Consider the following 56835-nt stretch of genomic DNA (forward strand, 5'->3'; position numbering starts at 1 on the left):
TGATCGCTGCTGGCTCCACAAGAAAGCCTTTCACCACGGCTCCGTCAGACAAAGTGATCGAACCGATTCCGAGAGGCGAGGGTATCGCAGCCACGAATTGCCCAAAGGCAGCAGGCGTCAATCGCCAGACTTCCACATCGATGCGGCCACCTTTGCCGGGCTCGACACGGATCATCCCGGGCTTTGCGGGCACCTGGCCGGCAAGCGCATAGAGCCGGTAGGCATCCGATGTCTGCGCCGCCCGCGAAAACACAGCGTCGAGGTCACGCAGTTGGACATTCAGCTGCATGCCGGATAGATGCGCACCGACGACAACAAGATCGATCATCTCGCTCTGGGCATTTGTCGTCGGTTTCGGCGGCGCGGCGGGCAGGGGCCAGCCTGTGGCGCCCAGGCTCACACCGGCGGCCTGGTGGATCTCTCGTGCAAGAGCCGCCGTCAAACTATCCCGGCCCGACAGCGCCAGCAGCGTTACGCTTGCCGGCAGGCCGTCGGTACGTTTGCCCGTCGGCACGGCGATCCCGCACATATCGAGTAGATTGACGAAATTGGTGTAGGTCCCAAGCCGTGAGTTCTCGCGGATCGGCTCGGCGGCGAAGTCGGCCAGCGTGTAGTGGCTTGGCGCTGTCGGAACGCAGAGAAGATCGACAGAGTCGATGATCGGTTGCACGGTCTTCTTCAAAGCCTGAAGGGCGTAGAGACCGTTGAAGGCATCGGCAGCGCTGAGTGTTCTAGCGGCGCCATAGATCTTGCGCGTGACCGGATGGAAGCTCGTTTCGTTGGCATCGAAGAAGGCCTTCACGGCAACATAGCGTTCAGCCACCCAGGCACCTTCGTAGAGAAGATTGGCGACCTTGTAGAAATCCTCGAACGGCACCTCGACGAGGCGATGGCCGAGCGTTGCCAGCAGCTCGAGCGCGTTTTCGTACGAAGCTTCCATGGCGGCGTCGCCAAAGAATTGGCGGTCGGCCTTTGCGGGAGTTCCGATGGTCAGGACCGGCGGAAGCAAGCCATAGCCGGCGGCAGGGATGTCCTTCGAATAAGCATCCGCCACATCGTAACGGGCGACGGTGCCAAAGACACGCCAGGCATCATCGACGGTCAGGGCAAAGATGGACACGCAGTCGAGCGTGCGGCAGGCAGGTATGACACCCATTGTCGAAAGGGCGCCGACACTCGGCTTGAGTCCGACGATGTTGTTGAGCCCCGCCGGGACGCGGCCGGAGCCGGCGGTATCCGTTCCCAGTGCGAAGCTGACGATGCCCTGCGCGGTGGCGACAGCAGAGCCGGAGCTGGAGCCGCCTGGAACGAGGTTGGCGTCGATAGCGTTGCGAGGGATCGGATAGGGCGATCGGACACCCACCAGTCCCGTCGCGAACTGATCGAGATTGGTCTTGCCGATGACGAGCGCACCGGCTTCCTTCAACAAGCGAACGACGGTTGCATCAACTGTCGGTAGATAAGAATAGTCCGGGCAGGCGGCAGTCGTCGGCATGCCGGCAACATCGATGTTGTCCTTGACGGCGAGGGGGATACCCCAAAGCGGCTTGGCCTCGGCGTCAAACGCACCCAGCGCATCCGCCTCGGCAAGCAGGGCCTCACGATCTGCGAGGTGAAGAAAGATGCCCGGATCGTTGACCTCGGCCAGCCGTGCGAACACCCTGTCGATGATCGTGTGGGCAGTTCCGCCCCCAGCGTAGAATGCGTGCAGCGATGCGATATCGAAAGCCGGTGCGCCGGTCATGCTATTTCCTCGTCCAGAATCTTCACGGGCCGATCCCATTGGATCAGCACGACGCAGCCGGTGTCACTCCACACGGAGTGTTCTGTCCCGGCCGCATTGACGATGTAACTGCCGCGCCCATAGTCGCCGGCCTCATCGGATTGGGTGCCTTCCAGGACCAGGATGGTCTCGAGCCCCTCATGGCGATGCCGTGGCACAGACGCGCCAGCCTCGTATTTCAAAAGGGCGACGCCCGGTTGATCGTTTTCGAAAGGGCGGATCCAATGGATAGTGACGTCTTCAAGAAATGGAGAGAAAGTCAAGTTTTTCCAACCGCCTAGGGTAAGGAGTTCACGTGTCGTCTCAGGCATGGCCGACTACCTCCAATATGTCGTCCACATGTGCAGTCCAGCCGACGATCGCGCCCTGGGCGCGGATCATGGCGATGGCGGCTTCCTTGAATTCGGGAAAATAGCTCTCGGTCGCTTCTTCGGCGAGGAGGCACTCGTATCCGCGATCATTGGCTTCGCGCATGGTCGTCTGAACGCAGACCTCGGTGGTGACGCCGGCAAAGACGAGCTGGCTGATGCCCCTCGCTTTTAAGACGTCCCCGAGTTCGGTGGCGTAGAAGGCACCCTTGCCCGGTTTTTCGATCACGATCTCGCCGTCGATAGGGGCAAGCTCAGGCAGGATCGCCGTACCAGCCTCGCCGGCAATCAAGATCCGACCCATTGGTCCATCATCGCCGATCCTGAGGGTTGGCTTGCCGCGGTTGCGCTTGGCAGGCGAGAGATCGGAAAGATCCGGCTTGTGGCATTCCATGGTGTGAATGACAGGCAGGCCGGCATCACGAAATCCTTGAATCAGCCGTTTGACATCGGGAACGATATTGGTGATGCGGCTGACATCGTTGCCGAGGCTCGCGCCGAAGCCGCCGGGCTCGGCGAAGTCGCGCTGCATGTCGATGACGATCAGTGCCAGTTGGTCGGACTTCGTCGGAAAGGCAAAAGGTTGCGCCTTGATGTCAGCCATCAGTGATGTCCTGCCATATGCGCACCAATGACCGAGATATCAGCCGCCAGCGCCGGGGTTTCGTAGACGAACTTGCCTCCCGAGATGACCATGATCCGGTCAGACATCTCCAGCAATTCGTCCAGATCTTCAGACAGCAGCAGCACCGCCGCACCGGAGTTGCGCGCCCTCATGATGCGCGCGCGGATTTCCGCCACCGCCGAGAAGTCAAGGCCAAAGCAGGGATTGGATACGATCAGAAGATCGACCTCGCCCGTCAGTTCACGCGCAAGCACGGCACGTTGCACATTGCCGCCGGACAGCGCAGCGATCGGTGATGCAGACGAGGCGGTCTTGACCTTGAAGTCGGCGATCAGGTCAGTCGCCCGCTTCTTCATTTTGGCCTTGTTGAGCCAGATTGCGTCCTTACCGTCCTGCTTCAGATCGAATGTACGGAAGGCGAGATTCTCGCTTACCGTCATGCGTGGTGCGCAGGCATTCTGCAGGGGTTCCTCCGGAATGAAGCGCACACTGTTCCTGCGCGTTTCCAGCCGGGTCGCTCCGTAGGCGTTACCGTTTACCAGCACGCTACCTGCCTCGGTCGGTCGTTGGCCGGCAAGAATCTCGGTCAGTTCCTTCTGCCCGTTGCCCGATATGCCAGCGATGCCGACGATTTCGCCGGAGCGAACCGTCAAGTTCTCGATCTCGATGGTCTTCAGGCCGGAGCGATCAGGAGCCTTGACCTTTTCCACCTTGAGAACAGGCTTCGCCATTTTCGATACCGGCACGCGCGTGTCGAGTTCGGCGAGCTTGACGTCGCCGATCATCGTGGAGGCCATCTCTGCGGTCGACATCTCGCCCACCTTGCCGCCGCCGACCAGCTTTCCGCGTCGGAGGATAGAGACGGCGTCGGCGAACTTGGTGACCTCATGGAACTTGTGCGAAATCATCAGCACGGTCAGTTCGCCGCGTTCGGTCATGCCGCGCATGAGCCCGAGCATCTCGTCTGCCTCGGCGGGCGTCAGTACGGATGTTGGCTCATCGAGCACGAGAAAGCTGCGGCCGAGATAGAGCTGTTTGACGATTTCGAGTTTTTGCTTTTCACCGGCGGCGAGCTCCTTGACCGGACGATCGAGCGGGATCTTGAACGGCATGCGCTCCATGAAGGCTGCGAGATCCTTGCGCTCCTTGGCCCAATTGATCACGGCGGGCACGGCGGCGCGGCTGATGACGAGGTTTTCCGCACCTGTCAGCGACGGCACCAGCGTGAAGTGCTGATAGACCATGCCGAGCCCATAAGTCGCCGCATCCCTGGGGGAGGCGATTACCACTTCGCGGCCATCGACTGAGAGCGAACCCGAAGTCTGATGGTAGAAGCCCATGATGCATTTGACGAGAGTCGACTTGCCTGCACCGTTCTCGCCGAGGAGGGCGTGGAAGGTGCCGGCCGGAATGTCGATTGAAACACGGTCAAGTGCGGTGAAGCTGCCGAACCGCATGGCAATGTCGAGTGTCTGAATACCGACGGCCTTGCCGGACTGGGGAAGAGGCGTGTCGCGTACAATGCTCACTTCAGATCTCCTTTTCGACGAAGGGCACGCAAGGACGGCATCAAGGAAGCGCCTCGATCAGGGTTGTCGAATTGGACACCGATCCGAAGACACCGCCCTGCATCTTCACCATCTTAATGGCGGCGAGGTGATTGCCGTAGTCGGTGGCGCCGCAGCAGTCCTCGAGCAGCAGGCACTCGAAGCCGCGATCGTTCGCCTCGCGCATCGTCGTGTGAACGCAGACATCGGTCGTGATGCCGGTCAGGATGATGTTCTCGATCCGCTTCTGGTTGAGGATCAGTTCCAAATCCGTAGCGCAGAAGGAGCCCTTGCCGGGCTTGTCGATGATTGTCTCGCCCTCGGTCGGCTTCAGCTCGTCGATAATGTCCCACCCTGGTTCTCCACGAATGAGGATGCGGCCGCAAGGGCCGGCGTCGCCGATGCCGGCGTTGATGCGCTGTGAGCGCCAGCGCTTGTTCGCGGGCAGATCCGCGAGATCGGGGCGATGCCCTTCGCGGGTATGAATGATGTGGTAGCCCTTGGCGCGCAAGGCGGCGAGCACGTTCTTGATCGGCTCGATAGGCGCCCGCACTAGCGACAGGTCATAGCCCATGTGATCGACATAGCCGCCCTTGCCGCAGAAATCGGTTTGCATGTCGATGATGATGAGTGCCGTGTTGTCGGGCCTCAGTGCACCGTTGTAGGGCCAGGGATAGGGATCGGCATTGATGTAGTGTCCTTTGGTTTCGACCATCGCGTCCATCGTTTTCTCCTATTCCCCCGCAAGCTTGAATGTTTTTCCAGCCCGTCGAATCCGCCGGGACCGTCCATGGCAGATCATCTATTTCGCGAGCGACAACGCGCCGGGCGCTCCCGCAAGCGAGCGGGTGGGCGACGAAGTCGCGATTAGAATAGCCAGTGTCAGCACGTAGGGAGCCGCGTAGAAGAGATAGTAGCCCTGGGTGACGCCGACGGACTGCAGGGCAGGGCCCAGCGCACCCGCGCCGCCGAAGAGAAGCGCCGCCAGGAAGCAGCCGATCGGGTTCCAGCGTGCGAAGATCACTAGTGCCACCGCCATCAGGCCCTGCCCGGAGGAGATGCCTTCGTTCCATGAGCCCGGGTAGTAGAGCGAGAGATAGGCGCCCCCGACGGCGGCAAGCGATCCGCCGACGACCGTGGCCAGCAGGCGCACGCGGTCTGGGTTGATCCCCATCGCACGTGCCGCGTCGGTACTGTCGCCGACGACGCGCAACACAAGGCCGATCCGGGTATTTCTGAACGCCCACCACAGAAAGAGCGCAAGTACGCCGCCCAGGATGAAAAGCGCATTGATGTTCAAGGCCGCCTGAACCTGCGGAAGATCGGACCAGGCACCTAGCTGGATCGACGGCAGATGTGGCGCTGCCGGCTGGATGAAGGGCTTGCCGAGAAAGAAGGCAAGCCCGAGGCCGAATTGCATCATGGCGATGCCGATCGCGATATCGTTGACCTTCGGCCACTTGCAGATCCATCCGTGCACCAGGCCAAAGACCGCACCGGTGCCCATGGCTGCAAGTACACCAAGCCAGGGCGAGCCGCTGAGCACGGCGATCGCGTAGGCCGTCATGGCGCCGAAGACCAGCGTGCCTTCCAGCCCGAGATTGATGCGGCCGGAGCGTTCGGTGATGGTCTCGCCGAGGCTGACGAAGATGAAAGGTGTCGACACGCGGATCGCGCCTGCGAAGATGGCGAGGGGGACGCCCCAGATGCCGATGCCGCCCGCGTCCATCATGCACTCCTTTTCCAGAGGTCGGGATTGAAGATCTTGAAGCGGCCGTAGAAGGTCTCGCAGAAGAGGATGACGACGAAGAGCGTGCCCTGCAGCACCAGTACAGTCGCGTCAGGCAATGCCATGCGGCGCTGAATCAGCCCACCCGACGCATCGATGCCGCCAAGCAGGACGGCGACCGGAATGATCGCTAGCGGATTGTGTCGCGCCAGGAAGGCGACGAGGATGCCCGTATAGCCATAGCCCGCCGCCAGCGAGGCATTGGCGCTACCCTGGACGGCAGCGACTTCGATCATTCCGGCAAGGCCCGCGAAGCTGCCGGCGATCGCCGTGAAACCGACGATCAGGCGGCCGACAGGCAATCCCTGGATCTGTGCGGCACGAACGTTGCCGCCGGCGATACGCGCGGCAAAGCCGTAGCTCGTCACCTCGATCAGCACCCAGGAAGCGATGCAGGCGACGACGCCGATGGCGAGCCCCCAATGCACGTCCATTCCGGGCATCTTGCCGAGCATGTACTCCGCGGGTAGGGGAGATGTCGAGGGTTTGTTCAGGCTCGCCGGATCGCGCAGCAGCCCTTCGACGAACTGGTTCATCAGGGCAATGGCGATATAGGCGAGCAGCAGAGAGGAGATCGTCTCGTTGACGCCGCGATAGTGCCGGAGGAAGCCTGCAAGGCCAATCCAGATGCCTCCGACGACCATGGCCGCTGCAGCCATGAGCAGCAGGACGAGGAGAGCAGGCAGCATCCCGATGAACGGCAGCGCAATCGCAGCGGCGGCGACGCCGCCCAACACTACGGCGCCCTCGCCCCCGATGATGACGAGCCCCAAACGGGCCGGCAAGGCGACACACAGTGCTGTCAGAAGAAGCGGGGCGGCCCGGCTAAGGCTGTTCTGGATCGAGAACCAGCTGCCAAAGCCGCCCGTGTACATCAGTTGGAACAAGGTGGCCGGCGGTTTGCCGATCACTAGGATGAAGATGGAGAAGAGCGCCAGCCCGATCAGGATCGCGCCGAAACTAATGACAACAGGTTCCGCTCGCCGTGCCAGCCATTCGAGGACGGGTCTCAGTACGGAAGATCGTTCGGAAGCGATGGAAATTGCGGCAGTGTTCGCCTCGACTGTCATGACGCTTCTCCCTCTGGCTTAGGCCGTGGATCCGACGACGCCTTCCACCAGGTAGTCCATGCTCTCGAGCTCGATAGCATCTTCGGCATAGCTCTTGCCGGCCGCGACGACGACGTTGCCCTTGTTGTCCTTGATCGGCCCCTTGAAGACGGAGAACTTGCCGGTCATCATTTCGGCTAGCGTGGCGTCGAACTTCGTCCGTCCTTCCGCGGGCACGGCAGGCCCCAGTGGACTCATCTTGACGAACCCGTCTTTGAGGCCGCCGCGCACGAAGTTGCCGAGCTTTTCGCCGGCCTGCAGCTTCTTTACGAAGTCGGTATAGACGTTACCCCACGCCCATTCCGCGCCGGTCAGGTATTTTTCAGGTGCCAACGGGCTCTGGTTTGCATGGTAGCCGCAGACAAAAGCGCCGCGTCCGGCAGCCGTTTCGACGACAACCTTCGGGCTGTCCACGTGGCAGGTAATCACATCCGCGCCCTGGTCTATCAGTGCGTTGGTGGCTTCAGCTTCCTTGACGGCCAGCGACCACTCGCCCGTAAAGATGACCTGGCAGGTGATTGACGGATCGACCGCGCGCGCGCCGAGCAGGAAGGCATTGATGTTCTGCAGCACCTGCGGAATGGGCTTGGCGGCGACGAAACCGATCTTCTTGCTCTTCGACGTATAGCCGGCCACGACACCGTTCAGATATTGGCCCTGGAAGATGTAGCCGAAATACGAACCGGTGTTCGCCGGGTTCTTGCTTTCCTGCCAGAGCCCGCCGCAGTGCCGGAACTGAATGTCCGGATACTTTGCCGCCATCGCCAGCATATGCGGGTTGAAATAGCCGAACGACGTCGGGAAGATCAGCGTCGCGCCGTCGAGGTTGATCATCGATTCCATCGTCTTCTGGACATCGACCGTTTCCGGGACATTTTCTTCTTCTACGATGGTCACGCCTGGCAGCGCCTTTAGCGCTGCCGCGCCTTCGGCATGCGCCTGGTTGTAGCCGTAATCGTCCTTGGGGCCGACATAGATGAAACCCACCGTCAGCGCGCTCTGGGCGAGGGCGCGGCTTGGCAGCAGGCCAGGCGTCAAAGCGAGTGCGCCGGCTGCGGAAGCCTGCAGGAAATGGCGGCGGTTCATGGAAAGGAGTCTGGTCATCGGAATGCTCCTTGCGGCAAGGGCCGGTTCGAAAACGTTGCAAGAAAGTGTATGCAATGACCGTGCCAGATTATAAACTATTGTTGTTATTGCGTAAAAATAGGTGTAGATATGGAGCTGTGCAAACTGTATGCAGATTGTTGTCGTTAAGTGATTAAAAAATAATCCGAGAATTATGTTTGGGCATGAATGGCCGCATTCGGATTTAAAGCCATTTTCGTGTTTGTCAGAATGGACGAATAACCCACTAAAAAGACGAAACTATTTGACTTTTCAGAATACTGGGTGAATCTGTATACAATCTAGGGAAGTCAGCGCGAACGTGAATCAGGTCAAACGCAGACAAGTGGTAAGAGCAGGCACGACCGTCGAGCAGATGGTCCGCGCGATGGCTGATATGATCGTCACGGGAGCGTTGTCGCCGGGCGAGAAACTCGATGAGATTTCGCTTGCAGCGCGTTTCGATGTGTCACGAACGCCGGTTCGCGAAGCGTTGCGCGAGCTTGGCGCGATGGGCTTGGTCGATCGAGAACCGAACCGCAGTGCGATCGTGGCCAATGTCACGGAAGCCTATCTTCATTCGATGTTCGAGGCGATGTCGGAATTGGAAGCCATTTGCGCGCGCCTTTCGGCCGAACGAATGACCATTGATGAAAGACGGGCGCTCGAGTTTTCGCACCGCAGTTCCGCAAGGCTCGTCCATGCCGGCGCCAAGGACGAATATGCCGCGCACAATACCGAGTTTCACTCGCTGCTTTATCGCGGCGCGCACAATGATCACATCTTCGAGCTGGTGACGCAGACACGCGCACGATTGGCGCCATTCCGTCGCGCGCAGTTCCGGCTGCCTGGTCGCTTGGCAAAATCCTATGACGAGCACGACGTCATCGTGACCGCGATCATGCGTGGCGATGTAGCGGCAGCCGGTCAAGCGGCTTATTCGCATGTCGCCATCGTCAGCGATGCGAGCATCGTTTTCGCCACAGCAAAGGGTGAGTGACTTTCTCACTGTGCATCGGCATAGGTTCATAGCTAGTTGAAAGAGAAGGTCTTTATAAATCCAATCGGAGCGTCTTGATGAAGTTCGTTTAAGGATCTCGATGACGTCTCATGTTCCATAATCTATCTTATCCGACTTATGGGTGTAGCCGGGTACATTCTATTTCCAAGTGCGACATGCTTATTAAAACAATGGCTTCGCCTTGGAGATATATGCATGTCCCTTTGCTATTCGCAGCTCACCTTGCCTGATCGCAGACGTCTTTTTCACCTGAGAGAACGCAAGGTTTCCGTCTCGGAGATTGCCCGCCAGCTCGGCCGTCATCGCTCGACGATCTATCGCGAGCTTAAACGTAATACGTTCCAGGATCACGAGTTTCCGGAATATAGCGGCTATTACAGCGGTATCGCCAACGACATGAGCAAGGAGCGCCGACGACGGCTGCGCAAGCTCAGGCGTCATCGTACGCGCCCACTGATCTGTGCCCTTTCTTTGTGCGTGGACTGCCCTACAATTCCCTAGGACAGCCGGAGCCGTTGCCATGCGCGCCTTTCTCGCAGTTTTCATTCTGTGTGCCGCGTCTTTTGTTTTGCTTGCGACCACCCGCGCCGAAGATCCGATCGACACGACGCGCACGATGATCGAGGCGCAGATCAAAGCGTTCCTGAACGAGGATGTTGATACCGCCTATTCCTTTGCTGCGCCCGGGATCAAGGCGATCTATCCTGACAAGAACGTCTTCTTCGCCATGGTCAAGAAAAGCTACGAGCCGGTCTACCACCCGGGAAACTATGCCTTCGGGCGCAGCCGCTCGATCGATAATGGCGCCATGATCTATCACGAAGTGCTGATATCAGGGCGTGACGGCAAGGATTGGACAGCCGTCTATCAGGTGGCGCGTCAGTCTGACGGAAGCTACAAGATCAATGGTGTGCAGATCGTACCAAATACGGAAAGCAAAGGCATCTAGAGTAATGCCGGGAAAGCGCGTCGCGATTTTCCGTCTGGAATTGCGCAAAGCAAGAGATCAGGCCGCCGACCGGTTCCATGGCATGCGGTTGAGCAGGATCGCCATGCCGCACCAGCCGGATATGCCGGCGAAGGCAAGCGCCGCGCCGAACAATCCGGCGACGACGAAGCCCGCCGGGGTGAGGAAAAAGCCGGCAAGGACCGACAGCAGCACGAGGAACCCGACGGCGATCTGCACTTGACGGAAGATCGTCAGGCGCGGGGCAGTGACGCCAACCACCGGTAGGCCTTCCGCCTTCCAGGCAGCGATGCCACCCTCGAGATTAAAGACCTGATACCGGCTGCCCGCCTCGGCTGCCAATCGCTCGCAGGCCTGCTGACCGCGGCCGCCCTTCAGGCACTGGAATACGACCTTGCATCCGGCCGGGACGGAAAGGACCCGGGTCAGGTTTCCGACCTCGGACAGAGGCAGGGAAAGGGCCGAAGCAATATGCTCGCTGCGGAACTCCTCAGGCTCGCGGACGTCGATTAGAACCGCCTCGCCCGAGGCGATCCATTCCCTCGCGTTGCGAGGCGCCACCGTCTTCACTTCCTGCTTCATGATCTAATCCTTCCTGCAGAAGCGGTTGTAGAGAACTTCCATGATCTCCAGCGCCGCCGGATCGCTGATAAAATAATAGAGCGTGCGGTGGTCACGCCGGAAATCGACGAGACCTTCCTTCTTCAGTTTCGCGAGGTGCTGGGACATCGAGGTCTGGCCGATGCCGGTTTCCCCGACCAGCGCACCGACGCTCTTTTCGCCGGCGGCGAGCAGGCAGAGGATCAGCAGCCTGTGTGGGCTCGCAAGCCCGCTCAGGAACTCCGCGGCCCCCTCGGCATTGCCTTTCATCTCCATCATGAAGTCCGTCATCGGCACCTCTTTACATTTCATTGTTTATTGATATCACATTTTTACGAAATAAAAAGCGCAAGAATATGGATCGAAGCGATGAGCAAGGATTACAAGCAGATCACCCGCGACATCTCCACTTATACCGGCGAACTCAGAAAATTGGCGCCGGAGGCGATGCAGGGATTCTACGCATTGGCCAAGGGAGCGAGCGCCGACGGGGCCCTCGACAAGAAGACGAAGGAACTGATCGCGCTGGCGATCGGCGTCACCCAGCGCTGCGACGGCTGCATCGGCTTTCACGCCAAGGCGCTGAAGGAGCTCGGCGCGACCCGTGAGGAGGTCGCCGAGGTCATGGCGATGAGCGTTTATATGGGCGGTGGCCCGGCGCTGATGTATGCCTCGGACGCGCTGCGCGCCTACGACCAGTTTGCCACGGCGTAAGGCTGCTCAGACCGGATCGATATCGCCCCTCGCCCATTCCTCCATGGTCTCGGCCATGAAATCGGCGAAGCGTCCCTCTGCGATCGCCTTGCGGATGCCCTGCATCAGTTCCTGATAATAGGCGAGATTATGCCAGGAGAGCAGCATGCCGCCGAGCGCCTCATTGGCGCGCACGAGGTGATGCAGATAGGCGCGTGAGTAGTCGCGCGAGGCCGGGCAGTTCGACTGTTCGTCGAGCGGGCGCATGTCCTCGGCATGACGGGCGTTGCGGATATTGACCTTGCCTCGGCGGGTGAAGGCAAGCCCGTGCCGGCCGGAGCGGGTCGGCATCACGCAGTCGAACATGTCGATGCCGCGCGCGACCGACTTCAGGATATCGTCAGGCGTGCCGACGCCCATGAGGTAGCGCGGCTTCTCCGTGGGGAGGACCGGCAGCGTTTCTTCGAGCATCTTCAGCATGACGTCCTGCGGTTCGCCGACAGCAAGACCGCCGACCGCATAACCCTTGAGATCGAGATCGGTCAGCGCTGCCGCCGACCGGATACGCAGCGAGGGTACATCCCCACCCTGCACGATGCCGAACATTGCCTTGCCCGGCTGATTGCCGAAGGCGACCTTGCATCGTTCGGCCCAGCGTAGCGACAGCTCCATTGCACGCTCGATTTCGTGCGGTTCCGCCGGCAGCGCCACGCATTCGTCGAGCTGCATCTGAATGTCTGAATCAAGCAGTCCCTGGATCTCGATCGAGCGCTCCGGCGACATGTGATGCAGGCTGCCGTCGACGTGCGACTTGAAGGTCACGCCCTGCTCGTCGAGCTTGCGCAGGCCCGAGAGGGACATCACCTGGAACCCACCGGAATCGGTCAGGATCGGATGCTCCCAGCGGATCAGCTTGTGCAGGCCGCCGAGGCGGGCAACGCGTTCGGCTGTCGGGCGCAGCATGAGATGATAGGTGTTACCGAGGATGATGTCGGCGCCCGTTTCGCGAACCTGATCGAGATACATCGCCTTGACGGTGCCGACGGTCCCGACGGGCATGAAGGCCGGCGTGCGGATTGTACCGCGCGGCATCGAGACTTCGCCCAGGCGAGCACCGGCGTCGGTCTTCTTGAGGGTGAACTGAAAGTTCTCGGTCATTTAGTCTTTCCGGAAAAGAAGGCTGGAATCGCCATATGAATAGAAGCGGTAGCCCGTCGAAATCGCGTGCTGGTAGGCTGCTTGCATCGTCTCGAAGCCCGCAAAGGCCGAAACGAGCATGAATAGCGTCGAGCGAGGCAAGTGGAAGTTCGTCATCAGCATGTCAACCGCCTTGAAGCGGTAGCCTGGCGTGATGAAGATGCCCGTGGCGCCCGCCCAGGCACGGATCTCGCCGTTCTCCTGCGCAGCACTTTCGATCAGCCGCAGCGATGTTGTGCCGACGCAGACGATGCGCCCGCCCCTCGCCTTGACGGCGTTGAGGCTCGCCGCCGTCTTGGCGCTGACATAGCCGCTTTCCAGGTGCATCTTGTGATCGGCGGTATCATCCGCCTTCACGGGCAGGAAGGTACCGGCACCGACATGCAGCGTCACGAAATGCCGCTCAACACCCGCCTTGTCGATGGCTTCGAAAAGCGCAGGCGTGAAGTGAAGCCCGGCGGTCGGAGCGGCGACGGCGCCCTCCTCGCGGGCATAGATCGTCTGATAGTCGGCGCGGTCGCGCTCATCCTCGGCGCGTTTGGCGGCGATGTAGGGTGGCAGCGGAATATGCCCGACTGAATGGATGGCCTCGTCGAGCATCGGTCCGGAAAGATCGAAGGCAAGCGTGACTTCGCCGCCCTCGCCCTTTTCCTCGACAGTGCATTCAAGCTTGCCGAGCAGGCAGCTGTTTCCGTCATGGCCGAAGGAAATGCGATCGCGGATCTTGATGCGCTTGCCGGGCTTGGCAAAGGCCTTCCAACGGCTGGCGCCGATGCGCATATGCAGCGTCGCCGAAACCTGCTGACCGCCGGCGCCTTCGCGGTGACGGATGCCCTCGAGCTGCGCTGGGATCACCTTGGTGTCGTTGAAGACGAGCGCATCCCCTGCCCTCAGGAAATCTGGCAGATCGCTGACCCGATGGTCGGATAGCTGTACGTCGCCGGCCGGATCGACGACAAGCAGGCGCGCGCTGTCGCGCGGCTCGGCAGGCCGCAGGGCAATCCGTTCATCCGGCAGGTCGAAATCAAAGAGGTCTACGCGCATCACTCAAATCCGGGCAAAGCGAAACCCGCCCCACGCTTTCGCGCAAGGGCGGGTTTCAGCAGAAATCACAATCAGACGTCGGCAGCAACCCGCATCGAGACGATCGAGTCCGGATCGACAACAGGCTCGCCCTTCTTGATCTTGTCGACGTTGTCCATGCCTTCGATGACCTGGCCCCAGACGGAGTACTGCTTGTTCAGCCACGGAGCGTCCGTGAAGCAGATGAAGAACTGCGAGTTTGCGGAGTTCGGGTTCTGCGAACGGGCCATCGAGCACGTTCCGCGAACATGGCTGACAGCCGAGAATTCCGCCTTGAGGTCGGGCTTTTCCGAACCGCCCATGCCGGCGCGGCTGGGGTTGAAGCTTTCGCCGCCCTTCTTGCCGAACTTCACGTCGCCGGTCTGCGCCATGAAGTCGTTGATGACGCGATGGAAGACAACGCCGTCATAGGCCTTCTCGCGAGCGAGCTCCTTGATGCGGGCGACGTGTTCTGGCGCCACTTCCGGCAGCAGCTGGATGACAACGTTGCCCTTGGTGGTTTCCAGGATGATGGTGTTTTCGGGATCCTTGATCTCGGCCATTCTTCTTCTCCTACTTGTCTTGAAACTTACTTCTTGCCGACGGTGACCTTGATCATCCGGTCGGGGTTGCTGACTTCGCCGTTCTGGCCTTCGCCACGCTTGATCTTGTCGACATTCTCCATGCCGGAGACGACCTTGCCGACGACCGTGTATTGGCCGTTGAGGAAAGAACCGTCAGCAAACATGATGAAGAACTGCGAGTTTGCCGAGTTCGGATCCTGCGAACGGGCCATGCCGACCGTACCGCGAACGAAAGGCGTCTTCGAGAATTCGGCCGGCAGGTCAGGCATATCGGACCCGCCGGTGCCGGCGAGGCTTGCGTCGAAGCCCTTTTCCATGTTGCCAAACTTCACGTCGCCGGTCTGAGCCATGAAGCCTTCGATGACGCGATGGAAGGCAACATTGTCATACGCGCCCTTCTTGGCAAGCGCCTCGATCTGGGCAACATGCTTCGGCGCGACGTCGGGCATAAGCTGGATCACGACAGGGCCGTCCTTCAGCTGGATCGTCAGCGTATCGCCGGACTGCGCGAATGCGTCGCCGGCGAACGAGGCAAGATAAAGCACGCCTGCAAATGCGAGATAGAAGAGTTTCATGTTAGCTCCGTTGCGGCGAAAAATGTCGCCTAGGATTTGCGCTTGGATTGAAGTGCTTTCAAGACGGCAGCCGGCACAAAGGCGCTGACATCGCCTCCCATGGCCGCGATTTGCCGGACCAATGTGGCAGTTATGGGCCGGGAGGCCGTTCCAGCCGGCAGGAAGATGGTCTGGATATCAGGCGCCATCTGCCGGTTCATGCCGGCCATCTGCATTTCATAGTCGAGATCTGTGCCGTCCCGCAGGCCGCGGATGAGCAGTGTCGCTCCGTGAAACCGCGCCGCGTCGACGACGAGATTGTCAAAGGCAACGACGGAGATATCGCCCACCTTTTCAGGCAGCGCTTCCGCAAGCGACCGGCGGATCAGATCTGCCTTCTCGTCAAAGGAAAAGAGCGGCGTCTTGCCCGGATGTATGCCGATCGCAACGATAACCTTGGATGCAACGCTCAGCGCCTGGATAAGCACATCCAGATGTCCGTTGGTGATCGGATCGAAGGACCCCGGATAAAAAGCTTTCGTCATTGGTCTAGCCGTTTGTTTCGACGCCTTTTGTCATGGATGAAGGCTGCCCGCAAGTCATTGCCGATCACTGAACAGCTGATGAACGCGGCATTCAAGGCGGCTTCAGGTGAGCTCACTATAACGAAGAGCGTCAACCCCGATGTCATTCCGGCATCGGTCCTCCCCGGAAACGCTCATGCTGATCATCCTCGTTGTTTTCGCTGTCATCGTCTCGCTGCTTGCCGAATTTTTCTACGGCTACGTGCAAGATCTTCAGGATGCAGGTTGGGTTCGGCCAAGCGTGCGGGAACACTACACAATCGTGCGTGCGACTGGAAACGTGGCGTTTAAACCGATTAAAGATTCTGAACGTCAGATGAACGAGGCATTCAAAGTCGCTTCAGATCGGCCTTGGTAAACGACCGGTCAATACCCCTGGAACCATTTTCGCACGCATGCGTTCACTCAACCGAAGCGTAACGCGATACGCCGCACAAGGAAGAAAATATGCCCAACAAGATTACCATGATTAATGCTGTCTGGATGGTAATGATGACCGGTATGCTTGCAGCGACAGTCGCGCTCTACGATCACAAAGTGGATGCGTCCAAGGTATATGGTCCCTATGCGTCGGTACGCGCGACGATAGCGAGCCAGTACTAAGGAACGTGAACGCAAAACCCAGGAGGATTGCTCATGTTCACGATATTGACGGTGCTTACTGCCCTTATCAGTATCATGTTTGTCGTGTCCGTGGCTTCCACCATTTCAGCCCTTCGCCATGAAAGCAAAGAGGTAAAGAAGGTTGATGGAAAGCACAGCTGGTTCTAACCGCTGTCGCCATTCTGGGATCGAAAATTTCAGCCACTGAAGGCCGGATGAATTGAGTTCGTCCGGCCTTTTTCCTGCCCAAGGATGGTGCCAGCGATCCCTGTTCCACGATGTTTACGCGAGACTTTCTAATCTTCGATGCGTCGCACCATGATGACGTCGTCGATCTCTCTGTTGTCATGCATAAAACCGCCGGGAATACGCCCGGCCTCATGGAAGCCTTCGCGTTCATAAAACCGTATGGCAGCCATATTCTCAGCGCTGACCGCGAGCTCCAGCTGTCGGATACCGTTCCCTCGCGCATAGCCCACCGTCGCATCCAGCAGTGACTTGGCGCAGCCGCCACCCCTTTCACAACGACGCACATAGACCATTATCAGCGTTGCGCGGTGCGCCATTCTACTGGCACGTTGTCGGCTTAGACCCATAATGCCAACAGGATCATCATGCCTGAAGGCCACGAATACCGGCCCGTCGATCAGCCGTTTGCGCCATTCTTCATCTGTGAGCGCCTCCCAGTCCTCGGCGCTGCTGGCAAAGGCAGCGGGCTCGAGCCGCAGCGCTTCCAGGCGAATACGCTGGAAAATGGCAACGTCATCAATACCGAGGATTCGGATCAATCTGCTCTCCATTCGACTCCAGCGCTACTATTCGAGATGGTTGAGGCAGCGCCTCTTGGTTTCCGACAAAAAGAAAACCGGGCAGCGGAACTGCCCGGTTTTCAAGCTCAGAATAGCAACACATCAAGCTTCCGTGTCAGGTGCGCTTTCCGGGGTCGGGGCAATGTCGTCACCAATCTCGGCAACGTCTTCTGCCTCTTCCTCAGGCTCGCTGATGCGCTCCACCGATACGACCTTCTCATCCTTGGCAGTTGAGAAGATGGTGACGCCCTTCGTTGCGCGGCTCGCGACGCGGATGCCGCCCACGGGAACACGGATCAGCTGGCCGCCGTCCGATACCAGCATGATCTGGTCGCCGTCGTTGACCGGGAAGGCAGCCACAAGCTCGCCGATCTCGGCCGTCTTGGACGTGTCGGTGGCGCGAATGCCCTTGCCGCCGCGGCCGGAAATCCGGAAGTCGTAGGAAGAGGAGCGCTTGCCGAAGCCCTTTTCGGAAACCGTCAGCACGTATTGCTCGCGTGCCTTCAGTTCCTCGTAGCGCTCGTCGCTCAATTGACCTTCCTCAGTCACCTCCTCGCCGACCAGCGAGATTTCCTCAGCGTCACCCGTCGTCAGGCGCCGCTCGCTTGCGGCTCGCTTCAGATAGGCTGCACGCTCCCAGGGTTCGGCATCCACGTGTCCGACAATCGTCATCGAGATGATGCGGTCGCCATCGCCGAGGTTGATGCCGCGAACGCCGATCGAGTTGCGGCCAGCGAAGACGCGGACATCATCAACGGGGAAGCGGATGCACTGGCCGAGTGCGGTCGTCAGAAGCACATCGTCATGCTCGGTGCAGGTCTCGACGGAGAGGATTTCGTCGCCCTCTTCCTCGAGCTTCATCGCGATCTTGCCATTGCGGTTGACCTGGACGAAGTCGGAAAGCTTGTTGCGGCGAACAGTCCCGCGTGTCGTCGAGAACATGACGTCGAGCTTGTCCCAGCTCTCCTCGTCCTCGGGCAACGGCAGGATCGTCGTGATGCGTTCGCCAGGCTCCAGCGGCAGCATGTTGATGAGCGCCTTACCACGTGCGGTCGGCGTGCCGATCGGCAGGCGATAGACCTTCTCCTTGTAGACGATACCGCGTGAGGAGAAAAACAGAACCGGCGTATGTGTGTTGAGAACGAATAGCTGGCTAACAAAATCCTCGTCGCGCGTGGTCATGCCGGAACGGCCCTTGCCGCCACGGCGCTGGGCACGATAGGTCGTCAGCGGCACGCGCTTGATGTAGCCGAGATGCGAGACGGTCACGACCATGTCTTCGCGGGCGATGAGATCCTCATCATCCATCTCAAGGCCGCCGTCCATGATCTCGGTGCGACGCGGCGTGCCGAATTCGTCGCGAACGGCTGCGAGCTCGTCCTTGACGATCGTCTGGATGCGGATTCGCGACGACAGAATTTCCAGGTAATCCTTGATCTCTTCGCCGATCTTGTTGAGTTCATCGCCGATTTCGTCGCGGCCGAGAGCCGTCAGACGGGCCAAACGCAGCTCAAGGATGGCGCGCGCCTGCTCTTCCGAGAGGTTATACGTCAGGTCCTCGTTGATGCGGTGCCGCGGGTCATCGATCAGGCGGATCAGGCTTTCGACATCGGATGCCGGCCAGCGGCGTGTCATCAGCTCTTCGCGGGCAGACTGCGGATCCGGCGCCTGCCGGATCACGCGGATCACTTCGTCGATGTTGGCAACGGCAATCGCCAGACCCACCAAGACGTGGGCTCGTTCGCGGGCCTTGCGCAGTAGAAATTTCGTTCTCCGGCTAACAACTTCCTCGCGGAACGAGACGAAGGCACGGAGCATGTCAAGCAGCGTCAGCTGTTCCGGCTTGCCGCCGTTCAGCGCCACAATGTTGCAGCCGAAGGAGGTCTGCAGCGGTGTATAGCGGTAGAGCTGGTTCAGGATGACGTCCGCATTGGCATCGCGCTTCAGTTCGACGACGACGCGATAGCCCTGGCGGTCCGATTCATCGCGCAGGTCGGAGATGCCTTCGATACGCTTGTCGCGCACCAGTTCGGCCATCTTCTCGATCATCGTCGACTTGTTCACCTGATACGGGATCTCGGTGATGATGATCTGTTCGCGATCGCCGCGCATCGGCTCGATGGCGGCGACACCGCGCATGATCACCGAACCGCGGCCTGTCTCGTAGGCCGAGCGAATGCCGGCACGACCGAGGATCTTGGCGCCGGTCGGGAAGTCAGGACCCGGAATGATCTGCATGATCTCGGGCAGTTCGATCGCCGGATTGTCGATCAACGCGATGCAGCCGTCGATGACTTCGGAAAGATTGTGCGGCGGGATGTTGGTCGCCATGCCGACGGCAATGCCACCTGCTCCGTTGACCAACAGGTTCGGGAACTTGGCGGGAACGACGACAGGCTCGGAGAGCGTGCCGTCATAGTTGTCACGGAAGTCGACCGTTTCCTTGTCGAGATCGTCGAGCAACGAATGCGCGGCCTTCTGCAGGCGGCACTCGGTGTAGCGTTCGGCCGCCGGCGGATCGCCGTCGACAGAGCCGAAGTTGCCCTGGCCGTCGATCAGCGGCAGTCGAAGCGACCAGTCCTGCGCCATACGCGCCAGCGCGTCGTAGATCGCCGCGTTGCCGTGCGGATGGTATTTACCCATCACATCCCCGGTAACACGGGCGCATTTTACGTATTTCTTGTTCCAATCGATGCCGAGTTCGGACATGCCGTAGAGGATGCGCCGGTGCACGGGCTTCAGGCCGTCGCGCACATCAGGCAGGGCGCGGCTCACGATAACGCTCATCGCGTAGTCGAGGTACGACCGCTGCATTTCCTCCATGATGGAGATGGGCTCGATGCCTGGCGGGAGCTTCCCGCCGCCGGGGGGTGTTTGCTCAGTCAAAACGGATCACGATCTCTTCTAGAATCACTTGAAGATTTATAGCGGAAAGGCTGTTCCTGCGCCAATTTTGGCAAGGGTTTTGAACAGTCTTTTGCGGTCTTATGAGGGCAATTTTGGCCTCAACGGCAACAATTTACGCCATCCAGAGAGCGGCATTTGCCAAATTGATTTCTCCGCATCACAATTGCCCAAAACCAAGCGTTCATATGGGCTCATGGAGAGACAATGGCAAGCGCCGACCAACTGATCAACGCTTTCACGACGCTGCTTGTCACGATCGATCCGCCCGGCCTTGCGCCGATCTTTCTCGGGCTCACCACCGGCATGAGCCGCAGTCAGCGAAAGCAGGTGGCGATGCGCGGCACGATCATCGCCTTTGTCATTCTTGCCGTCTTCGCCCTGTTCGGGGCCAGTGTGCTGGGCGTGCTCGGCATCTCGATCGGAGCCTTCCGTATCGCCGGTGGTCTCCTCTTGTTCTGGATCGCTTTTGAAATGGTGTTCGAGAAGCGGCAGGACCGTAAGGAGAAGACCAGCACGCAGGCGATCACCGTCGATCACATCCACAATATTTCGGTCTTTCCGTTGGCGCTTCCCCTGATCGCCGGTCCTGGCGCCATTTCGGCAACGATTCTGATTGCTGGGTCGATGCAGGGTTCACTCGAGCGTGCGCAATTGATCATCGTCATTGCATCAAGTTTGCTGCTGCTGTTTCTGGCGCTGCTGATTGCCGACCGGCTCGATCGCTTCCTCGGCGTTACGGGGCGCGCAATTCTGACCCGCCTTCTCGGCGTCATCCTGGCTGCGCTTGCCACGCAGTTCGTGGTCGATGGCTTGAAGTCAACGCTGGGGACGATGCCGGCTGGCTAGATTGAGCTAGGGTTTCTCTTGCGGCAAATGCGAGTGCAGCGTCCCTTCGTACCTGCGTTCTATGCCTGCAGCAACCGCGTTTGAGCTTCCAAGATCGTTCCTCGGGGCGCCGCGGCGTTCTCAAATATCTGGTAGAGGAAGAGCTTTATTGCCTCGGCTTCACGGACGACAACTGGCTCTAGAGCCGGATCGCTGGCTGTCCATGCCCGCATGGTTGCAATTGATCTGCCGACAGCACCGGATCTGCGCATCGCGGACGAGCTGAACAACTTGCTTTCAACGATATACCAGACGAAGATCCGGATCGCGATCGACCTCAGATGCGTCTCTTGCGCCCGGATCGATTTGAATTCGGCCCAGAGCCTCCGCAAATGATCTTCACTTAGGCGGTCGAGATCCAAACCGAGTTCCAATAAATCCTCGCTGACCATTCGCCGTGCTGCGCTGGTCTTGAGCAACCCAAATTGGGAACCTATTTCTCTCATGACACGAAATATCGTGCTAGCCCGTCAATTTGGAAACCCTGCCGCACCTATCCTTTCGGAGAGGGAGACACTGCTACTTTGATTAGAATCTCTTACAATGCCTACGGTTTGTTAGCCAATTCGGCTAAGGCGCAGAAAATGGATCACTTTGTTGCAGCAGCGAGACGCCACGTTGCGCGCGGACATTGCGTTTGTGCCCGCCCATTCCACCGTCTGACAGCAATGACAATTTCTGCGAGCGGAGGCGCATCTGGGCCTCTTAAGGCTGACGCGGCGGAAAGACCTGTGCGCCCCCGGCTCTGAGATCAAGAAAAGACGGCGCACTTTGCAGCGCGCCGTCGAGCTGATGTCACCAAAGTTGCGCTGCGATCAGAACGGGATATCGTCATCGAGATCGCGCGAGAAGTTTCCACCGCTACCGCCGCTGCTGCGACCAGTCGATTGCGAGGGCGCACCGTAGTCATCGCCGCCGCCGAAATCACCGCCGGCATTGCTGCCACGACCACCGCCAAAGCCGGAGCTTGCGCCCCCGCCCTCGCCGCGACCGTCGAGCATCGTCAGCGTCGAGTTAAAGCCCTGCAGAACGACTTCCGTCGAATAGCGGTCCTGGCCGTTTTGATCCTGCCACTTGCGGGTCTGCAGCGCGCCCTCGATGTAGAGCTTAGCACCCTTCTTCACATACTGCTCGACGACCTTGCAGAGGCCCTCATTGAAGACCACGACCGTATGCCATTCCGTCTTCTCGCGGCGTTCGCCGGAGTTGCGGTCACGCCAAGTCTCGGACGTTGCGATGCGAAGGTTGGCGATCGGCCGGCCATCCTGGGTCCGCCGGATTTCGGGGTCGGCGCCCACGTTTCCGATCAGAATTACCTTGTTTACGCTGCCAGCCATACTTTCACCTTACCTGCCGCCCTGCCCGGCGGCGCTTGAAACAATCGGTGCACCTTAAACCATAGAGCACCGGCGATGGGCGTCCATCACCAGTTCATCCACAAGGAATTTTGTTCTTTATTTGTTCTAATTTATCCCTATGATCCTGTCAACCGAATCGAAAACCTTGCAGGGGACGGACATTCAGCCTCGACTCGCCAGCCGGCATCACTAAATAAGGGGCTTGTTCCAGCACAGAAGCAGAAGACGATGAGCGAACTGAAGACGATTTCCATCCGCGGCGCGCGTGAGCACAATTTGAAGGGCATCGATCTCGATCTGCCGCGAAACAGGCTTATCGTCATGACCGGCCTTTCGGGGTCCGGAAAATCGTCGCTTGCCTTTGACACGATCTATGCCGAAGGGCAGCGGCGCTATGTCGAAAGCCTTTCGGCCTATGCGCGCCAGTTCCTTGAAATGATGCAGAAGCCCGACGTCGATCAGATCGACGGCTTGTCGCCAGCGATTTCGATCGAGCAGAAGACGACCTCGCGCAATCCACGCTCGACGGTCGGCACGGTGACCGAAATCTACGACTATATGCGTCTGCTCTTTGCCCGCGTCGGTGTGCCTTATTCGCCTGCGACCGGGCTGCCGATCGAGAGCCAGACGGTCAGCCAGATGGTCGATCGCGTGCTGGAGTTCGGAGAAGGCACGCGTCTTTACATTCTCGCGCCGCTCGTGCGCGGGCGTAAGGGCGAATACAAGAAAGAACTCGCGGACCTGATGAAGAAGGGCTTCCAGCGCGTCAAGGTCGACGGTCAGTTCTACGAGATCGCGGACGTGCCGGCTCTCGACAAGAAGTACAAGCATGACATCGACGTCGTGGTCGACCGCATTGTCGTGCGACCGGATATGGCTTCGCGACTTGCCGACAGCTTCGAGACTTCGCTGAAGCTTGCCGACGGCTTGGCTGTCGCGGAATTCGCCGACAAGCCGCTGCCGCCGGAAGAAACCGCCGCCGGCGGCTCTGCCAACAAGTCGCTCAACGAAACGCATGAACGCGTTCTCTTTTCGGAAAAGTTCGCCTGCCCGGTGTCGGGCTTCACCATTCCTGAGATCGAGCCGCGGCTTTTTTCGTTCAACAATCCAGCCGGCGCCTGCCCGACCTGCGACGGCCTTGGCGCCCAGCAGAAGATCGACGCCAACCTGATCGTGCCCGAACCCGAGCGCACGCTGCGCGACGGCGCCATTGCGCCATGGGCGAAGTCGACCTCGCCCTATTACAATCAGACGCTCGAAGCCCTCGGCAAGCATTACGGCTTCAAGCTCGGCGCCCGTTGGAACGATCTGTCCGATAAGGCCAAGGACGTCATCTTGAATGGCACCGACGAGAAGATCGAATTCCATTATGCCGATGGTGCACGGTCCTATACCACGCACAAGAATTTCGAAGGCATCATCACCAATCTCGCGCGTCGCTGGAAAGAGACGGATTCCGCCTGGGCGCGCGAGGAAATCGAGCGCTTCATGTCGGCCGCGCCCTGCCCGTCTTGCGGCGGTTTCCGCCTGAAGCCCGAGGCGCTTGCCGTCAAGATCAATACGCTGCATATCGGCCAGGTGACCGATATGTCGATCCGCGTCGCCCGTGACTGGTTCGAGGTCCTGCCGCAGTCGCTGAGCGCCAAGCAGAACGAGATCGCGGTCCGCATACTCAAGGAGATCCGCGACCGCCTGCGCTTCCTCAATGACGTCGGCCTGGATTACCTCAGCCTGTCGCGAAACTCCGGCACCCTGTCGGGCGGTGAAAGTCAGCGTATCCGGTTGGCGTCACAGATTGGTTCCGGCCTGACCGGTGTATTGTATGTCCTCGACGAACCATCGATCGGCCTGCATCAGCGCGATAACGCCCGGTTGCTCGATACGCTGAAGCACCTTCGCGATATCGGCAATACCGTGATCGTGGTCGAGCATGACGAGGACGCGATCTTGACCGCCGACGACGTCGTCGACATCGGTCCGGCGGCCGGCATCCATGGTGGCCAGGTGATTGCCCACGGCACACCGCAGGAGATCATGGCAAACCCGAAGTCGCTGACCGGGAAATATCTGTCCGGCGAACTGGGCGTTCCGGTTCCCGACGAGCGACGCAAGCCCAAGAAGGGCAAGGAGATCAAGGTCGTCGGTGCCCGCGGCAACAATCTGAAGAATGTCACCGCCTCCATCCCGCTCGGGGTGTTTACGGCGGTCACCGGCGTATCCGGGGGCGGAAAGTCGACGTTCCTGATCGAGACGCTGTATAAATCGGCTGCGCGTCGCGTCATGGGCGCCCGCGAAATTCCGGCCGATCATGATCGCATCGACGGTTTCGAGCATATCGACAAGGTTATCGATATCGATCAGTCGCCGATCGGCCGCACGCCGCGCTCCAACCCGGCGACCTATACGGGGGCGTTCACCCCGATCCGCGACTGGTTTGCCGGCCTTCCGGAAGCGAAGGCGCGAGGCTATCAGCCCGGGCGTTTCTCGTTCAACGTCAAGGGCGGTCGATGCGAAGCCTGCCAGGGTGACGGCGTCATCAAGATCGAGATGCATTTCCTGCCTGACGTCTACGTCACCTGCGATGTCTGCCACGGCAAGCGCTACAACAGGGAGACGCTTGACGTTACGTTTAAGCACAAGTCGATTGCTGACGTGCTCGATATGACGGTAGAAGAAGGTGTCGATTTCTTCGCCGCCGTCCCGGCCGTGCGGGACAAGCTGCAAGCGTTGAAGGATGTCGGCCTCGGTTACATCAAGGTCGGACAGCAAGCGAACACGCTGTCGGGTGGCGAGGCGCAGCGCGTCAAGCTGGCAAAGGAGCTGTCGAAGAGGTCGACAGGCCGCACGCTCTATATCCTGGACGAACCGACGACCGGTCTTCATTTCCACGACGTCGCCAAGCTTTTGGAAATGCTGCAGGAGCTGGTCAATCAGGGCAATTCGGTCGTCGTTATCGAGCACAATCTCGAGGTCATCAAGACTGCGGACTGGATTCTTGATTTCGGTCCGGAAGGCGGTGATGGCGGCGGCGAGATCGTTGCCGTCGGCACGCCGGAAGCGATCGTCAAGGAGGAGCGATCCTATACCGGACACTTTCTGAAGGAGTTGCTTGAGCGGCGCCCTGCTCGAAAAGCTGTAGTGGCAGCCGAGTGATGCTGAGAGCGGCGTCGCTCGATGATCTGCAGGCGGTCGGAGTGCTGACCGCCGAAGCCTATGCTCCGTACACGCGTCTCCTCGGGCGTCCACCGATCCCGGTCAGCGAGAATTACGCACCGCGCATTGGTCGCGGTGAGGTCTGGTTGCGGGAAGTGCAAGGCGAGCTTGCAGGGTTAGCCGTCGTCGAGCGGCACCCAGACCATATGATGCTCTTCAGCATGGCCGTCGCCCCGAGATTCCAGGGTGCCGGCCACGGTGTTGCCATTCTGCGATGGGCGGAAGAGACGGCGCGGGAATGGGGGCTTCCGGAAGTTCGTCTCTACACAAATGCGCGCATGGAACGGAATATTGCGCTCTACCGCGCGTTTGGCTTTCAGGAAACGGGTCGCCGGGAGCATCCGCATTGGCCAGGATGGGTGATCGTCGATATGGCAAAGCAAGTCAGCGTACAGATGTAATCAGAGGAGGAAGAAATGACGAAATCCGGCAATATTCGCGTCGGCATCGGCGGCTGGACCTTCGAGGCATGGCGGGATCATTTCTACCCCGGGGACCTTAAGCAGAAAGACGAACTGCATTATGCAAGCCGCAAGCTGAAAGTCATTGAGATCAACGGCACCTACTACAGCTCGCAGAAGCCGGAGACCTTCGCCAAATGGGCCGCGGATGTACCTGACGAGTTCATATTTTCGCTTAAGGCCAGTCGCTTTGTCACCAATCGCCGCGTGCTGACGGAAGCCGGCGAGTCGATGGAGCGCTTTCTGACCCAGGGTCTAACTGAGCTCGGCCCTCACCTGGGGCCAATCCTCTGGCAGTTCGCGCCGACGAAGAAGTTCGATCCGGAGGACTTTGAAGGCTTTCTGAAGTTGCTGCCTAGCAAGCAGGATGGCTTGTCTCTGAAGCATGTCGTCGAGGTGCGTCACGACTCGTTCAAGGTGCCGGAATTCGTTGCGCTGCTTGCGAAGTATGGAGTCGCGCCTGTTTGCGCCGAGCATTTCGATTACCCGATGATCGCGGATGTGACGGCTGACTTCGTCTATGCCCGCCTCCAGAAGGGCTCGGACGACATCAGGACATGCTATTCGTCAAGCGATCTAAAGGCCTGGGCCAAGCGCCTCGAGACCTGGGCGGAGGGCAAGTTTCCAGACGATCTGCCGCTGATCGATGGCAGCCGCAAGGTCGCGGCGCAGCCGCGGGACGTTTTCGCCTTCATGATCCACGAAGGCAAGGTCAATGCGCCGTTCGGGGCTATGGCCCTACAGGAAGCGACGGCACAATAGCGCCGTTTCTAGAGTGGAAGAACATGCGTTGCCAGTTCTTCCGCGGTCAGCCCTTTGCCGGCCCGCACGCCAGCCTCTCCGTGCATGTAGACGCCGGCAGCCGCCGCTTCGAAAGCGGGAAAGCCTTGGGCCATCAGTGCTCCGATGATCCCGGCAAGGACGTCCCCGGAGCCAGCTGTCGCGAGCCAAACCGGGGCGTTCACGTTGATATAAGCTCTACCGTCAGGCGATGCGATGACGGTATCGGAGCCTTTGTAGACGATTGCGGCGTTCGCCCGCGCCGCTGCAGCCTGCGCCTTTTCGACCTTCCCCATGGCCGCATCGGCGGCGATATCGGGAAACAGTCGGCCGAACTCGCCTTCGTGTGGCGTAAGCACCAGCCGCGGCTTGCCGTAGAACCTTGAAAACAGCTCGTCCGGGGCATCCTTGAACGAAGAAAGCCCGTCGGCGTCAAGCACCAGATGCCGCTTGGAAAGCGCTGCCACGAACCGGCGTGCCTTGTCACCGACGCCAAAACCGGGGCCAAGAACGAATGCCTGTAGCCGTTCGTCGCGGAGCCAATCGCGGAGCGCCGCCTCATTGTCGATCGCATGCAGCATGATCGCCGTAAGGTGCGCCGCATTGGCGCCCAATGCGTCTTCTGGCGCGGCGATTGTCACAAGCCCTGCCCCGGCCTTCAACCCCGCCATCGCCGACATCCGCGCAGCGCCGGTCCTGCTCGCTTCACCGGAGAAGACGACAAGGTGGCCACGCTTGTATTTGTGTGTTTCCAGTCCGCTCGCCGGCAGCAGATGTCGCCATCGTTCTGGCCTGTTCTCGGCGATCTGTTGCTTCTTCTCAGCGCGGACGATGCGGGCGGGTATGCCGATATCGAAGACCTCCAGTTCGCCGCAGAGCTCTCGCCCCGGCATCAAGAGATGACCGGGTTTCCGCGTCATGAAGGTCGCAGTCCGAGCCGCCACAAAGGCCGCTCCTCGGATGGCTCCGGTGCGACCGTCGACGCCGGATGGCAAGTCGACGGCAATCACCGGCACCCGCGCCTCCTTCACCCGTCCAATCACTTCGAAGACGTTCTCCGGAACATCGCGGGCAAGGCCGGCCCCGAACAGGGCATCGATAACCACATCGCCGTTGCGCGGCTGATACGTCTCAAGCGGCTGTGCGCGGGTCGGCGCCAGACTGTCCCTCGCGCGGGCGGCATCTCCCTTGAGCCTTTCCGGTTTGCCCAATTGGAATACGTCGACAGCGACACCGCTCTCAGCCAGCCGACGAGCTGCAACATAGCCGTCGCCCCCGTTATTGCCAGGTCCACAAAGCACGGCCGCGCGAAGGGCCGTCGGAAAATCGCGCAGCAAAATGGCTGCTACGGCGGCCCCCGCCCGTTCCATAAGGGAATAGCTGTTGATACCGGACGCGGCTGCCGCCGCGTCAACAGCTGTCATGTCTTCCGGGGTAAGGAGCAACTCGGAGATTCCTTCGGTCATCACCGCATTCAATCAGAAATCGCCTAAATAACAACCGGTCGACTGATCTCTGCGCAGATCAAAAAATATGCAATTGCACAAACGAAAGGCTGGCTCAGTACTTTGTCGGGAATTATTAGTGTGGGCAAATATTCCAGAAATTGGCTAGGATTTGCCTTCAGTGCGTCGATTTTCGAATGTTTCTATCCAAAAAAACGCGAAAACCGCTGATGTTGCGCACTTTTTCGCACGGTTGGCGGTGTTTTTCGAAAAATCGGCTTCCCAACTGGCACGATAACTGCATCATGACGCAAAGCAGGCCTGAGCCTGCTTTTAACGGGAGAAGCGGAGAGTCATTTTCTCATGAAAAAGATCGAAGCGATCATTAAGCCCTTCAAGCTCGACGAAGTGAAGGAAGCCCTTCAGGAAGTTGGCCTGCAGGGTATTACAGTTACGGAAGCGAAGGGCTTCGGTCGCCAGAAGGGCCATACGGAACTCTACCGTGGCGCGGAATATGTGGTCGATTTCCTACCGAAGGTGAAAGTGGAAGTCGTTCTCGCGGACGAAAACGCGGAAGCCGTCATCGACGCGATCCGCAAGGCCGCCCAAACCGGCCGCATTGGCGACGGCAAGATTTTCGTGTCCAATGTCGAGGAGGTTATCCGCATCCGTACCGGCGAAACCGGTATCGACGCTATCTAACTTTTATCGCCTTCCGGCGAACCATCGTCATCTCAAATAAAGGAACTATTTAATGGCGACCGCAAGCGAAATTCTTAAGCAAATCAAGGAAAACGACGTCAAGTTCGTGGACCTGCGCTTCACCGATCCAAAGGGCAAGCTGCAGCATGTGACGATGGACGTCGTCTGTGTCGACGAGGACATGTTTGCTGATGGCGTCATGTTCGACGGCTCCTCGATCGCTGGCTGGAAGGCCATTAACGAATCCGACATGGTGCTGATGCCGGACCCGGAAACGGTTCATATGGACCCGTTCTTCGCGCAGTCCACCATGGTCATTCTTTGCGATATTCTCGACCCGGTTTCTGGCGAAGCCTATAACCGCGATCCGCGCGGCACTGCCAAGAAGGCTGAGGCTTACCTGAAAGCATCCGGCATCGGCGACACTGTCTTCGTTGGTCCGGAAGCAGAATTCTTCGTTTTCGACGACGTTCGCTACAAAGCTGATCCCTACAATACCGGCTTCAAGCTCGACTCCACGGAGCTGCCGTCTAACGACGACACCGAATATGAGACCGGCAACCTTGGTCACCGTCCGCGTGTCAAGGGCGGCTACTTCCCGGTTCCGCCGATCGACAGCTGCCAGGACATGCGTTCGGAAATGCTGACGGTTTTGTCGGAAATGGGCGTCGTGGTCGAAAAGCATCACCATGAAGTGGCTGCTGCCCAGCACGAACTCGGCATCAAGTTCGACACGCTCGTCCGCAATGCCGATAAGATGCAGATTTACAAGTACGTCGTGCACCAGGTCGCCAACGCCTATGGCAAGACGGCGACCTTCATGCCGAAGCCGATCTTCGGCGACAACGGATCGGGCATGCACGTGCATCAGTCGATCTGGAAGGGCGGCAAGCCGACCTTTGCGGGCGACGAATACGCAGGCCTGTCCGAAACCTGCCTCTACTACATCGGCGGCATCATTAAGCACGCCAAGGCAATCAACGCTTTCACCAATCCGTCGACGAACTCCTACAAACGTCTCGTCCCGGGCTATGAAGCACCGGTTCTGCTGGCCTACTCGGCCCGCAACCGTTCCGCTTCGTGCCGCATTCCGTTCGGCACCAACCCGAAGGCAAAGCGCGTCGAAGTGCGCTTCCCGGATCCGATGGCTAACCCCTACCTCGCCTTCGCTGCGATGTTGATGGCCGGCCTCGATGGCATCAAGAACAAGATCCATCCGGGCAAGGCCATGGACAAGGACCTTTACGACCTGCCGCCGAAGGAGCTGAAGAAGATCCCGACGGTCTGCGGCTCGCTGCGCGAAGCGCTGGAAAGTCTCGACAAAGACCGCAAGTTCCTGACGGCCGGTGGTGTTTTCGATGATGACCAGATCGATTCCTTCATCGAGCTGAAGATGGCCGAAGTGATGCGCTTCGAGATGACGCCGCATCCGGTCGAGTACGACATGTACTACTCGGCTTGATCATCAAGAAGCGAAGCCCCGGCTCGCTCGGGGCTTCGTCTGTCGATGTCATGGCTGCCAAGAGGTGGATGTGACACTCATGTGACGAGATCTCGCACAAATCTTGATTTGAGTGAGGCCAATCACCAAATCAGGTGATGAAAGGAAGTCGTACCATGAAAGAAAGAGTAGCTAAGTTTAGTATCGGTGAAGTGGTTCGGCACAAGGTATTTCCGTTTCGCGGCGTGATCTTCGATGTCGATCCGGAATTCGCGAATACGGAAGAATGGTGGAATTCCATTCCCGCCGAGGTGCGCCCCAGCAAGGATCAGCCCTTCTACCATCTGCTAGCCGAGAATGATGAAAACGAATACGTTGCCTACGTATCCGAGCAGAACCTGGTGAACGACGAGAGCGGCGTGCCGCTCCGCAATGAACAGGTCTATCAGATTTTCGATATGGCACCGACGGGGCAGTTCAAACCCAAGATGAACTTCGCCCACTAACGTCCTGTGCCATCTTTCAAAACCCCGCTCAACGCGGGGTTTTTCTTTGCCTGGATCATGCAACAAAAAAACCCGGCCAACGCCGGGTTTTCGTAAGGTCATACGGCTCAGAATTACTGAGCCTTGGCAGCCTTCTGGGCTTCCTCGAGCTTCTTGCGCGCTTCGTCAGCCTTCTTCTGCATGCTGTCCTGCAGGCTCTTCTGGCTTTCGGCGAGCTTGGAAGCGGATACCGCTTCGCCATCGAATGCGCCGGTGAAGCCTTCGAGCGAAATCTTGATCGGATTCGGCGCGCGGCGGAAGTTGATCGAGGTCAGCACTAGATCGGTGCCCTTCTTCAGGCTGGCGACCATGGCGTCGGTCAGCGGGATCTGGGCGACGCAACGGTCAGGCATGCACATCAGGTAATCGATCTTCTGGGCCTTGCCGCCGTCGATCTGCATCGCGACGCCTGGCGGGATCAGACGGGCCGGCGGCACCGAAACCTGAAGGCTCTTGTTGTTAATCTTGCCGGAGACGCTGATGAGGCCGACGCCCGTAACGAGCTGGCCACCGCCTGCGAGAACGACGTTCTGGACGACACAGACGTCGTTGTCTTCCTGCTTGCTGCAGGTCTTGTACCAGCCGAGACGCGGGGCGCCGGCAGCCGTGGCGGGAGCGTCGGCGGAGGCCGCTGCATCCTGCGCGAAGGACGATACCGGAGCTGCTGCAGCACCAAGCATCACTGCCAGAACGGACAGGGCTGCCCGCGTTTTGTTTTCAGCCTTGAACATCATAACGAATTCCGTCTCCTGAAATCCCTTAGGGACGACAACGTGCCATCCTCACCAACAGGGTTGTTCGCACTCCACCTCTTAAAACAATGAGGCAAATGCATGACCCCCCGACTTCGGGTTCCCCTGTTACATTGCGTCGGGTCAGATATCCAGTATTTCTTTGACCTTTTCAGGGTCATCCGAAAGAATTCGGCGCGGATGGTGAATTGCGGTGGCTGCATGATAGTCTTGCGCCGAATCGTGCCGTTCCCCGGAAAGGACCTCAACGATGCTCCGGATCGTTCTTCCTGTCATTTGCACCTTGGTTGGCAGTGCAGCTCTCGCCGAGCCGGTGCATGGCATCGCGATGCACGGCGCGCCGGCCCTGCCCGCCGATTTCAAGCATCTTCCCTACGCCAACCCCGATGTGAAAAAGGGCGGCAAGATCAGTTATGGCGTCGTTGGGACCTTCGACAGCCTCAATCCCTTCATCTTGAAAAGTATGCGCACGACGGCGCGCGGCATGTGGGATCCGGAATACGGGAACCTCGTCTTCGAAACGCTGATGCTTCGCTCGCGTGACGAACCCTTCACGCTCTACGGTCTGCTGGCGCAGTCCGTCGAATGGGATGAGGACCGCACTTACATCCAGTTCAATCTCAATCCGGCCGCCAAGTGGTCGGACGGCCAGCCGGTGACACCGGATGACGTGATTTTCACCTTCCATCTTTTGAAGGAAAAGGGCCGCGTGCCCTTCAGCACGCGACTGAATGCCGTCGACAAGATTGAGAAGGTCGGAGACCACAGTGTTCGCTTTACCTTCAACGACAAGGCCGATCGCGAATTCCCGCTGATTCTGGCCGGCTCGACGCCGATCCTGCCGAAACATGCCATAGATCCGGAGACATTCGATCGTTCGTCGCTCACGCCTCCCGTGGGGTCCGGCCCCTACAAGGTCAAATCACTGAAGCCCGGCGAAAGCATCACCTTCGAGCGCGATCCCAACTACTGGGGCAAGGACATTCCGGCAAAGGTCGGTCTCGACAACTACGATCAGATAACAGTCCAGTATTTTTTGCAGGACACGACCCTCTTTGAGTCCTTCAAGAAAGGCGACATCGACATCTACCCGGACGGCAGTCCCGGCCATTGGGCAAGCGCCTACAACTTCCCGGCTGTCACTTCGGGCAACGTCGTCAAGGACACGTTCGAGCCGAAGCTGCCGAGCGGCATGTTCGGCTTCGTTTTCAACACTCGTCGGCCGGTCTTTGCGAACGCGAAGCTTCGCGAGGGGCTGTCGCTGATCTTCGATTTCGAATGGGCGAACAAGAACCTCTTCTCGAACGCCTATATCCGCACCCAGAGCTTCTGGCAGAACTCCGACCTGTCGAGCTTCGGAGTGCCGGCTGACGAACGCGAGCTGAAGCTTCTCGGGCCGATCAAGGATCGAATCGATCCGGCGATTCTTGACGGCACCTACAAACTTCCCGTGACCGATGGTTCGGGCCGCGATCGCAATGTCCTGAAACAAGCGGCGGCGCTCCTCAAGGAAGCAGGCTACACCATCAAGAATGGCAAGATGAGCGACGCTAACGGCCGTCCGCTTTCTTTCGAGATCATGACGCAGAACACCGACCAGGAGAAGCTGGCGGTGTCCTATCAGCGCTCGCTGCAACTGCTCGGCATTGCCGCGACGATCCGCACGGTGGACGATTCCCAATATCAGAGCCGTACTAGCAGTTTTGACTATGACGTGATCGTCAAGTCCTACACCTCATCCCTGTCTCCCGGCATCGAACAGCTGGGACGTTGGTCTTCAGCGGCCAAGGAGCGGGACGGCACCGACAACTTCGCCGGAGTTGCCGACCCTGACGTCGATACGCTGATCCAGCATATCCTCACCGCTCGCTCGGCAGAGGACTTTACCGCCGCGGTGCGTTCGCACGATCGCATGCTGTTATCGGGACACTATGTCTTGCCGCTTTATCACGTTGACAAGCAATGGGTGGCGCGCAGCAAGAGGATCGGTCATCCCGACATCGTGCCCCTCTACGGCTACCAGCTGCCAGCCTGGTGGGATCAGAGCGTCCAATAGACGGTTCCCATTTCCTGCCTGGTTGAAGTCTTCGGCCACAAGGCCTAGATGGCGGAAGGTTTCGATTTCAGGAAAAAGGGAAAAGCCCATGGAACGCATTACCATCGACGTTGTCTCTGACGTCGTCTGCCCGTGGTGCTATCTCGGCAAGGCACGGTTGGAACTCGCGATTGCCGAAGTTCAGGACGAGGTCGGCGTCGACATTAACTGGCGCCCCTACCGCCTCAACCCCGACTATCCGCCGGAAGGCGTCGACCAGAAGAAGGCGCTCGAGCAGAAGCTTGGCGGTGCCGAGCGTGTCGCTCAAGGGCACAAGACGCTGAGTGAACTCGGTCGTGAGGTGGGGATCAAGTTCGACTTCGACGCGATCAAGATCGGTCCGAATACGCTGGATGCGCATCGTTTGATCCATTGGGCGATGGTTGAGGATCGAGAGAAGCAGGACCGTCTTGTCAATGCGCTCTTCAGAGCGAATTTCGAGGAAGGGCGCAATGTCGGCGACCATGCCGTCCTGCTCGATATCGCAGAGAAGGCCGGCATGGACCGAGCCGTCGTCTCCTCCCTGCTGGCGTCCGATGCGGACAAGGATCTGGTGATCGCGGAGATCGAGGCCGCGCAGAAGATGGGGGTGAACGGCGTCCCGTTCTTCATCTTCGATCAGCAGTATGCCGTCAGCGGTGCGCAGACGCCTGATGTGTTGGCGGGCGCGCTTCGCGACATCGCCAAGGCGAAGGCCGAAGCGCGCGCAGGCATGAACTGAACGTCCTTACGTCTTCGCCATTTCCGTGAGCTGCGTCATGATGACGGCTGCGCCCTGCAGCCTTTTTTCAGGCGTCGGCAGATCGCGCGTGAGGAACACGCTTTGGTCCGGTCGGATCTTCGCCATCGTTCCCTGCTTGGCGATATAGCCGACCAGGTTTGCAGGATTCGGAAACTCCTTGTTTCGGAACTGGATGACCACGCCCTTCGGACCTGCATCCAGCTTCTCGACGTTGGCGACGCGGCAGAGCGATTTCACATAGACGATCTTCAGGAGGTGTTGGACCTCGATCGGCATCGGGCCGAAGCGGTCGATCATCTCGGCGCCGAAGGCGTCGATTTCCTTCAGTTCCGTAATCTCCCCGAGGCGGCGATAGAGTGCCATGCGCAGGTGCAAATCGGGCACGTAGCCATCCGGGATCATGACCGACGTTCCGACCGAGATCTGCGGCGACCAGCCGCTATCCTGGATCTCATCCACGCCCTTCACCTCGGCAACGGCCTCTTCCAGCATCTGCTGGTAAAGTTCGAAGCCGACTTCCTTGATATGGCCGGACTGCTCTTCGCCGAGCAGGTTGCCGGCGCCGCGAATATCGAGATCGTGGCTGGCAAGCTGGAAGCCGGCGCCCAGCGTATCGAGCGACTGCAGCACCTTGAGGCGACGTTCCGCCGTCGCCGTCAGCACCTTGTTGACCGGCAGCGTGAAGAGCGCAAAGGCGCGCACCTTGGAGCGCCCGACACGACCGCGAAGCTGATAGAGCTGCGCGAGGCCGAACATATCGGCCCGGTGGACGATCAGCGTATTGGCAGTCGGCACGTCGAGGCCGGATTCCACGATCGTCGTTGATAGCAGTACGTCATAGCGGCCATCGTAAAAGGCATTCATGATGTCCTCAAGTTCGCCGGCCGGCATCTGACCGTGCGCGACCGCGACCTTCAACTCCGGCACGTCAGACCGCAGGAACGCATGGACATCCTCCAGATCGGCGAGCCGCGGGCAGACATAGAAGCTTTGGCCGCCGCGATAATGCTCGCGCATCAGCGTTTCGCGGATGACAAGCGAATCGAACGGCGAAATGAAGGTACGAACAGCCATGCGGTCGACCGGCGGCGTCGTGATCAGCGACAGCTCGCGCACGCCAGTCATCGCAAGCTGCAGCGTGCGCGGGATCGGTGTTGCCGAAAGCGTCAGTACGTGGACGTCGCTCTTCAGCTCTTTCAGGCGCTCCTTGTGCTTGACGCCGAAATGCTGCTCTTCGTCGATGATCAGCAGCCCGAGATTGGCAAACTTGATCCCGGCGCCGAGAAGCGCATGGGTGCCGACGACGATATCCGTCTTGCCCTCCGCGACTTCCTTCTTCGTCAACGCCAGTTCCTTTGACCCGACGAGGCGCGAGGCCTGCTGGATGCGCACAGGCAAGCCGCGGAATCGCTCGGCGAAGGTCTTGAAGTGCTGGCGCGCCAGCAGCGTTGTCGGCACGACGACAGCAACCTGAATGCCGTTCATCGCGGCCACGAAGGCGGCACGAAGCGCCACCTCCGTCTTGCCGAAGCCGACATCGCCGCAGACGAGACGATCCATCGGTCGACCAGCCCCAAGGTCAGAGCGCACAGCCTCGATGGCGTTGTCCTGGTCTTCCGTTTCGTCATAGGGGAAGCGGGCGGCGAATTCGTCGTAGAGCCCTTCCGGTGTCGTCAACACTGGCGCATGGCGTGTCAGGCGTTCGGCGGCGATGCGGATCAGCGCGTCCGCCATGTCGAGCAGCCGTTTCTTGAGCTTGGCCTTGCGCATCTGCCATGCGCCGCCGCCGAGCTTGTCGAGCTGCGCTTCCGTCCCCTCGCCACCATAGCGTGACAGAAGATCGATGTTCTCGACCGGCAGGAACAGCTTCGCGTCATCTGCGTACTGCAGTTCGAGGCAGGCATGCGGTGCGCCGGCCGCTTCGATGGTCCGCAGGCCTACAAATCGACCAATACCATGCTGCGCGTGGACGACGACCGAACCTTCGTCGAGCCCGGCAACCTCGGAGATGAAATCGGCAGCGCGTTTGCGCCGCTTCGAACGCCGCACCATGCGGTCGCCGAGGATGTCCTGCTCGCCGATGACGACGAGATTGCCGACTTCAAATCCGGATTCGAGACTGAGTACGCTGGCCGCCGCCTCGCCTTTGGCAAGGCTGTCCATCTCCTTCAGTGCGTCGATCGGCTTCACGCGCTCGAGCCCGTGCTCGTTCAGTACCTGCAGCAGACGCTCCAGTGAGCCTTCCGTCCAGGCGGTAATCAGCACCTTCGCGCCGGATGAGCGCTTGTCGGCAATGTGCTTGACGACAGCGTCGAACACATTAATGCGTTCGGCATTGCCACCACCCTCAGCGTTAGAGCGTGCCCAACGCTCGCCCTGCCGGGCGTCGAGATTGACGACGCGACGCGCTTCCCCTTCATGCTCGTTGAAGGGTGAAATACGCATCGCATTGAACGCGTCGAGCGTGTTGGCGAAAGTCTTTCCGTCCAAGTAGAGTTGGCCGGGTGTCACGGGCTTGTAGGGTGTTCCTTGCGCCATCTGCCCCTTGCCGGGCTGTCCGGAATTCAGGCGGGCGTCATAATAGTCGAAGACAAGCTTGGAACGCTCCTCGGCAGCCTGGCGCACCGTGTGATCGGTGACCAGCCGAAAACCTTTGAGATAGTCAAACACCGTCTCCAGCTTCTCGTAGAAAAGCGGCAGCCAATGCTCCATGCCGGGATAGCGTCGCCCCTCCGATATGGCGAGATAGAGCGCATCGTCGCGTGTCGCCGCGCCGAACGAGGAGAGGTAGCCCTTGCGGAAACGGCTGATGGTATCGGGTGTCAGGGTAACTTCGCTCATCGGGTTGAGGTCGAGTGAGCGGACCTGCCCTGTTGTGCGCTGGCTTGCCGGATCGAAGCTGCGGATGCTTTCCAGCGTGTCGCCGAAGAAGTCGAGGCGAACAGGTTCCTCGGAACCCGGCACGAAGACATCCAGAATGCCGCCACGCACCGCATATTCGCCAACCTCGCGCACCGTAGCGACGCGGTCGAAGCCGTTGCGTTCCAACCGCCCGGCGATGTCGTCCATGCGCACGGTGTTTCCCGGACGTGCCGAGAAGGCGAGGCTCTCGATGATCTCCTGCGGGGCGACCTTCTGCAGCATTGCATTAACGGTCACCAGCACGATCGCAGCGTGTGGCTTCTTGTGATGCGCGATCAGACCGCCCAGCGCCGCAAGACGGCGCGCAGATGTGTCGGCGCTCGGTGAAACGCGGTCGTAAGGAAGACAGTCCCAGGCCGGCAAGGTGAGGACCGGGGTCTCGGGGGCAACGAAGCCGAGCATCTGCTCCAGGTCCACCATCCGCTGGCCATCGGAAAGCACATAGGCGACCGGCTCGCCGGCGCGTGCCAGATTGGCCAGCAACAGAGCCTCCATACCTGTGGGCACGTTGCCGATCGTCAGCGGTTCGGCGACAACTGACAGCTTCTTTGCGTCAAGACCTGGGATCATTAGGCGTACCTGGGCAGGGCGTCGGCTGGATACTCGAAATCTGGCTTGTAAGCGGCAAGGCGCGCGAACATCGGCGTCTGGAAACGCTCGGGCACCGGCCATGTTCCCATGATCCAGCGCACGAGATCGTTATCCTCTTCGGCCATGATGGTTTCGAACTCGTCGAGCTCGGTCTCCGACAGGGTGACGATCTCCTTCTCGGCGAACTGCCCGAAGACCAGATCCATCTCGCGGATACCGCGATGCCAGCAGCGAAAGAGAATTCGGCGGCGGCGCGGATCAAGATCGGCGCTCGAGAGTGACACACCCGTCATGGCATTACCTTCCTGTTGATGCGCCTCTATAGCCCCTCGAAAGCGGCTTGTCAGCCTTGCCAAGGCCGCATTGTTCATCGCATTTTGCCGCCATGCGCCCCGCCATACTCGATCCGCTGTTTTCGCCCGTTTCCGCCCTGCCCGGCGTCGGCCCAAAGATCGCCGAGCTGCTGGTAAAGCTGCTTGGGCGCGAAACACCTGACGAGACCCGCGTCGTCGATCTGCTGTTTCATGCGCCGCATTCCCTCATCGACCGCCGAAACCAGCCGGGTATCGCTCGCGCGCCTCACGGCGCCATTGTCACGGTCACGGCATGGGTGGATCGCCACCAGGCACCGCCGCGCGGCAAGAGCAACATTCCGTACCGCGTCATCCTGCACGACGAGACGGGCGAACTGACGCTTGTCTTCTTCCGCGGCCAAGCGGCATGGCTGGAAAAGCAGCTCCCCTTGGACGAGGAGGTAACCGTCAGCGGCAAGATTGACTGGTTCAATGGCCGTGCGTCGATGGTCCATCCCGACTACATCGTGAAGGCCAGCGAAGCCGAGAACCTGCCTCTCGTCGAGCCGATCTATCCACTCACCGCAGGTCTTTCCCCGAAGACCCTGCGCAAGATCATCGAAGCGGCGCTGCCGCGCACGCCGGAACTGCCAGAATGGATCGACTTGGCTCTAGCGCAGAAGCAGGGTCTGCCCTCGATATCAGATGCTTTCCACGGGCTGCACGAACCTCGCGATCCCTCGGATCTCGATGCACAAGCCCCTGCCCGTCGCCGTCTCGCCTATGACGAATTCCTCGCGGGCCAACTTTCGCTGAGCCTCGTCCGCCAACGCCTGCGCAAGGTCACCGGCCAGCCCGTGCACGCCACCGGCCAAGTCAGCAAGCAGATCCTCCAGGCCTTGCCGTTTTCGCCGACCAACAGCCAGAATGCCGCGATTGCCGATATCCTGAAGGACATGGCCGGCGATGACCGCATGCTGCGTCTGCTGCAGGGGGATGTCGGCTCGGGCAAGACGCTGGTCGCGCTGATGGCGATGGCGGCTGTCATTGAAAGCGGCGGCCAGGCCGTCCTCATGGCGCCGACGGAAATCCTTGCCCGCCAGCACCACGCAACGATCTCGAAATTTGCCGCATCCGCGGGCCTCGGCATAGAGGTGCTTACCGGCCGCACCAAGGGGCGCGAACGCGAAGACATCCTGGAAAGGATTGCATCGGGAGAGGCCCAGATCGTCATCGGCACCCACGCGCTCTTTCAGGACAGCGTCAACTACCGCAATCTGATGCTGGCCGTCGTTGACGAGCAGCACCGCTTCGGCGTCCACCAGCGCTTACGGCTGACGGCGAAGGGGATCACGCCGCATATGCTTGTCATGACGGCTACGCCGATCCCGCGAACCCTGGTGCTCGCTGCCTTTGGCGATATGGACGTCTCCAAGCTGACGGAAAAGCCCGCCGGCAGGAAACCGATACAGACGATCACGATTCCGACCGAACGTACAGGCGAGATCGTCGGTCGCCTGAAGAGTGCTTTGGCAGAAGGCAAGAAGGTTTACTGGATCTGCCCGCTCGTCGAGGAATCCGAAGAAAGCGATCTGATGTCGGTGGACGAGCGTCATGCAACGCTCGTTTCCTCGCTCGGTCCGGGCATCGGCGTGATCCACGGCCGCATGAGCGGCCCGGAAAAGGATGCCGTGATGATGGCGTTCAAGAGTGGCGAAATCCGCCTGCTGGTCGCAACGACCGTGGTGGAAGTCGGCGTCGATGTTCCCGATGCGACGATCATGGTGATCGAGCATGCCGAACGCTTCGGCCTGGCGCAGCTGCATCAGCTTCGCGGTCGTGTAGGACGCGGCGACGAGGCTTCGACCTGCATCCTGCTCTACAAGGGGCCGCTTGGCGAAACAGGTCATGCGCGCCTGTCGATCATGCGCGAAACCGAAGACGGCTTCCGCATCGCGGAGGAAGACCTGAAACTGCGCGGCGAAGGCGAACTACTTGGCACGCGGCAATCGGGAACACCGGGCTTTCGCATCGCAAGCCTGGAGGCGCATGCGGACCTTCTTGAGATTGCCCGCCGCGATGCGGCCTATCTGATCGAGCGCGATCCGGATCTGACCGGCGAGCGCGGCAAGGCCGTGCGCACCCTGCTCTACCTGTTCCGCCGCGACGAGGCGATCCGCTTCCTGCATGCGGGGTGAGCCGACGCGGCGCCGTGCTACATCTCGATGGGTGCCGGCAGGGGCTTGCGTGTCCGTTCCGGTTTCGCCATGCGCCCGGCAAGCTCTTCCGGCGTGACCAGACCACCGGAGATCAAAAGTTTTGCGGCGTCCTCCGGTGACATGTCGAGCGGAACGATCTTTTCGCGCGGCGTGAAGATCAGAAATCCTGCAGTCGGCACCGGCGTTGGAGGCAGGAACACGCAGACCATATCCTCGCCCATCGCCTTGAACTTCGTCGCGATCTCGCCTTTAGCATCCGTTGATATGAAGACGAGCGCCCAGAGGCCCGGGCTGGGATACTCGATGAGGCCGACCTTCTTGAACGAATTTGTCTTGTCCTTCAGCACGGTCTCGAAAATCTGCTTCACGCTCTGATAGATGCTGCGCACAAGTGGCACGCGCCGCACCAGCGATTCGCTGAACTGAACGATACTCTGGCCGATCAGGTTCTTACCGAGGAAGCCGATAAGCGTGATCGCGACAAGCGCAATCAGCAGCCCTGAGCCTGGCACCGCAAAGTTCAGGTAATTATCCGGGTCGTAGCGAGCCGGCAGGTACGGCTTAACCCAGCTGTCCGCCCACCGCACCACCGACCATGTCAGCCACAGCGTAATGGCGACCGGCGCACAAATGATGAGTCCCGCCAGAAAGTTGTTCCTGATGCGAGTGGCTATCGGCAATCGGGGCAGTTTTTCCGTCATCGCGTGCTGATAACTCCGTTGAGCAGGCCGGCTATCGGAAATCAGCTCCCTCATGCTTTCCTATCTGAAAAGCTGCCAGAAATTGCCAAGCCGCACAAGTCTTCAGGGGCCGCACAAGCGGTCACTCCACCGTGACCGACTTTGCTAGATTGCGTGGCTGATCGACGTCCGTGCCCATGAAAACGGCGGTATGGTAGGCAAGCAGTTGGATCGGCAGTGAGAAGATCATCGGTGCGATGATCTCGTTGACATCAGGCAGCACGATCGTCGCCATCGTAGGCAGCTTCGATGCCGCCGCGCCTGCCTCGTCGGTAATGAAAATGATGCGCCCGCCACGCGCGGCGACTTCCTGCATATTCGATACAGTCTTGTCAAAGAAGCGGTCAAACGGCGCGATCACAATGACCGGCATGTTTTCGTCGATCAGCGCAATCGGCCCGTGCTTGAGTTCGCCTGCGGCGTAACCTTCGGCATGGATATAGGAGATTTCCTTGAGCTTGAGCGCCCCTTCCATGGCAAGCGGGAAGCTCGTGCCACGACCGAGATAGAGGACGTCGCGGCATTTCGAAAGCTCGCGCGACAGGCTCTCCATCTGCGGTTGGACGAGGTTCAGCACGCGGCTCATGATACGCGGCATTTCAGCGAGATGGCGGACCAGTTCCCTTTCCTGCTCCGCGCTGATCGTTCCCCTTGCCTTGCCGGCGCCGAGTGCCAGCGATGCCAGGACGGCCAACTGGCAGGTGAAAGCCTTCGTGGAGGCAACGCCTATCTCTGGGCCTGCCATGATCGGGAAAACGGCATCCGACTCACGGGCTATGGTCGATTCCTTGACGTTGACCACTGCCCCGATCCTCAGTCCGTTCTCCTTGCAGTAACGGAGCGATGCTAGCGTGTCTGCCGTCTCGCCCGACTGCGAGATGAAGAGCGCGGCCTGCGAGGGCGAAAGCGGCATTTCGCGATAACGGAACTCGGATGCGACGTCGATCTCGACCGGCAGACGCGCGTAGCGCTCGAACCAGTATTTGCCGACGAGGCCGGCGAGATAGGCGGTTCCGCATGCCGAGATTGCCAGGCTGCTTGTGGCCTTGAAGTCGATCGCGTTGACGTTGTCGCTTATCGTGTTGCTGGCGAAGTCAACGTACTGGCTGAGGGCGTGCGAGATGACCTCAGGCTGCTCGTAGATTTCCTTCTCCATGAAGTGCCGGTGATTGCCCTTGTCCACCACGTAGGCAGTCGTCTGTGATATCTGCCGCGGGCGCTTCACCTCGTTGCCGGAGAAGTCGAGGATTGTCGCGCCGTCTCGCGTAAGTACGGCCCAGTCTCCATCGACGAGGTAGGTGACCTCATTGGTGAAGGGCGAAAGCGCGATCGCATCCGAGCCTAAGAACATTTCGCCTGAGCCGTAGCCCACCGCAAGTGGCGGGCCGGATCGTGCCGCCATGATCGTGTCGGGGGCGTTCTGGAGCATGATCGCAAGCGCGTAGGCGCCGGTTACCTGGTTCAGCATCTTGAGCATCGCCGCGCGGGGCTCGAGGCCGTCACGGAGATACTTCGCCATGAGGTGGGCGACGACCTCGGTGTCTGTCTGCGTCTCAAAGACGGCACCCTCGGCGGTCAACTCGTCACGCAGTTCGGAGAAGTTCTCGATGATGCCGTTATGGACGACCGCAACGCCCTCGACGAAATGCGGGTGTGCGTTGATCTCGTTGGGAACGCCATGCGTAGCCCAGCGCGTGTGCGCAATGCCGATCGCTCCCGGCAGTGGGTCGCCGTCGAGGCGCTTTTCGAGATTGAAGAGCTTCCCCTCGGCGCGGCGGCGCGCCATCTCGCCGTTATGTATGGTGGCGACACCCGCCGAGTCATAGCCACGGTACTCGAGCCGCTTCAGCGCATCAACGAGACGCCCTGCAACTGGGCTGCTTCCAACGATTCCAACAATACCGCACATAAAAGTCCCCAAAGCCTTCCGTGTTGGAGGCCACTCGTAACGATTCTGTCTTTTTTCTCAATGGCCTCGGCGGTCACTTTCGGTTTCCGCGCGTTACGCGGAGGCTTATGCCTTGGCCTTCTTTGCAGCTTTGATCGCCAGTGCGCGTTCGCGGAGCACGGTTGCCCTGCCCGGCTTCAGTTCCTGGCGAGCACGGCCAAAGGCCAGCGCATCGGCAGGAACATCCACGGTGATGACGCTGCCGGAGGCCACGTAAGCGTTGTCGCCAATGCTGACTGGCGCCACAAGCGAGGAGTTCGATCCGATGAAGGTGTTCGCCCCAATCAGTGTTTCGTGCTTGTTGACGCCGTCATAGTTGCAGGTAATCGTGCCGGCACCGATATTCGCCCCGGCACCGATCTTCGCGTCGCCGATGTAGGTGAGGTGATTGACCTTAGCCCCCTCACCAATCATCCCGTTCTTAACTTCGCAGAAATTGCCGACTTTCGAGCCGTTGGCGAGATCGGCACCCGGCCGCAGGCGAGCGAACGGGCCGACGGCTGCGCCGGCGCTGACATGCGCGCCTTCGATGTGCGAGAATGCATGAATGACAGCGCCGCCGTCGATCGTCGCGCCGGGGCCGAAGACGACGTTCGGCTCGATCAGCGCGTCTTGCCCGATTGCAGTGTCGTAGGAAAGAAACACGGTCTCCGGTGCGATCATCGTCACGCCAGCGATCATCATCTCGTGGCGTCGGCGCTCTTGCCACAGCCGCTCGATCACGGCGAGTTCCGCGCGATTGTTGCAGCCGGTCATTTCGATTTCGGGTGCGTCGACAGCGGTGACACGGCCGCCGACGGAACGGGCAATTTCCACGAGATCGGTCAGGTAGTATTCGCCCTTAGCATTGGCGTTGCCGATGCGGGATAGGAGATCGAGTGCCTTGCGGCCGTTGATCGCCATCAGGCCGCTATTGCACCATTTCACGGCACGTTCGGCATCTGTGGCATCCCTTTCCTCGCGGATGGCGATCAGTTCGCCATCCTTGACGAGCAGGCGGCCGTAACCGGTCGGGCTGTCGGTATGAAAGCCGATGACCACCACATCGCTGCCCTCGGCAAGGCCCTGCCGTGCCGCCTTGAGCGGTCCCTCGGTCTGCAACGGAACATCGCCGTAGGTCACTATAATATCGTCATATCCGCGCGCAATCGCCTCGCGCGCTGCCAGGACCGCATGACCGGTGCCGAGTCGCTCCATCTGCAGGTAGGTTTCGATTTTGACATTCCCGACTTGGGCAGCCTTCGCCACTTCGTCAGCGTCGCGCCCGACGACGAGCGCGACCGATGAAATGTCGCTCTTTGCCACGGCATCCATAACATGGGCGATCATCGGGCGGTTTGCGACCGGATGCAGCACTTTCGATTTCGACGACTTCATTCGCGTGCTATCACCTGCAGCGAGAATGACGGCGAGGCAAGTGCGTTCCATGGTCTGCTCCGAGAATCCGTTGTGTGCGGCCTTGGCTGCCTCATAGCAGCAAGGCACGGGCGGGACAAAGCTCAAAATGGATCAGGCGGATGCCTTGCTCATCGCCGCATAGGCGTCGCGGACGTGATCGCGGCCGTCGATGATCACAATCTCCATGGCCTTTCGGGCGCCCTCAACATCGCCGGCGACGATCGCCTCGACGATGCGCATATGCGTATCGGCTATGTCTGAAAAGCCGTTCTGCGAGGGCGGTGTACTGATGCGGAACATGCCCACCAGCGCTGCCTCGATCAGACTCCCCAACGTTCGCATAAAGGGGTTGTGAGAGGCATCGGCTATGGCGAGGTGGAAATGCAGGTCGGCGAGAGCGAGGCTTTCGCTGGTATGGCCCAGAGCCGCCATCTCCGTTGCCAGCTCACGCAGGTTCTCAATGTCTTCCTTGCTCGCCCGCTCTGCGACGAGACCGGCGGCAAACGGCTCGAACGCTAGCCGGATGTCGTAAAGCTGCAGAAGGAATTCCTCCGTCACGCCGCTGTCGAAATGCCAGGCTATGATCTCACTGTCGAACATGTTCCAGAGGTTTTTTTCCGTCACGCGCGTGCCAACGCGAGCCTTGGCGACGATCATGCCTTTTGCAGCAAGCGTTTTCATCGTTTCGCGAAGGACGGTGCGTGAGACCTTGAAGCGCTGCGCAAGTTCGGCGTCACCCGGCAGAATGCTTCCGACAGGATAGGTTCCAGCAACGATCGCCCTGCCGAGCTCATCCACGACCTGTGCATGGCTCGTTCGCGATTTACGCCCCGTTTTTCCGGTCTCAAGCAATCTATTGCGCAACGAATACCTCCCCGCTCAGGCATACCTCTTATTCATACTGGAAAGGAAGAGAATAACCTTCTGCATTAGAATGAATGCAAAAAGCAAAAGGCCTATCAAGATCTTCGTCCACCAGCTCGAGAGTGTCCCGTCGAAGGTGATATAGGTCTGAATGAGGCCCTGTATCAGGATACCGATGAAGGTACCTGCCACGAATCCCGCCCCTCCGGTCAACAGCGTTCCCCCAATGACGACTGCTGCGATCGCATCAAGTTCGACGCCGACTGCTGCCAGAGAATAACCGGCCGACGTATAGAGCGAAAAAACGATTCCGGATAGACCGGCAAGAAAGCCGGATAATGCATAGATCTGGATCGTCGTGCGCCCGACTGGAACGCCCATGAGCTGCGCCGTCTGTGGGCCGCCGCCGAGCGCATAGACATTGGTACCGAAGCGCGTGCGATGCGCCAGGAATGTGCCGGCGACAAAGACCAGAAGCATGACGCCGCCGATCAGCGTTAGCCGACCACCACCCGGCATCCTGTAGTAGAGGCTTGTCAGCGTTGTGTAGTAGTCGTGATTGATCGGAATGCTGTCGATCGATAGCACGAACGCCATGCCGCGTGCCAGGAACATGCCGGCGAGCGTCACGATGAAAGCCGGCATTTCCAGATAGTGAATGATCGCGCCCATTACCGCGCCGAAGGCGGTTGTGATGATTAGCACCAACACAAACGCAACGAGCGGATGGATTGTGGTGTTTTGCAGGATGACGGCCAGGAAGACACCGGTGAACGCAATGATGGAGCCGATTGAGAGGTCGATGCCGCCCGAGATGATGACAAACGTCATGCCGACCGCTGCGATGCCGAGAAAGGCATTGTCGGTCAATAGATTGCCGATCACGCGGGTGGACAGAATGTTGGGATACTGCAACGTGCAGATTGCGTAGGAGAGAACGAAGATCACGACCGTTGCAAGGAGAGGAAGATATTTCGAGTTCATTGAATCTGCCCTTCCCTGACGCTGCTCGGTCGTCGGCTGAGAACCACGGCCGCCGATTGAACCGCTGGCGACTGAATGACGAGGATCACGATGACGATCACCGCCTTGATGATCAGGTTGAATTCCGGCGGGAATCCTGAGAGCAGAATGCCGGTGTTCACAGCCTGAATGATCATTGCGCCGATCAATGAGCCGAGGATGCTGAAGCGCCCGCCAAGCAGGGAATTGCCGCCTACGACGACAGCCAGGATCGCGTCGAGTTCAAGCCAGAGACCGGCATTGTTTGCATCCGCCCCCTTGATATCGGCTGCTACAATGATGCCGGCAATCGAGGCGCAAAGGCTGCTCAGCATATAAACAGCCATCAGCAGCACCGGCGTTCGCACGCCGGAAAGCATGCTCGCACGTCGATTAATGCCGGTTGCTTCGATCAGCATGCCAAGCGCCGTGCGCCTCACGAGCAGTATTACCAGGGCGCCCATGACCAACCATATGATGACAGGCATGGGCAGGAACGCGAAGGAGCCGCTGCCGAGCGCGATCAGCCCTTCATCGTTGAAGGTCATGATGACGCCTTCGGTGATGAGCTGTGCGATCCCGCGTCCGGCAACCATCAGGACAAGCGTGGCGATGATCGGCTGGATATTGAGGACGGCGACCAGAAAGCCGTTCCATACCCCGCAAAGCAGCCCGACCCCGATCGTTACCAGCAGTGTCATGGCAAGCGAATGACCGGATACGATGGATGATGCGGCAACGGCACCGCAGATCGCGATCACAGCGCCGACCGAAAGGTCGATCCCCTTCGTTGCAATCACGAGCGTCATGCCGATTGCCAGCAAGGCGACCGGCGCGCCGCGGTTCAGCACATCGATCAGGCTGCCGTAAAGCCGATCATTCTGAACTACGACATTAAAGAATTGCGGGAACATCATGAAATTCAAGATGAGAATGACCGCAAGAGCGATGAGCTGCGGCGCCAGCCGAATCAGCAGTGCATTGAGCGACGATCTCATGCGTCCTCCGTCTTCTTTTGGGCGGCGGCGATGGCGTCGACAATGCGCGCTGTGCTGACATTGTCGCCCGTCAGTTCCGCGACGTGCTCGCGATCGCGAAGGACCAAGATACGTGAGCTATAGGCGATAAGTTCTTCCAATTCCGAAGAAATAACGATCAGCGACATGCCCTTCGCGCAGAGATCTTCGATCAACCGGATAATCTCGGCATGTGCGCCGACGTCGATCCCGCGGGTCGGTTCGTCGAGGATCAGGAAGTCCGGATTGGTGGCCAGCCAGCGCGCAAGGATCGCTTTCTGCTGGTTGCCGCCCGACAGCAGACGTATCGGCTTCTCCCTGTCCGTCGTGCGGATGTCTAGGGCATTGATGTAACGATCCGCCAGGGCATTTTGATCGGCGCGAGAAATCGGCCGCGCCCAGCCCCTGCGCGCCTGCAGCGCTAGAGCGATATTCTCGCGAATGGAAAGGTCGCCGATAATCCCGTCCGTCTTGCGATCCTCCGGACAGAAACCGAATCCGCTGCGGATGGCAGCACGTGGATTCGACAGCGTAACCTGCTTACCGTCGACTTGTGCGGTTCCGCTGTCAGCCTGCTCGATCCCGAAAAGCAGCTCGGCAGTCTCTGTGCGACCGGAGCCGAGCAAGCCTGCAACGCCCACCACCTCACCGACGCGGACCTCGAGGTCGAACGGCTTCACCTTGCCACGCTTGCCGTAGCCTTTAAACCTGTATTTGACCGGGCCGGCAGTAACCGAATGCGCCCGCGCTGTTGCTTCGGCATTCGCCAATTCATGACCGAGCATCATCGAGATCAGGCTCTGGCGAGACAGCTCGGATGTTTCGCGGGTGCCCACTAGCTTGCCATTTCTGAGTACTGTGATGCGATCACTGACCTCGTAAACCTGCTCTAAGAAATGAGTAATAAAGACAATACCAAGGCCGCGTTCTTTCAAGTTTCGCATGATGCGAAAGAGCATCGCGACTTCCTGCGTGTCGAGGCTTGCAGTCGGCTCGTCGAGAATGAGGACTTTGCCGGACAAATCGACCGCGCGCGCGATTGCCACGACCTGCTGCACGGCGACCGAAAACCGATCGAGCTGTGCAGTCACATCGACGTCTATTCCATACTGATCAAGGAGTGCCCGCGCCTGCCGGTTCATCGCGCGTGCATCGATCATGCCGAACCGCTTGGGTTGACGGCCGAGGTATAGGTTCTCGGCGATGCTCAGATTGGGGAGGAGGTTAACCTCCTGATACACCGTGCCGATGCCGAGTTTTTGAGCCGCGAGCGTATCGGACGGATTGATCTCGGTGCCGTCGAGAGCGAGCCTGCCCTGGTCGCGGTGATAAGCACCCGTAACGCATTTGATGAGCGTCGATTTTCCGGCGCCGTTTTCACCCAGAAGCGCATGCACCTCGCCCTTGCGCAGCGAGAAATCGACCTTGTCGAGCGCAATGGCGCCGGGGAAGAATTTCGATACTCCGGAGGCAGTTAGAACGTTCTCGAAATCGTGAATCATGAAAGCGGCTTTTCCTGATAGGGACCGACAATGCCGCGCCGTGGACGGACATGAAATCCCGACTGGCATTCGGCAGTTCCGCACCGGCCCGTGATGGACCGGTGCGGCTCTAGCGTCAAAATCAGTAGCCGAGGTTCTTCTTTGACTCGTAGACCTTCATCGGGTCATCAGCCGGCGTATAGAGCTTCGATTCCGTCTGGATCCACTTCGGCGGAGCCTTCTTGTCCTTCAGGTAGGCGTCGAGCACGTCGAATGCGGGACCTGCCATGTTCGGCGTCAGCTCCACGGTCGCGTTCGCCTCTCCTGCAGCCATGGCCTTGAAGATATCAGGAACGGCGTCGATCGAGACGACGAGGATGTCCTTGCCCGGCTTTAGACCGGCTTCCTTGATCGCCTGGATGCCGCCCACGGCCATGTCATCATTGTGGGCGTAGAGCGCGCAGATTTCCTTGCCGCCGTTCTCAGCCTTCAGGAAGCTTTCCATGACTTCCTTGCCTTTGGTGCGGGTGAAGTCGCCGGTCTGGCTGCGAACGATCTTGAAGTTTGCCTTGCCCGCGATGGCCTCCTCGAAGCCCTTCTTGCGTGCGATGGCCGGCGAAGAACCCGTCGTGCCCTGAAGCTCGACAATGTTGCAGGCCTTGTCGCCAACGGTCTTTACAAGCCAGTCACCGGCAACCTTGCCCTCATGAACCTGGTCAGAAGTGACTGCGGTCAGGTAAAGGTCTTCAGGTGCCTTGATCGTCCGGTCGAGCAGAATCACCGGGATTTCCGACTCCTTCGCTTCCTTCAGAACCGCGTCCCAACCAGTCTCAACGACCGGGGCCAGGAAGATAGCATTGACGCCCTGGGCGATGAAGGAGCGGATCGCCTTGATCTGGTTTTCCTGCTTCTGCTGCGCGTCAGCAAACTTCAGGTCCACACCACGCTTCTTGGCCTGTTCCTTCGTGACGGTGGTTTCGGCAGCGCGCCAGCCGGATTCAGAGCCGATCTGCGAAAAACCTACTACCAGCTCTGCAGCCGATGCAGAGCCGAACATGCAGGCAGCCAGAACCGTGGCACCCAAGAGTGCAGTCTTCAATTTCATGATTTCCTCCCAAAGCCGCCTCCCGCGGCACGCATAGGAAAAAATCATATAGTATTACTTTTGTAAATGCACTTTTTGGTATGCGATGCAGAAAAAAAAGGCGCTCGAAACGAGCGCCTTTTCGCATGTGCTAATTGCTTGCCGAAATCACTTCGGCAGCTTGTCGTCCACGCCTTCGACGTAGAAATTCATACCGAGAAGCGTGCCGTCTTCAGCCTTCTCGCCGGCCTTGAGCCACGGCGTACCATCCTGCTTGTTGATCGGGCCGGTGAAGGGATGCAATTCGCCCGACTTGATCTTGGCCTCGGTTTCCTGCGCCATCTTCTTCACGTCATCAGGCATGTTCGTATAGGGCGCCATCGTCAGAATGCCGTCCTTCAGGCCGTCCCAAATCTGTTCGGACTTCCAGCTGCCGTCCAGCAGTTCCTTGGTGCGCTTGATGTAATAAGCCCCCCAGGTGTCGACGATCGCCGTCAGCTGGGTCTTCGGACCCGCCGCGATCATGTCGGATGCCTGGCCGAAAGCCGGGATACCGCGCTCCGCTGCCACCTGCATCGGCGCCGTGGTGTCGGTATGCTGGGTCAGGATGTCGACGCCCTGGTCGATCAGCGCCTTGGCGGCATCAGCTTCCTTGCCAGGGTCAAACCAGGTGTTGGCCCATACGACCTTGAGCTTGAAGTCCGGATTGACCGACTTCGCGCCGAGTTCGAAGGCGTTGATGCCCATCACGACTTCCGGGATCGGGAAGGAGGCGATGTAGCCGGCAAGACCTTTCTTGGACATCTTCGCGGCGATCTGGCCTTGAATGTAGCGGCCTTCATAGAAGCGGGAATTGTACGTCGACACGTTCGGTGCTGCCTTGAAACCGGTGGCGTGCTCGAACTTCACCTTCGGAAACTTCTGGGCGACCTTCATCGTGGCATCCATGAAGCCGAACGACGTCGTGTAGATCAGGGCGCAGCCGGAGCGCGCCATGCGCTCGATCGCGCGCTCCGCATCCGGGCCCTCCGGGACGCTTTCGAGGAACGGCGTTTCGATCTTGTCCCCGAGCTCCTTCTCCAGAGCTTGACGGCCGAGGTCGTGCGCCTGCGTCCAGCCGCCGTCAGTGCGGGTGCCGACGTAGATGAAGCAGACCTTGGTCTTGTCGGCAGCCTGTGCAGCGGAGCCGACGCTCATGACTAGTGCGGCAGTTGCCGCAAGTGCGAGTGCTAGTTTCTTCATTTTAACCCCTGTTGGTTGGAAGCTTTGAAACTCGTTGTTCTTGTTCGTCACCGGTCAGGCACAAACGCCTTGCCAAGCGATGCCGGCGTGTTGATCAACGTCGTGCGCCGATTATGAGAAATGATGATGAGGACGACAATAGTCGCTGCGTAGGGCAGCATCGAAAGAAGCTGTGAGGGAATGCCGATCCCGAAGGCCTGCGCGTGCAACTGGCCGATCGTGACTGCCCCAAAGAGATAACCGCCGGCAAGAACCCGCCATGGCCGCCATGAAGCAAAGACGACAAGCGCCAGAGCGATCCAGCCGCGGCCGGCGGACATGTTCTCTACCCATTGCGGTGTATAGACGAGCGAAAGCTGTGCTCCAGCGAGTCCCGCGCAGGCGCCGCCGAACATAACCGCCATATAGCGCGTGCGAATGACGCCGATGCCGAGCGCATGCGCCGAGCCGTGATTGTCGCCAATCGCGCGCAGCTTGAGCCCGGCGCGGCTCTTGAAGAGGAACCAGTTGATGGCGATCACCAGCACGATCGAAAGGTAGAACACAAGATCCTGGCGGAAGAGCACCGCGCCAAGAAAGGGAATGTCGGAAAGATAGGGAATGTAAATCTGCGGCACTTTGATGCCTGGCACGCCAACATAGCTTTCGCCCAACATGCCGGAAGCGCCAAGCCCTAGGATCGTCAGCGCAAGACCTGTCGCCACCTGATTGGTCACGAGCGTCAGGGTTAGGAAGCCGAAGAGAAGCGAAAAGAGCGCGCCAACCGCAATTCCGGCTAGCAGGCCGATATAGGGCGAGCCGGTCGCCTGTGCTGCCGCAAAGGCGCCGACGGCGCCCATGATCATCATTCCTTCGACGCCGAGGTTCAGGACGCCGGCGCGCTCTGTCACGAGTTCGCCGAGTGCAGCGATGACCAAAGGTGTCGCCGCCGTCATCACCGTCAGAAGGATAGCTTCGAAAATCATTAGGCACTCTTTCCGATGGCCGAATGCACGCGCGACCAGACGATCCTGATCTTGTAGTAGATCAAAGTGTCGCAAGAGAGCACGAAGAACAGCAGCAACCCCTGGAACATGCGCGTTACTTTGTCCGACACGCCGAGCGACAGTTGTGCGGCCTCGCCACCGAGGTAGGTCAGGGCAAGCACAAGGCCCGAAGCAATGATGCCCAGTGGATTGAGCCGCCCCAGGAAGGCGACGATGATCGCAGTAAAACCGTATCCCGGCGAGATCGCCGGCTGCAGATGCCCGATCGAACCCGATACCTCCGAAATACCTGCGAGGCCGGCGAGTGCGCCCGAGAAGAGGAAGCTGAACCAGATCATCTTGCGCGACGAGAAGCCCGCAAAGCGCCCTGCCCTTTCGGCCTGCCCGAGCACCACGATCTCGAAGCCCCGCAGCGTGTATTTCATCATGAACCAGACAAGAACCGCTGCGATGATCGCAAAGGCGAACGCCCAGTGAGCGCGCCCCGACTCTTCCCATATGGCGGGAAGGACTGCCTCAGGCGCAAAGTCGCGTGATACCGGGAAATTCATGCCCTGCGGGTCTCGCCAGGCGCCGCGAACCAGCCAATCGAGAAACAGCTGGGCGATGTAGACCAGCATCAGGGATGTGAGGATTTCGTTGGTGTTGAAGTGTGCCTTGAGCAGTGCCGGAATGGCGGCGAACAGCGCCCCGCCGATCGCTCCCATGATGAGCATCAGTGGCAGGACCACCGGCGAATGCCAATCGTAAAAGACGATCGGCAAGATCGATCCTGCGATTGCGCCCATCGTGAACTGGCCCTCGGCGCCGATGTTCCAGTTGTTCGACCGATAACAGACGGAGAGGCCGACGGCGATCAAGATCAACGGTCCCGCCTTGACGGCCAGTTCATGCAGTGACCAGACCTCCATTAGTGGCTCGATAAAGAAAGCGTCGAGCGCCTCGATCGGATTCTTGCCGAGCAGCGCGAACATGATCACGCCAGCGATCAATGTCAGACCAAGTGCCAGCAGAGGCGAGACGAAGCCGTAGAGCTTCGAGGCTTGCGGTCGCTTTTCGAGTTCAATGCGCATTGGCCGTCTCCGATGCGGTCTTGCTTTCATGCAGGCCGCCCATCAAAAGGCCAATCTTCTCCCGGGACAGTTCTCCCGCCGGGAAGGGCTGAGAAAGTCGCCCCTCAGAAATCACGGCAATCTCCGTTGCGACTTCGAATATTTCGTCAAGATCTTGACTGATGACGACGACTGCGGAACCGTTGCGCGCCAGGTCGACAAGAGCCTGACGAATGCGGCTCGCTGCTCCGGCATCGACGCCCCAGGTCGGCTGGTTGACAACGAGAACCGTCGGCTGGCGGTCGAGTTCGCGGCCAACGATAAACTTCTGCAGGTTTCCGCCGGAAAGTGAGCCTGCCGCCGGGTCCTCGCCGCTTTTACGCACATCCATCGCCTCGGCGATCCGTTTTGTCGCGGTCTTGACGGCGCCGCGGCGGATTACCTTAAGAAAAGCGCCGCTAAGAAAGGCTTTGCGGTCGGATTGGCTGCGTGCCAGCACAAGATTGTCAGAGAGCTTCATGGCCGAGACGGCCGCGTGGCCATGGCGTTCTTCCGGCACGAAACCGGCGCCAAGCAGGCGGCGAGCCGTGATGCCCTGGGTACCGACGGCTTTCTTGCGGATCATGATCGCATCCGGCGAACTCACTGGATATTCTCCCGAAAGCGCATCGAAGAGTTCACCTTGCCCGTTTCCGGCAACGCCCGCGATCGCCAGGATTTCGCCGGAGCGGACCGCCAGAGACACCTCCCTCAGTGGCATCGCGAAGGGGGTGCGTGCGGCAACGGAAAGATTGGTTACCGCAAGCTGGACATCGCCCTTGTTGCCGCGGTCAGGATGCGTAACGGTCGCGACGTCGCTGCCAACCATCATGCGGGCGAGAGAAGCTGGCGTCTCCTGACGTGGGTCGCAGGCACCCGTGACTCTGCCGTTGCGCAAGACGGTCGCGCGGTCGCAGATGCGCTGAACTTCTTCCAGCCGATGGCTGATGTAGAGGACCGATTTACCTTCGGCCTTCAGCTTGAAGAGCGTTTCGAAAAGCTTGTCAGCCTCCTGCGGCGTCAGCACCGAGGTTGGCTCATCAAGGATAATGAGTTTGGGGTTTTGCAGCAACGCGCGGACGATCTCGATGCGCTGGCGTTCGCCGACGGAGAGATCGGCAACGTGGGCATAGGGATCGAGCGGCAAGCCATAGGCGCGCGAGAGCGCCCTTGCCTCTTGCGCAATCCTGCCGATTGGAATGCTGTCGTCGAGCGAAAGCGCGATATTTTCAGCGACGGTCAGCGCCTCGAAGAGCGAGAAATGCTGAAAGACCATGCCGATGCCAAGCTTGCGGGCGTCGCCAGGCGAACCGATCGAAACCGGCTGGCCTTCCCACAGGATATTGCCCTCGGTCGGCTCGAGCACGCCGAACAGCATCTTGACGAGCGTCGATTTGCCGGCACCGTTTTCACCAAGGAGAGCATGGATTTCGCCAGGGGCGATATCGAGGTCGATGTGGTTACAGGCAGCAAAGCTGCCGAAGAGTTTCGTCAGTTGCTGAACCGACAATAACGCACCGGAACCCGGCACATCAGATAACGACACGTTCCCCTCATTTCCCTCTGCCGACCCTGCCCGTTCGGGTCATTATGGGATCAGCAGCGTAGTTCCGGTAGTTTTCCTGGATTCCAAATCCATGTGAGCCCGCCCGACTTCACGCAATGGATAGGTTTGGTTGATATTGATACGCACTTTGTTGCTCAAAACAACATCAAATAACGCGTTTGCACAATTGGTTAGCTCTTCGCGTGTAGCGATGTAGGTGAAAAGCGTGGGGCGCGTCGCAAAGAGCGATCCCTTCTGTGCGAGCATGGCGAGCGTGAAGTTCTCGATCGGCCCGGAGGATTGGCCGAATGAGACGAACATGCCGAGCCGTCTCAGGCAATCCAGCGATTGCGGAAACGTGTCGCGGCCGATCGAGTCATAGACGACGTGGACGCCAGCGCCGTTGGTAATCTCGCGTACACGTTCTGCGAAATTCTCGGTGTTGTAATTGATGACGTGATCGTAGCCATGCTCGAGCGCCAAACGCACTTTGCTGTCCGACCCCACCGTGCCGATCACCGTCGCGCCGAGCGCCTTAGCCCATTGGCCGGCAATGAGGCCGACGCCGCCGGCTGCCGCGTGGAATAAGACCGCAGTACCCGGTCCAACCTTGTACGTTCGGTTAAGCAGATATTGCGCGGTCATCCCCTTCAGCATCATCGAGGCTGCAGTTTCTAGGGGAATTCCGTCCGGAACCTTGACGAGGTGCTTCGTTTCGATGTTTCGCTCGACGCTGTAGGCGCCATCCGAACCGGCATAGGCGACACGATCGCCAACCTTGAACTCCTTCACATCTTGGCCGACAGCTGTAACCGTACCAGCCGCCTCCTTGCCAGTCACGAAAGGCATATGCGGCGCGTTATAGAGCCCAGTTCGGAAGTAAACGTCGATGAAGTTCAGGCCGATGGCGGCGTGTTTGATCTGGACTTCTCCTGCGCGGGGCGGCGGCAGCTCGATATCGATGTATTCGAGAACTTCAGGTCCGCCGGTCTTGCTGAATGAAACCGCCTGCGTTTTCGCCATTGCCTTCTCCTATTCGCGTCCAAGCGCCGGGAAGAACTGCAGCACGGCGCCGATGCAGTAGAGGTAGATACCGCTAAGGATAAAGAGGGCAAGCGCCCATTGCGGGATCACAAAATGCATCAGCAGCGCATACATTCCGAGCGCCGACCATAAGAAGAAGACACCGAGGTTGAGCGGCCTGAGGCGTTGTACGCGGACTGGATGGAGAAAATTGATCGGTAGGAAGGTGAGGATGACCGAGACGAGGACGACGGCGAGTGCTGTGATTGCACTGGCATCGATGACGAACAACGTAAAGACGATCATGTTCCAGACCACCGGGAAGCCGGAGAAGAAGTACTCCTCAGTCTTCATGCCGGTATCGGCGTAGTAGATTGCGCTGGATACAACGATCATGCCTGCTGCCACGAAGGACCATGGCTCACCGATCATGCCACTCTGGTAGAGCGCGAACGCCGGTAGTAAAACGTAGGTTACATAGTCGATGATATTGTCGAGTGTATCGCCCGACCAGTTTGGCAGCACTTCTTTGACACTGACCTTGCGGGCGATCGGCCCATCGATGCCGTCAACGAGAAGCGCGAGGCCCAGCCACCAGAACATATCGATGAACCGATGCTCGGCGGCCGCGACGACGCCCAGAAATGCGAGAAAGGACCCGGATGCCGTCAGAATATGGACGGAGAATGCGCGCATTTCCGCGTAAGGTACGCGCTTGTAATTGAAAATCTTCATGTTTCCCCGAGCAGCCTATGGCGTCCGCGCGCGGCAGACGCGGTTTTTGCCTAATATGCATCCTTTGCTTCGCTTCGCCAGCGCAAAAGCGATGAAGCGTGGGAAGGCCCCGGAATCCTGACCGCGACACGCATATTTCGTGCAGGTCGCCAGAGAAAGAATGGAATACCTTTAATCACGACACTATTTGTAATATCTCGCTGGCATCGAAAACATTGTGCGACGAATACGGGATCCGATACCGAAATGAACGCCCCTGCAAAGACCGAAGACTTCGCCTCCCCGATTCCGGCCGGAGTCTATGCCGAAACCGTGCTCAGCGTGACGCA

The 56835-nt window shown here is 59.5% G+C and carries 52 protein-coding genes and 1 pseudogene (2 of these 53 cut by a window edge); 16 read left to right on the top strand and 37 right to left on the bottom strand.

What is annotated here, in order from left to right; translation table 11 throughout:
- From atzF to PMI09_RS11945, 8 genes are all read right to left on the bottom strand, one after another.
- Window positions 1-1744 carry the 5' portion of an allophanate hydrolase gene (atzF, locus tag PMI09_RS11910; protein ID WP_007793507.1) on the bottom strand. The gene continues 86 nt to the left of window position 1, outside the view, so only the first 1744 of its 1830 coding nucleotides appear in the window; it begins with the start codon at window positions 1742-1744; its stop codon lies off the left edge, out of view.
- Entirely contained in the window at window positions 1741-2094 is a 354-nt protein-coding gene (locus tag PMI09_RS11915; RefSeq protein WP_007793508.1) for a cupin domain-containing protein, read from the bottom strand. Before PMI09_RS11915 ends, atzF begins: the two co-directional genes overlap by 4 nt.
- Window positions 2087-2755, bottom strand: coding sequence for a cysteine hydrolase family protein (locus tag PMI09_RS11920; RefSeq protein ID WP_007793509.1), 669 nt, complete (start codon window positions 2753-2755; stop codon window positions 2087-2089). The genes PMI09_RS11915 and PMI09_RS11920 overlap by 8 nt, the downstream gene beginning before the upstream one ends.
- Complete coding sequence (locus PMI09_RS11925) at window positions 2755-4305, bottom strand: ABC transporter ATP-binding protein (RefSeq protein ID WP_007793512.1); 1551 nt, start codon at window positions 4303-4305, stop codon at window positions 2755-2757. The genes PMI09_RS11920 and PMI09_RS11925 overlap by 1 nt, the downstream gene beginning before the upstream one ends.
- Window positions 4306-4345: 40 nt before the next feature.
- Window positions 4346-5047: a biuret amidohydrolase gene (biuH, locus tag PMI09_RS11930; protein WP_007793516.1), complete on the bottom strand. Its 702-nt coding sequence runs from the start codon at window positions 5045-5047 to the stop codon at window positions 4346-4348.
- A 78-nt stretch (window positions 5048-5125) separates the two neighbouring features.
- Entirely contained in the window at window positions 5126-6052 is a 927-nt protein-coding gene (locus PMI09_RS11935; RefSeq protein ID WP_007793519.1) for an ABC transporter permease, read from the bottom strand.
- Window positions 6052-7182: an ABC transporter permease gene (locus PMI09_RS11940; protein WP_007793521.1), complete on the bottom strand. Its 1131-nt coding sequence runs from the start codon at window positions 7180-7182 to the stop codon at window positions 6052-6054. Before PMI09_RS11940 ends, PMI09_RS11935 begins: the two co-directional genes overlap by 1 nt.
- 18 nt (window positions 7183-7200) lie before the next feature.
- The gene (locus PMI09_RS11945; RefSeq protein WP_007793524.1) at window positions 7201-8325 is read right to left on the bottom strand and encodes a BMP family ABC transporter substrate-binding protein; all 1125 of its coding nucleotides are present in this window, start codon (window positions 8323-8325) and stop codon (window positions 7201-7203) included.
- 322 nt (window positions 8326-8647) lie between these two features.
- On the opposite strand from PMI09_RS11945, the gene PMI09_RS11950 reads away from it, so the two are divergent.
- From PMI09_RS11950 to PMI09_RS11960, 3 genes and pseudogenes are all read left to right on the top strand, one after another.
- Complete coding sequence (locus tag PMI09_RS11950; protein WP_007793530.1) at window positions 8648-9325, top strand: GntR family transcriptional regulator; 678 nt, start codon at window positions 8648-8650, stop codon at window positions 9323-9325.
- A gap of 216 nt (window positions 9326-9541) precedes the next feature.
- Window positions 9542-9793: pseudogene (locus PMI09_RS30340) on the top strand (helix-turn-helix domain-containing protein); the annotation flags it as partial.
- 73 nt (window positions 9794-9866) lie between these two features.
- Window positions 9867-10295 (top strand): DUF4864 domain-containing protein, encoded by a 429-nt coding sequence (locus tag PMI09_RS11960; RefSeq protein WP_007793537.1) that lies wholly within the window; start codon window positions 9867-9869, stop codon window positions 10293-10295.
- Window positions 10296-10352: 57 nt separating this feature from the next.
- On the opposite strand, the gene PMI09_RS11965 is transcribed toward PMI09_RS11960, so the two are convergent.
- Both PMI09_RS11965 and PMI09_RS11970 read right to left on the bottom strand, forming a co-directional pair.
- Window positions 10353-10895: a rhodanese-like domain-containing protein gene (locus PMI09_RS11965; RefSeq protein ID WP_007793539.1), complete on the bottom strand. Its 543-nt coding sequence runs from the start codon at window positions 10893-10895 to the stop codon at window positions 10353-10355.
- Window positions 10896-10898: 3 nt separating this feature from the next.
- Window positions 10899-11204, bottom strand: a complete 306-nt coding sequence (locus PMI09_RS11970) for an ArsR/SmtB family transcription factor (protein ID WP_007793543.1) — start codon at window positions 11202-11204, stop codon at window positions 10899-10901.
- Window positions 11205-11282: 78 nt separating this feature from the next.
- Between PMI09_RS11970 and PMI09_RS11975 the strand changes: the two genes are divergently transcribed.
- On the top strand, window positions 11283-11627 hold the full coding sequence (locus tag PMI09_RS11975) for a carboxymuconolactone decarboxylase family protein (protein WP_007793546.1): 345 nt from the start codon (window positions 11283-11285) through the stop codon (window positions 11625-11627).
- Between the two features lie 6 nt (window positions 11628-11633).
- On the opposite strand, the gene tgt is transcribed toward PMI09_RS11975, so the two are convergent.
- The 5 genes from tgt to coaD form a co-directional block, all read right to left on the bottom strand.
- Complete coding sequence (tgt, locus tag PMI09_RS11980) at window positions 11634-12764, bottom strand: tRNA guanosine(34) transglycosylase Tgt (protein ID WP_007793549.1); 1131 nt, start codon at window positions 12762-12764, stop codon at window positions 11634-11636.
- Window positions 12765-13847: a tRNA preQ1(34) S-adenosylmethionine ribosyltransferase-isomerase QueA gene (queA, locus tag PMI09_RS11985; RefSeq protein ID WP_007793552.1), complete on the bottom strand. Its 1083-nt coding sequence runs from the start codon at window positions 13845-13847 to the stop codon at window positions 12765-12767.
- Window positions 13848-13918: 71 nt separating this feature from the next.
- Window positions 13919-14428: a peptidylprolyl isomerase gene (locus PMI09_RS11990; RefSeq protein ID WP_007793554.1), complete on the bottom strand. Its 510-nt coding sequence runs from the start codon at window positions 14426-14428 to the stop codon at window positions 13919-13921.
- 26 nt (window positions 14429-14454) lie between these two features.
- The gene (locus PMI09_RS11995) at window positions 14455-15024 is read right to left on the bottom strand and encodes a peptidylprolyl isomerase (RefSeq protein ID WP_007793556.1); all 570 of its coding nucleotides are present in this window, start codon (window positions 15022-15024) and stop codon (window positions 14455-14457) included.
- 29 nt (window positions 15025-15053) lie between these two features.
- A complete protein-coding gene (coaD, locus tag PMI09_RS12000; RefSeq protein ID WP_007793558.1) occupies window positions 15054-15548 on the bottom strand; it encodes a pantetheine-phosphate adenylyltransferase in 495 nt (164 codons plus the stop codon).
- A 175-nt stretch (window positions 15549-15723) separates the two neighbouring features.
- Between coaD and PMI09_RS12005 the strand changes: the two genes are divergently transcribed.
- On the top strand, window positions 15724-15945 hold the full coding sequence (locus tag PMI09_RS12005; protein WP_007793560.1) for a hypothetical protein: 222 nt from the start codon (window positions 15724-15726) through the stop codon (window positions 15943-15945).
- A gap of 541 nt (window positions 15946-16486) precedes the next feature.
- On the opposite strand, the gene PMI09_RS12010 is transcribed toward PMI09_RS12005, so the two are convergent.
- Complete coding sequence (locus PMI09_RS12010) at window positions 16487-16990, bottom strand: GNAT family N-acetyltransferase (protein ID WP_007793567.1); 504 nt, start codon at window positions 16988-16990, stop codon at window positions 16487-16489.
- A 111-nt stretch (window positions 16991-17101) separates the two neighbouring features.
- Window positions 17102-19885, bottom strand: a complete 2784-nt coding sequence (gene gyrA, locus PMI09_RS12015; RefSeq protein ID WP_037082860.1) for a DNA gyrase subunit A — start codon at window positions 19883-19885, stop codon at window positions 17102-17104.
- Between the two features lie 225 nt (window positions 19886-20110).
- Between gyrA and PMI09_RS12020 the strand changes: the two genes are divergently transcribed.
- Window positions 20111-20752, top strand: coding sequence for a MarC family protein (locus PMI09_RS12020; protein WP_007793571.1), 642 nt, complete (start codon window positions 20111-20113; stop codon window positions 20750-20752).
- A 59-nt stretch (window positions 20753-20811) separates the two neighbouring features.
- On the opposite strand, the gene PMI09_RS12025 is transcribed toward PMI09_RS12020, so the two are convergent.
- Both PMI09_RS12025 and PMI09_RS12030 read right to left on the bottom strand, forming a co-directional pair.
- Window positions 20812-21237 carry a hypothetical protein gene (locus PMI09_RS12025; protein ID WP_157213369.1) on the bottom strand — a complete coding sequence of 142 codons (426 nt, stop codon included), beginning with the start codon at window positions 21235-21237 and terminating at the stop codon, window positions 20812-20814.
- Between the two features lie 369 nt (window positions 21238-21606).
- The gene (locus PMI09_RS12030) at window positions 21607-22128 is read right to left on the bottom strand and encodes a single-stranded DNA-binding protein (RefSeq protein WP_007793578.1); all 522 of its coding nucleotides are present in this window, start codon (window positions 22126-22128) and stop codon (window positions 21607-21609) included.
- A 249-nt stretch (window positions 22129-22377) separates the two neighbouring features.
- Here PMI09_RS12030 and uvrA point away from each other — a divergent pair, with 249 nt between their 5' ends.
- Genes uvrA through PMI09_RS12045 form a run of 3 tightly spaced genes read left to right on the top strand, consistent with a single transcriptional unit; the run spans window position 22378 to window position 26585 of the window.
- Window positions 22378-25302 carry an excinuclease ABC subunit UvrA gene (gene uvrA / locus PMI09_RS12035; RefSeq protein WP_037082910.1) on the top strand — a complete coding sequence of 975 codons (2925 nt, stop codon included), beginning with the start codon at window positions 22378-22380 and terminating at the stop codon, window positions 25300-25302.
- Window positions 25299-25763, top strand: coding sequence for a GNAT family N-acetyltransferase (locus tag PMI09_RS12040; RefSeq protein ID WP_037082863.1), 465 nt, complete (start codon window positions 25299-25301; stop codon window positions 25761-25763). The genes uvrA and PMI09_RS12040 overlap by 4 nt, the downstream gene beginning before the upstream one ends.
- A 15-nt stretch (window positions 25764-25778) precedes the next feature.
- Window positions 25779-26585 carry a DUF72 domain-containing protein gene (locus PMI09_RS12045; protein WP_007793587.1) on the top strand — a complete coding sequence of 269 codons (807 nt, stop codon included), beginning with the start codon at window positions 25779-25781 and terminating at the stop codon, window positions 26583-26585.
- 8 nt (window positions 26586-26593) lie between these two features.
- On the opposite strand, the gene PMI09_RS12050 is transcribed toward PMI09_RS12045, so the two are convergent.
- Window positions 26594-28069, bottom strand: a complete 1476-nt coding sequence (locus tag PMI09_RS12050; protein WP_007793590.1) for a bifunctional ADP-dependent NAD(P)H-hydrate dehydratase/NAD(P)H-hydrate epimerase — start codon at window positions 28067-28069, stop codon at window positions 26594-26596.
- 342 nt (window positions 28070-28411) lie between these two features.
- Between PMI09_RS12050 and PMI09_RS12055 the strand changes: the two genes are divergently transcribed.
- The 3 genes from PMI09_RS12055 to hspQ all read left to right on the top strand — a co-directional run bounded on the left by PMI09_RS12055 (window position 28412) and on the right by hspQ (window position 30697).
- The gene (locus PMI09_RS12055; RefSeq protein ID WP_003539626.1) at window positions 28412-28750 is read left to right on the top strand and encodes a P-II family nitrogen regulator; all 339 of its coding nucleotides are present in this window, start codon (window positions 28412-28414) and stop codon (window positions 28748-28750) included.
- A 52-nt stretch (window positions 28751-28802) separates the two neighbouring features.
- On the top strand, window positions 28803-30212 hold the full coding sequence (gene glnA, locus PMI09_RS12060) for a type I glutamate--ammonia ligase (RefSeq protein WP_007793591.1): 1410 nt from the start codon (window positions 28803-28805) through the stop codon (window positions 30210-30212).
- A 155-nt stretch (window positions 30213-30367) separates the two neighbouring features.
- Window positions 30368-30697 carry a heat shock protein HspQ gene (gene hspQ / locus PMI09_RS12065; protein WP_007793594.1) on the top strand — a complete coding sequence of 110 codons (330 nt, stop codon included), beginning with the start codon at window positions 30368-30370 and terminating at the stop codon, window positions 30695-30697.
- 113 nt (window positions 30698-30810) lie between these two features.
- Here hspQ and PMI09_RS12070 read toward each other — a convergent pair whose 3' ends face one another.
- A complete protein-coding gene (locus PMI09_RS12070) occupies window positions 30811-31470 on the bottom strand; it encodes an invasion associated locus B family protein (RefSeq protein WP_007793597.1) in 660 nt (219 codons plus the stop codon).
- Between the two features lie 268 nt (window positions 31471-31738).
- Between PMI09_RS12070 and PMI09_RS12075 the strand changes: the two genes are divergently transcribed.
- A complete protein-coding gene (locus PMI09_RS12075) occupies window positions 31739-33544 on the top strand; it encodes an extracellular solute-binding protein (protein ID WP_007793602.1) in 1806 nt (601 codons plus the stop codon).
- 88 nt (window positions 33545-33632) lie between these two features.
- The gene (locus PMI09_RS12080) at window positions 33633-34304 is read left to right on the top strand and encodes a DsbA family oxidoreductase (protein WP_007793605.1); all 672 of its coding nucleotides are present in this window, start codon (window positions 33633-33635) and stop codon (window positions 34302-34304) included.
- Between the two features lie 6 nt (window positions 34305-34310).
- Here PMI09_RS12080 and mfd read toward each other — a convergent pair whose 3' ends face one another.
- Window positions 34311-37817, bottom strand: a complete 3507-nt coding sequence (gene mfd, locus PMI09_RS12085; RefSeq protein ID WP_007793608.1) for a transcription-repair coupling factor — start codon at window positions 37815-37817, stop codon at window positions 34311-34313.
- On the bottom strand, window positions 37817-38131 hold the full coding sequence (locus tag PMI09_RS12090; RefSeq protein WP_007793621.1) for an FAD assembly factor SdhE: 315 nt from the start codon (window positions 38129-38131) through the stop codon (window positions 37817-37819). The genes mfd and PMI09_RS12090 overlap by 1 nt, the downstream gene beginning before the upstream one ends.
- A gap of 92 nt (window positions 38132-38223) precedes the next feature.
- Between PMI09_RS12090 and recG the strand changes: the two genes are divergently transcribed.
- Window positions 38224-40329, top strand: coding sequence for an ATP-dependent DNA helicase RecG (gene recG, locus PMI09_RS12095; RefSeq protein WP_007793624.1), 2106 nt, complete (start codon window positions 38224-38226; stop codon window positions 40327-40329).
- Window positions 40330-40346: 17 nt separating this feature from the next.
- Here the strand turns inward: recG and PMI09_RS12100 are convergent, their stop codons facing one another.
- From PMI09_RS12100 to pcsA, 14 genes are all read right to left on the bottom strand, one after another.
- Window positions 40347-41051, bottom strand: a complete 705-nt coding sequence (locus tag PMI09_RS12100) for a DUF502 domain-containing protein (protein WP_037082866.1) — start codon at window positions 41049-41051, stop codon at window positions 40347-40349.
- A 121-nt stretch (window positions 41052-41172) separates the two neighbouring features.
- Complete coding sequence (gene glmS / locus PMI09_RS12105; RefSeq protein ID WP_007793630.1) at window positions 41173-42999, bottom strand: glutamine--fructose-6-phosphate transaminase (isomerizing); 1827 nt, start codon at window positions 42997-42999, stop codon at window positions 41173-41175.
- A 105-nt stretch (window positions 43000-43104) separates the two neighbouring features.
- On the bottom strand, window positions 43105-44466 hold the full coding sequence (glmU, locus tag PMI09_RS12110; RefSeq protein ID WP_007793636.1) for a bifunctional UDP-N-acetylglucosamine diphosphorylase/glucosamine-1-phosphate N-acetyltransferase GlmU: 1362 nt from the start codon (window positions 44464-44466) through the stop codon (window positions 43105-43107).
- An 81-nt stretch (window positions 44467-44547) separates the two neighbouring features.
- On the bottom strand, window positions 44548-45300 hold the full coding sequence (locus PMI09_RS12115) for a FadR/GntR family transcriptional regulator (RefSeq protein WP_007793641.1): 753 nt from the start codon (window positions 45298-45300) through the stop codon (window positions 44548-44550).
- Between the two features lie 15 nt (window positions 45301-45315).
- On the bottom strand, window positions 45316-46284 hold the full coding sequence (gene yjfF / locus PMI09_RS12120) for a galactofuranose ABC transporter, permease protein YjfF (protein ID WP_007793644.1): 969 nt from the start codon (window positions 46282-46284) through the stop codon (window positions 45316-45318).
- Window positions 46281-47300: an ABC transporter permease gene (locus PMI09_RS12125; RefSeq protein ID WP_007793649.1), complete on the bottom strand. Its 1020-nt coding sequence runs from the start codon at window positions 47298-47300 to the stop codon at window positions 46281-46283. The genes yjfF and PMI09_RS12125 overlap by 4 nt, the downstream gene beginning before the upstream one ends.
- Complete coding sequence (ytfR, locus tag PMI09_RS12130; RefSeq protein ID WP_007793653.1) at window positions 47297-48820, bottom strand: galactofuranose ABC transporter, ATP-binding protein YtfR; 1524 nt, start codon at window positions 48818-48820, stop codon at window positions 47297-47299. The genes PMI09_RS12125 and ytfR overlap by 4 nt, the downstream gene beginning before the upstream one ends.
- A 121-nt stretch (window positions 48821-48941) precedes the next feature.
- Window positions 48942-49904 carry a galactofuranose ABC transporter, galactofuranose-binding protein YtfQ gene (ytfQ, locus tag PMI09_RS12135; protein WP_007793656.1) on the bottom strand — a complete coding sequence of 321 codons (963 nt, stop codon included), beginning with the start codon at window positions 49902-49904 and terminating at the stop codon, window positions 48942-48944.
- Between the two features lie 147 nt (window positions 49905-50051).
- The gene (locus PMI09_RS12140) at window positions 50052-51125 is read right to left on the bottom strand and encodes a BMP family ABC transporter substrate-binding protein (protein WP_007793659.1); all 1074 of its coding nucleotides are present in this window, start codon (window positions 51123-51125) and stop codon (window positions 50052-50054) included.
- Window positions 51126-51172: 47 nt separating this feature from the next.
- Window positions 51173-52090 carry an ABC transporter permease gene (locus tag PMI09_RS12145; protein ID WP_007793662.1) on the bottom strand — a complete coding sequence of 306 codons (918 nt, stop codon included), beginning with the start codon at window positions 52088-52090 and terminating at the stop codon, window positions 51173-51175.
- Window positions 52090-53184 (bottom strand): ABC transporter permease, encoded by a 1095-nt coding sequence (locus tag PMI09_RS12150; RefSeq protein WP_007793664.1) that lies wholly within the window; start codon window positions 53182-53184, stop codon window positions 52090-52092. The genes PMI09_RS12145 and PMI09_RS12150 overlap by 1 nt, the downstream gene beginning before the upstream one ends.
- Complete coding sequence (locus PMI09_RS12155) at window positions 53174-54748, bottom strand: ABC transporter ATP-binding protein (RefSeq protein WP_007793666.1); 1575 nt, start codon at window positions 54746-54748, stop codon at window positions 53174-53176. The genes PMI09_RS12150 and PMI09_RS12155 overlap by 11 nt, the downstream gene beginning before the upstream one ends.
- A gap of 42 nt (window positions 54749-54790) precedes the next feature.
- On the bottom strand, window positions 54791-55771 hold the full coding sequence (locus PMI09_RS12160; RefSeq protein WP_007793668.1) for a quinone oxidoreductase family protein: 981 nt from the start codon (window positions 55769-55771) through the stop codon (window positions 54791-54793).
- Window positions 55772-55780: 9 nt separating this feature from the next.
- Window positions 55781-56506 (bottom strand): phosphatidylcholine synthase, encoded by a 726-nt coding sequence (gene pcsA, locus PMI09_RS12165; RefSeq protein ID WP_007793671.1) that lies wholly within the window; start codon window positions 56504-56506, stop codon window positions 55781-55783.
- Window positions 56507-56752: 246 nt separating this feature from the next.
- On the opposite strand from pcsA, the gene PMI09_RS12170 reads away from it, so the two are divergent.
- Window positions 56753-56835, top strand: the start of a protein-coding gene (locus PMI09_RS12170; protein WP_007793674.1) for a ferredoxin--NADP reductase. The gene runs 730 nt beyond the window's last position; 83 of the gene's 813 nt are visible here — the first part of the coding sequence; its start codon is at window positions 56753-56755; the stop codon falls past the right edge of the window.

Source organism: Rhizobium sp. CF122 (assembly GCF_000282035.1).
Lineage (GTDB): Bacteria > Pseudomonadota > Alphaproteobacteria > Rhizobiales > Rhizobiaceae > Rhizobium.

What these genes read in the sequence shown, in the direction of transcription:
- PMI09_RS12010 (WP_007793567.1), bottom strand. Translation starts at nt 16,990, where the DNA reads ATGGAGAGCAGATTGATCCGAATCCTCGGTATTGATGACGTTGCCATT.
- PMI09_RS12100 (WP_037082866.1), bottom strand. Translation starts at nt 41,051, where the DNA reads ATGACGGAAAAACTGCCCCGATTGCCGATAGCCACTCGCATCAGGAAC.
- PMI09_RS12145 (WP_007793662.1), bottom strand. Translation starts at nt 52,090, where the DNA reads ATGATTTTCGAAGCTATCCTTCTGACGGTGATGACGGCGGCGACACCT.
- PMI09_RS12020 (WP_007793571.1), top strand. Translation starts at nt 20,111, where the DNA reads ATGGCAAGCGCCGACCAACTGATCAACGCTTTCACGACGCTGCTTGTC.
- PMI09_RS11960 (WP_007793537.1), top strand. Translation starts at nt 9,867, where the DNA reads ATGCGCGCCTTTCTCGCAGTTTTCATTCTGTGTGCCGCGTCTTTTGTT.
- tgt (WP_007793549.1), bottom strand. Translation starts at nt 12,764, where the DNA reads ATGACCGAGAACTTTCAGTTCACCCTCAAGAAGACCGACGCCGGTGCT.
- PMI09_RS12160 (WP_007793668.1), bottom strand. Translation starts at nt 55,771, where the DNA reads ATGGCGAAAACGCAGGCGGTTTCATTCAGCAAGACCGGCGGACCTGAA.
- biuH (WP_007793516.1), bottom strand. Translation starts at nt 5,047, where the DNA reads ATGGACGCGATGGTCGAAACCAAAGGACACTACATCAATGCCGATCCC.
- PMI09_RS11940 (WP_007793521.1), bottom strand. Translation starts at nt 7,182, where the DNA reads ATGACAGTCGAGGCGAACACTGCCGCAATTTCCATCGCTTCCGAACGA.
- PMI09_RS11920 (WP_007793509.1), bottom strand. Translation starts at nt 2,755, where the DNA reads ATGGCTGACATCAAGGCGCAACCTTTTGCCTTTCCGACGAAGTCCGAC.
- coaD (WP_007793558.1), bottom strand. Translation starts at nt 15,548, where the DNA reads ATGACGAAAGCTTTTTATCCGGGGTCCTTCGATCCGATCACCAACGGA.
- PMI09_RS11995 (WP_007793556.1), bottom strand. Translation starts at nt 15,024, where the DNA reads ATGAAACTCTTCTATCTCGCATTTGCAGGCGTGCTTTATCTTGCCTCG.
- PMI09_RS12125 (WP_007793649.1), bottom strand. Translation starts at nt 47,300, where the DNA reads ATGAGATCGTCGCTCAATGCACTGCTGATTCGGCTGGCGCCGCAGCTC.
- PMI09_RS12070 (WP_007793597.1), bottom strand. Translation starts at nt 31,470, where the DNA reads ATGATGTTCAAGGCTGAAAACAAAACGCGGGCAGCCCTGTCCGTTCTG.
- hspQ (WP_007793594.1), top strand. Translation starts at nt 30,368, where the DNA reads ATGAAAGAAAGAGTAGCTAAGTTTAGTATCGGTGAAGTGGTTCGGCAC.
- PMI09_RS11965 (WP_007793539.1), bottom strand. Translation starts at nt 10,895, where the DNA reads ATGAAGCAGGAAGTGAAGACGGTGGCGCCTCGCAACGCGAGGGAATGG.
- mfd (WP_007793608.1), bottom strand. Translation starts at nt 37,817, where the DNA reads ATGATCCCAGGTCTTGACGCAAAGAAGCTGTCAGTTGTCGCCGAACCG.
- PMI09_RS11945 (WP_007793524.1), bottom strand. Translation starts at nt 8,325, where the DNA reads ATGACCAGACTCCTTTCCATGAACCGCCGCCATTTCCTGCAGGCTTCC.
- PMI09_RS12140 (WP_007793659.1), bottom strand. Translation starts at nt 51,125, where the DNA reads ATGAAGAAACTAGCACTCGCACTTGCGGCAACTGCCGCACTAGTCATG.
- glnA (WP_007793591.1), top strand. Translation starts at nt 28,803, where the DNA reads ATGGCGACCGCAAGCGAAATTCTTAAGCAAATCAAGGAAAACGACGTC.
- PMI09_RS12075 (WP_007793602.1), top strand. Translation starts at nt 31,739, where the DNA reads ATGCTCCGGATCGTTCTTCCTGTCATTTGCACCTTGGTTGGCAGTGCA.
- PMI09_RS12005 (WP_007793560.1), top strand. Translation starts at nt 15,724, where the DNA reads ATGCTGATCATCCTCGTTGTTTTCGCTGTCATCGTCTCGCTGCTTGCC.
- PMI09_RS11970 (WP_007793543.1), bottom strand. Translation starts at nt 11,204, where the DNA reads ATGACGGACTTCATGATGGAGATGAAAGGCAATGCCGAGGGGGCCGCG.
- PMI09_RS12045 (WP_007793587.1), top strand. Translation starts at nt 25,779, where the DNA reads ATGACGAAATCCGGCAATATTCGCGTCGGCATCGGCGGCTGGACCTTC.
- PMI09_RS11935 (WP_007793519.1), bottom strand. Translation starts at nt 6,052, where the DNA reads ATGGACGCGGGCGGCATCGGCATCTGGGGCGTCCCCCTCGCCATCTTC.
- ytfQ (WP_007793656.1), bottom strand. Translation starts at nt 49,904, where the DNA reads ATGAAATTGAAGACTGCACTCTTGGGTGCCACGGTTCTGGCTGCCTGC.
- PMI09_RS11990 (WP_007793554.1), bottom strand. Translation starts at nt 14,428, where the DNA reads ATGGCCGAGATCAAGGATCCCGAAAACACCATCATCCTGGAAACCACC.
- uvrA (WP_037082910.1), top strand. Translation starts at nt 22,378, where the DNA reads ATGAGCGAACTGAAGACGATTTCCATCCGCGGCGCGCGTGAGCACAAT.
- PMI09_RS12030 (WP_007793578.1), bottom strand. Translation starts at nt 22,128, where the DNA reads ATGGCTGGCAGCGTAAACAAGGTAATTCTGATCGGAAACGTGGGCGCC.
- pcsA (WP_007793671.1), bottom strand. Translation starts at nt 56,506, where the DNA reads ATGAAGATTTTCAATTACAAGCGCGTACCTTACGCGGAAATGCGCGCA.
- yjfF (WP_007793644.1), bottom strand. Translation starts at nt 46,284, where the DNA reads ATGAACTCGAAATATCTTCCTCTCCTTGCAACGGTCGTGATCTTCGTT.
- ytfR (WP_007793653.1), bottom strand. Translation starts at nt 48,820, where the DNA reads ATGATTCACGATTTCGAGAACGTTCTAACTGCCTCCGGAGTATCGAAA.
- PMI09_RS11915 (WP_007793508.1), bottom strand. Translation starts at nt 2,094, where the DNA reads ATGCCTGAGACGACACGTGAACTCCTTACCCTAGGCGGTTGGAAAAAC.
- PMI09_RS12090 (WP_007793621.1), bottom strand. Translation starts at nt 38,131, where the DNA reads ATGACGGGTGTGTCACTCTCGAGCGCCGATCTTGATCCGCGCCGCCGC.
- glmS (WP_007793630.1), bottom strand. Translation starts at nt 42,999, where the DNA reads ATGTGCGGTATTGTTGGAATCGTTGGAAGCAGCCCAGTTGCAGGGCGT.
- PMI09_RS12025 (WP_157213369.1), bottom strand. Translation starts at nt 21,237, where the DNA reads ATGAGAGAAATAGGTTCCCAATTTGGGTTGCTCAAGACCAGCGCAGCA.
- glmU (WP_007793636.1), bottom strand. Translation starts at nt 44,466, where the DNA reads ATGGAACGCACTTGCCTCGCCGTCATTCTCGCTGCAGGTGATAGCACG.
- recG (WP_007793624.1), top strand. Translation starts at nt 38,224, where the DNA reads ATGCGCCCCGCCATACTCGATCCGCTGTTTTCGCCCGTTTCCGCCCTG.
- PMI09_RS12050 (WP_007793590.1), bottom strand. Translation starts at nt 28,069, where the DNA reads ATGACCGAAGGAATCTCCGAGTTGCTCCTTACCCCGGAAGACATGACA.
- PMI09_RS11975 (WP_007793546.1), top strand. Translation starts at nt 11,283, where the DNA reads ATGAGCAAGGATTACAAGCAGATCACCCGCGACATCTCCACTTATACC.
- PMI09_RS12150 (WP_007793664.1), bottom strand. Translation starts at nt 53,184, where the DNA reads ATGCGCATTGAACTCGAAAAGCGACCGCAAGCCTCGAAGCTCTACGGC.
- queA (WP_007793552.1), bottom strand. Translation starts at nt 13,847, where the DNA reads ATGCGCGTAGACCTCTTTGATTTCGACCTGCCGGATGAACGGATTGCC.
- PMI09_RS12055 (WP_003539626.1), top strand. Translation starts at nt 28,412, where the DNA reads ATGAAAAAGATCGAAGCGATCATTAAGCCCTTCAAGCTCGACGAAGTG.
- PMI09_RS12080 (WP_007793605.1), top strand. Translation starts at nt 33,633, where the DNA reads ATGGAACGCATTACCATCGACGTTGTCTCTGACGTCGTCTGCCCGTGG.